The organism is Aestuariispira insulae (assembly GCF_003385955.1).
Taxonomy (GTDB): domain Bacteria; phylum Pseudomonadota; class Alphaproteobacteria; order UBA8366; family Aestuariispiraceae; genus Aestuariispira; species Aestuariispira insulae.
This window is the reverse complement of the sequence record NZ_QRDW01000001.1, coordinates 56,347-114,017: the sequence shown is the minus strand read 5'-3', so window position 1 is coordinate 114,017 and position 57,671 is coordinate 56,347. Positions and strand designations below refer to the sequence as shown.

The following is a 57,671-nucleotide window of genomic DNA, read 5'->3' as shown; positions in this document are numbered from 1 at the left end:
CAGGATTTCAGGAATTTCGACTTCCTCAGCCCCTGGGATGGTATGACTCCGACGCTGCCGGGCGATGAAAAAGCCGACCAGCAGGCAGCTGAGGGGGAGGGCAAATAAAATGGCCGATTCCGTGACAAAAATTTCCGATCCGACAATCAAACCGTTGACCCTGAACTTCGGTCCGCAGCATCCGGCGGCGCATGGCGTGCTCCGGATGGTGATGGAGATGGATGGCGAGGTTGTTGAGCGTCTTGATCCGCATATTGGTCTGTTGCATCGCGGCACCGAAAAGCTGATCGAGAATAAGACCTATATGCAGGCGGTTCCTTACTTCGACCGTCTCGATTATGTGGCGCCCATGTGCCAAGAACATGCTTTTGTTCTGGCCGCTGAAAAACTGGGCGGCATCAAGGTGCCGGAACGTGGTCAGTATATCCGTGTTTTGTTTGCCGAGATTTCCAGGGTCCTGAACCATCTCTTGAACGTGCCGGCTTACGCCATGGATATTGGGGCGATGACCCCGATGTTCTGGGCCTTTGAGGAACGTGAGAAGCTGATGGAATTCCATGAAGCGGTTTGTGGGGCGCGTTTACATGCGAACTATTACCGTGTGGGTGGGGTGCATCAGGATATGCCGGCAGGGCTGGCGGATCAGATCCTGGCTTGGGCCGAGGATTTCCCCAAAGCCATTGATGATATGGAAACCCTGCTGACGGAAAACCGTATCTTCAAGCAGCGCTCTGTCGATATCGGCATCATTTCCCCGGAAGAGGCGATGGCATGGGGCTGCACCGGTCCGGTGCTGCGTGCGTCCGGCGTGCCGTGGGATCTTCGCAAATCCCAGCCTTATGATGTCTATGACCGTATGGATTTCGATATTCCAGTTGGCAAGAATGGTGATTGCTACAGCCGCTTCCTGGTTCGTGTTGAAGAGATGCGCCAGTCGCTGCGAATCATCAAGCAGTGTATTGCTGAGATGCCGGAAGGCCCGGTCATGACAGAAGATGCCCGCGTTGCGCCGCCGCGCCGTGCGGATATGAAGCAATCCATGGAAGCCCTGATCAGCCATTTCAAGCTCTATACCGAGGGCTATCATATTCCGGCTGGTGAAACCTACACCGCCGTTGAAGCGCCGAAAGGTGAGTTTGGCGTGTTCCTGGTTTCCGATGGAACCAATAAACCCTATCGCTGCAAGATCCGGGCGCCCGGTTTCGCGCATCTGCAATCCATGGACCATTTCTGTAAAGGTCACATGCTGGCGGATTCTGTAGCAATTCTCGGCGCATTCGACGTCGTGTTTGGTGAGATCGACCGATGAGTGAAGCACAGTTTAAGTTTGAAGGGGAATATCTGGCAGAGGTGGAGCGTGCCATTGCCAAATATCCCAAAGGGCGTGAGCAGAGCGCCGTTTTGACCGCCCTGGATCAGGCCCAGCGCCAGAATCATGCCGGTGGTCATTATGTAACCGATGCGGCGATTGATGAGATTAGCCGCATGCTCGACATGCCGCGGATCCGCGTGCTGGAGGTTGCGACCTTCTTCACCATGATCAACCTGGAGCCGGTCGGCGAATTTCATATTCAGTTGTGTGGCACCACGCCCTGCATGCTGCGTGGCGCACAGGACATCCGTGCCGCCATTGAAAAGCATCTTGATATTGAAAATGGTGAGACCACGGCGGATAAGAAATTCACCCTCACCGAGGTTGAATGTCTGGGGGCATGTAGCAACGCCCCGATGATTCAGGTGAATGATGATTTCTACGAAGATCTGACTCCCGAGAAAACCACGTGGCTGTTGGATGAATTGAAGGCGGGTCGCACGGTTGAACCTGGTTCGGCTATCGGCCGCCGCTGCTCCGAACCGGAAGGCGGACCCATCACCCTGCAGGAAGGCGAATTCGCCCAGAATGCTGAAAAAGGGGGCAAGTAAGACATGCTTCAGGATAAGGATCGCATGTTCACCAACCTTTATGGCTATCATTCTTGGTCGCTCAAGGATGCCATGAAGCGTGGTGCGTGGGACAATACAAAAGCGCTGATCGAAAAAGGGCGCGACTGGATTTGTGAAGAAGTGAAATCGTCCGGCCTGCGCGGTCGTGGCGGTGCTGGTTTCCCGACCGGCCTGAAATGGTCTTTCATGCCGAAAGAATCCGACGGCCGCCCCAGCTACCTGGTGGTGAATGCGGACGAATCAGAACCCGGCACCTGTAAAGACCGCGAGATCATGCGCAATGATCCGCATATCCTGATCGAAGGCTGCTTGCTGGCCTCTGTCGGGATGGGCGCACATGCCTGCTACATCTATATCCGCGGTGAATTTGTCTACGAGGCGCAGATTTTGGAAGCGGCGATTGCCGAAGCCTATGAAGCAGGCCTGGTCGGCAAAAACGCGTGCAAATCCGGATATGATTTTGATATCTATCTGCATCGCGGGGCCGGGGCTTATATCTGTGGTGAGGAAACCGCATTGATCGAGAGCCTGGAAGGCAAGAAGGGCCAACCGCGCCTGAAACCGCCTTTCCCGGCCATGTCTGGTCTTTATGGCTGTCCGACCACGGTGAACAACGTGGAATCCATCGCCAGCGCGCCGGCCATTCTGCGCCGCGGCGCGGATTGGTTTAAAGGCTTTGGCCGTGAGAATAACCACGGGACCAAACTTTTCTGTGTCTCTGGCCATGTGAACAAGCCCTGTAACGTAGAAGAAGCCATGTCGATCCCGCTCAAAGAGCTGTTGGAAAAACATTGCGGCGGCGTTCGTGGCGGCTGGGACAATCTGCTTGCGGTGATCCCGGGCGGTTCTTCTGTTCCGCTGATCACGAAGGATGTCTGCGACACGGTCCTGATGGATTATGACGATCTGAAAGAAAACGGCACCGGTCTTGGTACTGCGGCTGTGATTGTCATGGACAAGTCCACCGACATTGTCGCGGCGATCGCGCGTCTTAGCTACTTCTACAAGCATGAAAGCTGTGGTCAGTGCACACCGTGCCGTGAAGGTACCGGCTGGATGTGGCGCATGATGCAGCGCATGGTGGTTGGCAAGGCCACGGTCGAGGAAATCGACATGCTGTGGGAAGTGACCAAGCAGATCGAAGGTAAGACCATCTGTGCTCTGGGTGATGCGGCTGCTTGGCCGATCCAGGGCCTGATCCGGAATTTCCGTCCCGAATTGGAACGGCGCATTCTCGAAGCGCGTAAGAACGCTGCTTAAAGGGGAAAGGTGTTACGATGCCGACTTGTAAAGTAGATGGCAAGGAAGTCGAATTTGAAAACGGTATGACCGTTCTTCAGGTTTGCGAACAGGCCGGGGCCGAGATCCCGCGTTTCTGTTATCATGAACGTTTGTCGATTGCGGGTAACTGCCGCATGTGTCTGGTGGAAGTGAAGCCTGGCCCCCCGAAACCGGCGGCCAGTTGTGCGCTTCCGGCAGGCGATGGCATGGAAATCTTCACTGATAGTGAGATGGTACGGTCCGCGCGCAATGGCGTGATGGAATTCCTGCTGATCAACCATCCGCTCGACTGTCCGGTCTGTGACCAGGGTGGTGAATGCGACCTGCAAGACCAAGCGATGATCTTCGGCCGCGGTTTCAGCCGTTTTGACGAAGACAAACGTGCGGTTAAGGAAAAATATATGGGCCCGTTGATCGGGACCGTGATGACCAGGTGCATTCATTGCACCCGCTGTGTGCGCTTCTCCACAGAAGTGGCCGGTGTCACCGACATGGGGCTGTTGAACAGGGGCGAGCATGCCGAGATCTCCACTTTGGAGAAAGCGGTCTCCTCTGAACTGTCCGGCAACGTGATTGATCTGTGTCCGGTTGGCGCGCTGACTTCCAAGCCCTATGCCTTCAATGCCCGTCCCTGGGAATTGAAGAAGACCGAATCGGTCGATGTGATGGATGCCGTTGGCTCCAACATCCGGATCGACACCCGTGGCAACGAAGTTCTGCGTGTTCTGCCGCGCCTGAATGAAGATGTGAACGAAGAGTGGATTTCGGATAAGACCCGTTTCGCTGTTGACGGCCTGCGTCGCCAGCGCCTGGATCGCCCCTATATCCGCAAGGATGGCAAATTGACCGCAGCAAGCTGGGATGAGGCTTTTGCCGCGATTGCCGAGGCGGTCAAGGGCAAGTCCGGTTCCGAGATTGCCGCTGTTGCGGGCGATCAGGTTGATGTTGAGAGCATGTATGCCCTCAAAGCGCTGTTGGCGTCGCTGGGCAGCAACAATGTCGATTGCCGCCAGGATGGTGCCAAGATCGATAACACCCATCGCGGTTCCTACCTGTTCAACAGCTCGATTGCCGGTATTGAAGAGGCGGACGCACTTCTGATCGTGGGGACCAACCCGCGTTGGGAAGCACCGATCATCAATGCGCGTATCCGCAAGCAATGGCTGACCGGTGGTTTGAAGGTCGGCCTGATCGGTTCCAATCTGGATCTGACCTATGATTATGATTATCTGGGGGCCGGTCCTGACAGCCTGAAGGAACTTGCCGCGGGCAAAGGCGACTTCTTTAAAGTGCTGAAAGGTGCCAAGAACCCGATGATCATTGTCGGTTCCGGTGCGATCGCCCGGGCGGATGGTGCCCAGGTACTGGCGGCGGCCAAGGCCGTTGCTGACAAGGCGGGCATGGTTCGTGACGGTTGGAACGGCTTTAACATCCTGCATCGTGCGGCAAGCCGTGTCGGTGGCCTTGATATCGGCTTCGTGCCGGAAAAAGGCCAGGATGTGGACAGCATGCTGAACGGCGTCGTGAAAGGCGAGGTTAAGGTGGTTTATCTGCTGGAAGCAGATGAGATCGACACATCCAAGCTGAATAACGCATTTGTGGTTTACCAGGGCCATCATGGTGACAAGGGCGCGCATGCGGCGGATGTGATCCTGCCGGGCGCGGCTTACACGGAAAAATCCGGTACCTATGTCAATACCGAAGGCCGGGTGCAGGTAAGCCGCGTGGCAGCCTTCCCGCCGGGTGAGGCGAAAGAAGACTGGGCGATCCTTCGGGCGCTTTCCGCAAAGCTGGAGAAAACCCTGCCGTTCGATTCGCTTACCGATCTTCGCAACAAGATGCGCGGCGAATTCCCGCATCTGGCGGAAGTGGACAGCGTGTCGGCTGGCAACTGGGGTGATTTCGGCGTTGCCGGTGATATGGCGCCGGGGGCGTTTGAGAACCCGATCGAAAACTTCTACATGACCTGCCCGATCAGCCGGGCGTCTGAAACCATGGCTCAATGCACGCAGGAAGTCGTCCTGAATGTAAGGGAGGCAACGGGAACCAATGCTTGATTTCATTCTTAACTGGTTCCCGGACTGGGACCTCTGGACAGGCTATGTCGGTCCGGTTCTGATCATCCTGGTCAAGATCCTGGCGATCGTTCTGCCCATCCTGGGCGCTGTTGCCTATCTGACGCTCGCGGAACGTAAGGTTCTGGGGTGGATGATGCGCCGTGTCGGCCCGAACGTGGTTGGGCCTTTCGGATTGTTGCAGCCGCTGGCGGATGGTTTGAAACTCTTCCTGAAAGAGACCATCATTCCAGCCGGTTCCAACCGGGCTCTGTTCCTGATTGCGCCGGGGCTTACCTTCATTCTCGCGATCATCGCCTGGGCGGTGATCCCGTTTGGGGAAGGTATGGTTCTTTCCGATATCAATGTCGGGGTGCTGTATCTCTTTGCGATTTCCTCGTTGGGCGTATACGGGATTGTTATCGCCGGTTGGGCGTCCAACTCCAAATATGCGTTCTTGGGCGCGCTGCGTTCGGCGGCCCAGATGGTTTCCTATGAGGTTTCCATCGGCCTGGTGATCGTGTCGGTCCTGGTCTGGACGGGTTCTTTGAACCTGACGGAAGTGGTTGAAGCACAGCGCGGCAACTGGTTTGCCTTCACGCTGCTCTTCCCGATGTTCATCGTTTTCTTCATCTCGGCCTTGGCCGAGACCAACCGTGCGCCCTTTGACCTTCCGGAAGCGGAAGCCGAGCTGGTGTCCGGATACAACGTTGAATATTCCGCGATGACGTTCGCGCTCTTCTTCCTGGGTGAATATGCCAACATGATCCTGATGAGCGGCATGACCGCCGTTCTGTTCCTGGGCGGCTGGTTGGCGCCTTTCGGCCTGGATTTCATCCCGGGTCCGATCTGGTTTGCGCTTAAGATCGCTTTGGTTCTCTTCGGGTTCCTGTGGGTGCGCGCCACCTTCCCGCGCTATCGCTATGACCAGCTGATGCGTCTGGGTTGGAAAGTGTTCCTGCCGCTTTCACTCGCCTGGGTGATCATCTCCGCCGGTTACCTGGTTTTGACCAACCAGGTTCCGGCTTAAGGAAAAGGGGAGGGATCAGGAAATGACAAAGACAGTAAATAAATCGGTTGGGGAGAAAACCCATGGGTAGCCTGACACGCACGGCTTATTCCTTCCTGCTGAAGGAATTGGTGACCGGGTTGTGGTTGACATTGCGCAGCATGTTCCGCCCGAAATACACGATCAACTACCCCTATGAGAAGGGCCCCTTGAGCCCGCGTTTCCGGGGTGAGCATGCCTTGCGCCGCTATGCCAATGGGGAAGAGCGCTGCATTGCCTGTAAGCTTTGCGAAGCGATCTGCCCGGCGCAGGCCATCACGATTGAGGCCGAACCGCGTGAAGATGGCAGCCGCCGCACCACGCGTTATGACATTGACATGACCAAATGCATCTACTGCGGCTATTGCCAGGAAGCATGTCCGGTCGATGCGATTGTCGAAGGGCCGAACTACGAGTTTGCGACCGAAACCCGCGAAGAGCTTTACTACAACAAGGAAAAGCTGCTGGCCAATGGCGAGCGTTGGGAAGCGGAAATCGCGAAGAATATCGAGTTGGATGCGCCCTACCGCTAAGGCGTGTAGGTGATAGTTCAAGGGTAAATTGGAACCGGTATTTAATCCGGAGGACAAAATGGTGATAGAAGCCCTAGTCTTTTATGTTTTTGCAGCGATTGCCGTCCTGTGTGGCGTGATGGTGATCTCTGCGCGCAACCCCGTCCACTCGGTGTTGTATCTCATTCTCGCTTTCTTCAATGCGGCGGGTCTTTTCGTTCTGCAGGGTGCCGAGTTCTTGGCGATGCTGCTGGTGATTGTTTATGTCGGCGCGGTTGCCGTCCTCTTCCTGTTCGTCGTGATGATGCTGGATGTGGATGTGAAGAAACTGCGCTCCGGTGTGGTCCGCTATATGGGGATCGGCATGACGCTTGGCGCTGTGCTGTTCGCTGAAATGGTGGTGGCCATCGGCTACTGGTATTTCACGCCGGAGAAACTGGGCATCCCGGAAAAGGTCAGTGCGACGCCGGCCATTTCGGATGCACATAACACCGAGGCGCTCGGCAACCTGATCTACACCAATTATGTCTATCTGTTCCAAGGGGCAGGCATGGTTCTGCTGGTTGCGATGGTGGGTGCCATCGTCCTGACCCTGCGTGAGCGTGAAGGTGTGAAACGTCAGCGGATCGCCAAACAGGTTGCTCAGCCGTCTGCTGAGGAAGTCAAAGTGGTCAAGGTCCAGACCGGAGGGGGCATCTAATCATGGAAATCGGTATCGCACATTACCTGACGGTTGCCGCAGCCCTGTTTTCCCTGGGACTGGCCGGGATCTTCCTGAACCGGAAAAACGTCATCATCATCATGATGTCTGTCGAGCTGATGCTTCTGGCGGTGAATATCAACCTGGTGACCTTCTCGGCCCATCTTCAGGATCTGGTCGGACAGGTTTTCGCCATGTTTGTTCTTACCGTGGCCGCGGCGGAAGCCGCGATCGGTCTCGCCATTCTCGTTGTTTATTACCGTAACCGTGCCTCAATCGCGGTTGACGACATCCACACCATGAAGGGCTAAGAAACGATGACCCAAGTCTATTTTATCGTCTTTTTGCCTCTGTTGGCCGCGATCATTGCGGGTTTCTTCGGTCGCCAGCTTGGTGACCGGGGCGCCCATCTGGTGACCTGCAGCAGTATCGTGGTGGCGGCTGTCCTGTCCTGGTACACCTTCCTGTCCATGACGCTGGGCGACCTGGAGCCGGCGGTTGTCCCGGTCTTCACCTGGATTTCCAGTGGTGAGTTCAGTCTCAATTGGGCATTGAACGTGGATGCGCTTACCGCGACCATGCTGATTGTTGTGACCACCGTTTCCGCTGTGGTTCATATCTACTCTGTCGGCTATATGCATCATGATAAGTCTCAGCCGCGCTTTATGGCCTATCTGAGCTTCTTCAGCTTTTCCATGCTGATGCTGGTCACGGCCGATAACCTGGTACAGATGTTCTTCGGTTGGGAGGGCGTTGGCGTCGCTTCCTATCTGCTGATCGGTTTCTGGTATCACAAGCCGTCTGCCAATGCGGCGGCAATCAAAGCCTTCATCGTCAACCGTGTTGGTGATTTGGGTTTTGCATTGGGGATCTTCCTGGTGTTTGTGGCGACGGGTTCTGTGTTGTTTGAAGACATCTTTCCGGCCATTCCGGGGCTGGTGGGCGAGAGCTACAGCTTCCTGGGGCTGGAACTGGATATGATCACCACCATGTGCATCCTGCTTTTCATCGGTGCCATGGGTAAATCCGCCCAGCTGGGTCTGCATACCTGGCTGCCGGATGCGATGGAAGGTCCTACGCCGGTATCCGCGTTGATCCATGCGGCCACCATGGTGACTGCCGGTGTCTTCATGGTCTGCCGTCTGTCGCCGATCTTTGAATATTCCGAATTTGCATTGATGGTTGTGACTGTCGTTGGTGCCTCGACCGCTTTCTTTGCGGCGACTGTTGGCCTGACGCAGAATGACATCAAGCGGGTGATCGCCTATTCAACCTGTTCTCAGCTGGGTTACATGTTTTTTGCCGCAGGTGTTTCCGCCTATCAGGCTGCCATGTTCCATCTGATGACCCATGCATTCTTTAAGGCTTTGTTGTTCCTTGGTGCCGGTTCCGTTATCCATGCCATGTCCGATGAGCAGGATATGCGCAACATGGGCGGTCTGGCAGGCAAGATCAAACTGACCTATGCCTTCATGATGATCGGATCCATCGCCCTGATGGGCTTTGGGGTGCCGGGTGTGTTCGGTTTCGCAGGTTTCTATTCCAAGGATTTCATCCTGGAAGCGGCCTGGGCGGCTGATACAGCGGTCAGCGATTATGCGCTGTGGCTGGGTATCATTGCAGCCTTCATGACTGCGTTCTATTCCGGCCGTCTCTTGTTCATGACATTCCATGGCAAACCGCGCTGTGACGAAAAGACGCTGGCACATGTGCATGAATCTCCGCTGATCATGACCGGCCCATTGTGGATCCTGGCGATCGGTGCGGTTCTGGCCGGTATTGTTGGTTATCCGTATTTCGTCGGTCATCATATGGCGGAATTCTGGGGTGATGCGATCTTGGTTCTGCCGGCGCATGACATTTTTGAAAAAGCCCATCATCCGGAATTCTGGGTGATTGCCACCCCGCTGGCAGCGGGCTTGAGCGGCTTTGCCCTGTCATTCGTCTTCTATGTGCTGAACCCGGCATTGCCCGGCATCGTTGCCCGGACCTTCAAGCCGCTTTACGCCATGTCCTATAACAAATGGTATTTCGATGAAATTTTCGACTTCCTGTTTGTTAAACCGGCATTCTGCATCGGCCGCATCTTCTGGAAGAAGGGCGACCAGGGCACGATTGACCATTTCGGTCCGGATGGCGTTGCCGCCCGTACCCGCGATGGCGCGCGTCTGGCCAGCCTTATGCAGTCCGGATACGTCTATCACTATGCATTTGCGATGCTGATCGGCGTGGTTCTGTTCGCTACTTGGTACATCCTCTCCGGGGCCGCCTGAGGCTAGGGATAAGAGAACGAGGAAATATAGACTATGACACTCGACTGGCCCTTATTGTCGCTAACGACCTTTCTACCGACGATTGGCGCGCTTCTCATCCTGTCTTTCGTTCGCGGAACCGAGGAGGAGGTAGCACGCAATTCACGGTGGGTGGCCCTTTGGACATCGATCATCACATTCGTCCTGTCGCTTTTGATCTGGGTGAATTTCGACACGACTTCGGCGGAATTCCAGCTGGCTGAGCGCTGGGAATGGCTGCCGGACTTCAACATCGCCTATTCCTTGGGTGTTGACGGCATCTCACTCTTCTTCGTGCTGTTGTCCACTTTCCTGACGCCGATCTGTATCCTGTCGGCCTGGAAAGCGATCACCAAGCATGTGCGCGAATACATGATCGCCTTCCTGATCCTGGAAACCCTGATGGTGGGGATGTTCCTGGCGACTGATATCCTGCTGTTCTACATCTTCTTCGAAGCAGTCCTGATCCCGATGTATATCATCATCGGTGTCTGGGGCGGACAGCGCCGGATTTACGCAGCGTTCAAATTCTTCCTTTACACGCTGCTGGGTTCTGTTCTGATGCTGGTGGCGATCATTTATATGTATCAGATTGCTGGCACCACCGACATTCCGACCCTGATGCAGACGGTCTTTGCGGAAAACGTCCAGACCTGGCTGTGGTTTGCCTTCTTTGCCTCCTTTGCAGTGAAGGTGCCGATGTGGCCGGTTCATACCTGGCTGCCGGATGCCCATGTTGAAGCACCGACCGCAGGCTCTGTGATTCTGGCGGGCGTTTTGTTGAAAATGGGTGGCTACGGTTTCCTGCGCTTCTCGATCCCGATGATGCCGCTGGCATCTGAACAGTTTGCCGATCTGGTCTTCTGGCTCTCTGTCATTGCGGTTGTTTACACATCCCTGGTGGCGCTGGTTCAGGAAGATATGAAGAAGCTGATCGCTTATTCTTCTATCGCCCATATGGGTTTTGTGACTGCGGCGATCTTTTCCATGAACGAGCAGGCCATCGCCGGTTCCATCATTCAGATGCTGAGCCATGGTGTGGTTTCTGGTGCGCTCTTCCTGTGTGTTGGTGTGGTTTATGATCGCCTGCACACCCGTGAGGTCGCGCGTTATGGCGGCTTGGTTCATAACATGCCGAAATATGCGCTTTTCTTCATGGTCTTCACCATGGCGTCGGTTGGTTTGCCGGGGACCAGTGGCTTCGTTGGCGAGTTCCTGATCCTGGTCGGTGCCTTCCAGATGAGCACTTGGCTGGCTGCAGGCCTCGCCACCGGTATGGTTCTTGGGGCGGCTTACATGCTCTATCTTTATCGCCGGGTGGTATTTGGTGAACTGACCAAGGATGATCTGAAGCAGATGCTGGATCTGAGCCCCCGTGAAGTGGCGATCTTCGTGCCGCTGGTCGCGATCGTGCTCTGGATGGGTATCTATCCGGCCAGCTTCCTGGATCCGATCGAAGTTTCCGTTAACCATCTGATCCAACAGTATGAGACGGCGATTGCCGCCGCTGAAAACAGTGCTGCGGCCATGGCCGCTGCCGGCCAGTAAGTTTTAAGAGGCTTGAACCAATGATCGAAACACATGATTTCATCACAGTCCTGCCGGAACTGATCCTGGCGATTGCCGCCATGGTGATGATGATGGTCGGCGCATACAGCCCGAAGGATAAGGCGCTGGGCCGGGTGACCGGTTTGGCCCTGATCACGCCGATCCTGGCCATTGCCGGCGTTTTGTTCGTCGGTGGCGGCACGGAAGCACGAATTGCCATGAGCGGTTTGTTCGTGGTCGATTCCTTTGGCGTTTTCATGAAGCTGCTGGTGCTGGTCGCATCCTTCCTGGCGATCCTGATGAGTGACGGATATATCCGCCGGGAAAATATGGCCCGGTTCGAATATCCGATCCTGATCACCTTTGCGACGCTGGGCATGTTGGCGATGATCTCTGCCAATGACCTGATGTCTCTTTATATCGGTCTGGAGCTGCAGAGCCTGTCGCTCTACGTTCTGGCGGCGATGCAGCGTGACAGCATCCGTTCCACGGAAGCCGGCCTGAAATATTTCGTTCTGGGGGCGGTATCCTCAGGCATGCTGCTCTATGGCTGCTCGATGATTTACGGCTTCACCGGCACCACCAACTATTCCGAGCTGGCAGGCTACCTGACCGGTGCGGAACCGGCCTCCGTTGGCCTGGTGATCGGACTGGTCTTCCTGCTGGCGGGCCTTGCCTTTAAGGTGTCCGCAGTGCCGTTCCACATGTGGACCCCGGATGTTTATGAAGGTGCGCCGACCCCGGTGACCGCATTCTTTGCCGTCGCGCCGAAAATTGCGGCCATGGCATTGTTCCTGCGCACCATGATCGGTCCGTTTGGCGGTGTGATTGCCGATTGGCAACAGATCATCTTCTTCATTTCGGTGGCTTCCATGGCGCTTGGCGCGCTGGCCGCGATCAACCAGACCAATATCAAACGTCTGATGGCATACAGCTCCATCGGCCATATCGGTTATGCGCTGATCGGTCTTGCCACCGGTACCGAGATCGGTGTGAAAGCTGTTCTGATGTATCTGGCGATCTATCTGTTCATGAATGTGGGCACCTTTGCGATCATCCTGTCCATGAAGGTCCAGGGCCGCATGGTTGAGAATATCTCCGATCTTGCGGGTCTTCACAAAAACCGCCCCTTTATGGCGATTCTGCTGATGATCTTCATGTTCTCCATGGCGGGCATTCCGCCGCTGGCGGGCTTCCTGGGCAAATTCTTCATCTTTGACGCGGCTGTGAAAGCCGGTCTGATCTGGCTTGCCGTGATCGGCGCGATTGCCAGTGTGATCAGCGCTTTCTATTACATCCGTATCATTAAGGTGATGTATTTCGAGGACGCGGTTGAAGTGATGGATCCAGTTGGTTCCAAACGAATGGGCCTGATCCTGGTCGTGACCGGTGTTGTCACCGCCACCATGATCGGCTGGTTCCCGGCCGTTTCCAATCCGGCAGCCCAGGCAGCGGCTTCGCTGTTTGCCGGATAAGACGGCTGATGCATAATCATGCACCTGAAATGCCCGCAGGTTTCACCCTGCGGGCATTCGAGTCTGTGGGCTCCACAAATGATGTGGCCCGGGAGCTGAGCTCGGATCCCAGTTACGGCAATATCGTTGTCTGGGCGGATAGCCAATGCGAGGGCAGGGGGCGCAGCGGGCGCGTTTGGACCTCACCGGCGGGCAACCTGTACAATACGGTTTTGATCCGGGATGTGGGCGCACTGGCCCAGGCGGCTTCTTTGTCTCTAGTTGCGGCTGTTGCCATGGGGGAAGCGGTTGCACGGTTCTTGCCGGATAGCGGCGGCCTTGGATACAAATGGCCCAATGACCTCCTTTTCGATCGGGCGAAGTTTTGCGGCATTCTCTTGGAAAGCGGCCAAGCCTTGGGCAATAACTGGGTCATGATCGGCAGCGGCGTTAATTTGGTTCGCCACCCGGAAGATACACCTTATCCTGCAACCAACCTGAAAGCCCTTGGCGCGGATGTCGGTGCGGCAGTTCTGTTGCAGGCCTATGTCGAACGCCTGGATCACTGGATCGGCCGCTGGCGTCAATCCGGTATTGCGGCGGTCCGGGATGCCTGGCTGAGCCGGGCGGTTGGCCTGGGCGAAAAGATCCAGGCACGGCTGGCCGATGGCCAGGTGCTTGAGGGCATGTTCCGAGATCTGGATGCCCATGGCGTGTTGATCCTGGATGTGCCCGGCAAAGGCACTCGCGTGATCAGCGCCGGTGATGTTTTCTTTCCGTGATGAATGTGGATTCGGGCATGCTTTTGGTGATTGATTCGGGCAATACCAATGTGGTTTTCGCCATATATGACGGGCAAGACCGTATTGGAGTCTGGCGTTGTGCCAATGATCCCAAGCGCACTGCGGATGAATATGCCGTATGGCTGACCCATCTGCTGGAGCATAAGGGGTATAAGCTGACGGATATCACGGCGTCGGCTCTGGCCAGTGTGGTACCGGAGACCCGGTTTAACCTGGTGAGCCTGTGCCGCCGCTATTTCGGTGGCGAGCCTTTGGTTGTTGGCGATCCCTCGGTCGACCTGGGGCTTGAGATCCTGTTGGCCCAGCCCGAACAGGTCGGTGCGGACCGGTTGGTGAACGCGGTTGCCGGATTTTCGAAATATGGTGGACCGCTGATCCTGGTCGATTTTGGAACGGCGACCACTTTTGACATTGTCGATGGCGATGGGAATTATTGCGGAGGCATCATTTCGCCGGGGATCAATCTCTCGGTTGAGGCGCTTTATCAGGCTGCAGCCCAGTTGCCGTTGGTCGAGATCAAACCGACCGATCATGTGATCGGCAATGGCACGATCACGGCGATGCAGTCGGGAATTTTTTGGGGCTATGTCTCTATGATTGAAGGCATGGTAAAGCGGGTTGAAGAAGAATTTGGCGCAACCATGAAAGTCGTTGCGACGGGCGGTTTTGCCGATTTGTTTGCGGAGCATACGCCGGTGATTGAAGCAACCGACCGGGGGCTGACCCTGGATGGTTTGGTACAGATTTATTACCGGAATAAAGTTCGGTAATTAGTTGAAATTATATTGAAATTGGGTAGTTAACCATGAGCGGATATTCGAAAACGGGCGTGCCGGGTGCGGATGAGTTATTGTTCCTTCCATTGGGCGGTTCGGGCGAAATCGGCATGAATTTGAACTTATATGGCCATGACGGAAAATGGCTGATGGTTGATTTTGGGATCAGCTTTGGCGATGCCTCGACACCGGGTATCGATGTGATCCTGCCGGATCCGGGCTTCATTGAGGATCGTGCGGATAAACTAGCGGGGCTGGTGCTGACCCATGCGCATGAAGATCATCTCGGCGCCATTCCCTATCTATGGGAAGGCTATGACTGCCCAATCTATGCAACACCCTTCACCGCCAGCGTCCTGCGCCGGAAATTATCCGAATCGGAATATGACACGGATGCAGAGATTATCGAGATTCCGCTGTCGGGCCGGTTTGAGGTAGGCCCCTTCGATCTGGAATTGATCACGCTGACCCATTCCATCCCGGAACCGAATGCGCTGGTGATCCGTACGCCGGTCGGGCATGTCCTGCATACCGGCGACTGGAAGCTGGATCCGGATCCGGCCATGGGGCCGACCACGGATGAAGCGGCACTGATTCGCGCCGGGGAAGAGGGCATTTTGGCCATGGTTTGCGATTCCACCAATGCGCTGTCGCCCGGTGAATCCGGGTCAGAGGGCGAGGTCCGGGAAAATCTGGCGGAAGTTGTCGCCGAACATGAGGATGGCATTGTTGCCGTGGCCTGTTTTGCCTCCAACGTGGCCCGGCTGGAAAGTGCGGCACGGGCTGGAATTGATAATGGACGCCGTGTGGCCTTGGTCGGGCGCTCGCTTTGGCGGATGACCGAATCAGCAAAGGAAAACGGCTATCTTGAGGACTTGCCACCATTCCTGACCGATGAGGAGGCCAAGAAATATCCGCCGGAAAAACTGCTCTATATCTGCACCGGCAGCCAGGGTGAGCCGCGCGCAGCGCTTTCCAGGATAGCCCGGGGGGATCATCCCAATGTGAAATTCGGCAAGGGCGATACGGTGATTTTCTCCAGCCGGGAGATTCCCGGCAACGAGATTTCCATTTCCAGGCTTCAAAACCAGTTGGTGGAGCAAGGCGTGACCCTGATCACCGCACGGGACCGGGATATCCATACGTCAGGCCATCCGCATCGTGATGAATTGATCCAGATGTATCAGTGGATACGTCCGCATATTGCTGTGCCGGTCCATGGCGAGATGCGCCATATGGTGGGACATGCAAAGCTGGCCCAGGAATGCCAGGTGCCGCACGGGATTGTGCCCAGGAACGGCATGCTGGTGTCGTTGAAAGAAGGCGGGGCGGCGATTCTGGATGATGTCTTTGCCGGGCGGTTGGCCCTGGATGGCAACCGGATCGTTTCCATCGACAGCACCACCATCCGGGACCGGCGCAAGATGGCCTATAACGGCTTTGTCCTGGTCACTCTGGTTATGGATGAGCGCAGTCTGCTGGCGGAACCCCAGGTCGCCGTTGAAGGGCTTTTGGAAGCGGATGATGATGAATGGGATGATCTGGTTGAGGTGGCGGAACGGGCGGTCAGGGGAATGCATAAATCCCAACTGCGCGAGGATGGGCAGGTTTGCGAGGCCGTCCGGGTGAAGCTGCGCCGCAAGATGCAGGAAATCAGCGGCAAAAAACCGCAGGTCCGTGTCCATCTCGTGCGTGTATGATAAGCATCACATAAGAAGAAAAATCAGGAGAGCAGGAATGATTGGCAATCTGAATCATGTGGCAATTGTGGTCCCTGACCTGGCGGCGGCGACCGCCACCTATCGGGATGTATTGGGCGGTCAGGTGTCTGATCCGATTGATCTTCCAGAGCATGGTGTCACTACGGTATTTGTTAATCTTCCCAATACGAAAATAGAACTTCTTCACCCTTTAGGAGAGGATTCTCCCATAGGCAAATTCCTGGAGAAGAATCCGTCGGGCGGCATGCATCATGTCTGTTACGAGGTTCCGGATATCCTGGTGGCACGGGATCACTTGAAAGCCGGAGGGGCCCGGGTTCTTGGTGATGGCGAACCGAAAATCGGGGCGCATGGCAAGCCGGTCTTATTCCTGCATCCCAAGGATTTTTGCGGCACATTGGTGGAACTGGAGCAGGTGTAAACGCATGGGGCAGATGAATATAGCCACAGCGATCATGGTCTATCTCTTTCTCTGGTGGGGGCTGTTTTTTATGTTCCTGCCTTTCGGGGTGCGCCATGAAGAAAAAGCGGAAGGCGGCAATGATCCCGGCGCGCCGGACCGCCCTTTGCTTTGGAAGAAAGCCGGCGCTGCCAGTATTGGCGCCGGCCTGCTTTTCCTGGTCTGGTGGTATCTCCTGGATACGGGGTTGTTCTCGCTGGTCAGTTAATCCGATCAGGCAGCCATTTTCTTCTTTTGTAAGCTCATGCGAGAAGCAAGCTCCCGCACGGATTGGAGCGCCCGGTTTTTTGATCTTTCAAACCGATCATCTTTGAATTCCTGATATTCGATCGCGACATGTTGGATCTCAGAGACCCCGAGATATTTGGCAACGGATTGAATATGGGGCGTCAGGTGATCCTCGCCGTCATTGATGCCACCCGGCTCAAAACCGAATTCACCCGATGCGGTCAGCAAGACCAGTTGTTTGCCCTGCAATGTGGGTTCTAGGGGGCGGTCGCCGCGTGCCAGATCAAATGAAAATGTCTTGTCGATCCGTACCACATGATCAAGCCAGGCTTTCAGGCTAGACGGCATGCCGTAGTTATACATGGGGGTTGCCATCACGATCACATCGGCCCAGGTGACTTCTTCGATCAGACGGTCCGAGAGGGCCAGTGTTTCCTGATCTTCCCGGCTGCGCGCCGTTTCAGGGGTAAAGGCGGCTGCTATCCAGGAGGCGTGCAGACTGGGCGGCGGGTTTGCCCCCACATCGCGCACCATGATCCGGAAGCTTGCGTTGTCCTGTTTCCATTGCTCGAAAAAGGCAGTGGATAACATCCGTGTCAGAGAACCTTCCTGGCGGGCACTGGCTTCAATGCGGAGAATATTTTCCATTTTATCGGCTCCAATTCATCTTGTCTGCCCTAGATTTGCGCCCGAATTACCTTGATTTCAAAGGCGAAATGATCATCTTTAAGATGAGTTTAATTCATCTGGAGGAATGATGAGGCAGCTTCCGCCATTGAATGCGCTGAGGGCCTTTGAGGCAGCGGCCCGGCATAGGAGTTTCAAGAAGGCCGCCGAAGAGTTACTGGTGACGCCGACAGCAATCAGCCATCAAATCCGCTTGCTGGAAGAAATTTGCGGTTGCCCGCTATTCCGGCGCCATCCCCGTCCGATAACACTGACCCGAGAGGGGGCCGGGCTTTTCCCGGTATTGAGCCAGGGGTTCGATTCCTTTGCGGCGGCTGTGGAAAAGTTGAAAGGGAACAAGGATCGGCCCCTTGTGATCGCAACGACAACGGCTTTTGCGGTTTACTGGCTGATGCCGCGGCTTCGCCTGTGGCGGCAGATCAGCGATGTGGAACTGGAGGTGCGTGCCAGTGAGACGCCGGTGGATCTGCATGACGGCGAGGTGGATGTTGCTATTCGCTATGCGTTGCGACCGCCAGGTGGAGTTGAGGTGGTCAAATTATGTGAAGATCACTTCCTGCCGGTGATTTCGCCAACGCTGCTGAATGGCCAGGCATGTGCGGCAGAAGAAATCAACCGGTTCACGTTGATCGATTTCCGTTCCAAAATGCCCAATCATGCGGATCATGTGACCTGGCAGAAATGGCTGGAGGCGGCGACCGGCAACCGGGACAAGGCCAAGGCTGTGTTAGGGGAGGCGAAATTCATCCGTTTTTCCGAAGGATCCCACACGATCGAAGCGGCCATTGCGGGAGAAGGAATTGCCCTTTCCAGTGGTTTGCTGGCGCATAAGGCCTTGTCTCAGGGGCAGTTGGTGGCGCCGTTCGAAACCACATTGCCCGGGATGAATGATTATGCCCTGTATCTGGAGGCCAATCCGCGGTTGGAATTGATACAGGCCTTTGTTGGCTGGATTCGGGATGAAATGGTGGATGATGCCGATGATCCCGGGTGAAGAAGTGTGAGAAGCATCTTCTGGATTGGCGCGAATTTTGCTATTTTAAAACCATGATGAAACACAAAATATTTGCGCTTTCCGTTGTGTTCCTGGTGGCTGTAGCCGGCAGGGCAAGTCATGGGCAGGAAAACCCGTTTAAAAATACTACCGGCAGCCAAGGGGAATCCGGTTTGGCCGTGAAGCAAGAGGCCCCCAGGGCCAAGCCGAAGCCGGATAATATGGGGCCGAAGGTGAATGGCAAAATCTGCCGCAGGGCCGTCAACCATGTGCCGCGGGATGATGTCACCTATCAGGCCGGCGTGGATGCCTATGGCAATCCGGTGACACCGGCCGACCTGCCCGGCAGTAACTTTGCCCTGGATATCCCGGACGAGGTTAGTTTCGACCTCAGTTTTAACCCGCTGAAATATGCTGGCAATTCCAACCTGGAGAACACATTTTCCGACGCCAGCATGTCCATGGGCACGATCAAATATTCCATCAGCAGCGGCCGGTTGACCTATAATGGTAAGCCATTGAATGATGATCAGCATGCGGCGATCGCCGCGGCATGCCGGGAATATGCCAAGAAGAATAAATACTGAAATTACAATTTCTTATTTGTAGAACCTCAGAAGTGACTTTTGTAATCTCAACCAGTCAGACTCGTTTGATGGTATGCCGAATCTCAGCCAGTCCAGCCGATATTCGAAGGGGCGGATCATGATGCCGTCATCGCCCAGATGCCGGAGCAGTTTTGAGGCATCATCGGTTTCAGCCAGCCGGAAGAGGTCTGTTCCGCCGACAATTTTACAACTGGCCTTGGTCAGCAAATTGTCCAGGCGGATGGCATCCTTTGCGATTTGTCGTCGGGTGGCTTCGATCCAGGCAGTATCCCCATAGGCGGCTGTAGCGATTTCCAGGGTTGGGCCGGGCACGATCCAGGGGCCCATGGCGGTCTCGAGCATTGATGCCAGCGTGGTATTGGTGATGCAAATGCCCAATCTGACACCGGCCAATCCGAAAAATTTCCCGAACGATCGCAGGATCACGAGGCCCGGATGATCCACCGCATCATCAAGGCAATCGTCGGGTGTGACATCGCCAAAAGCTTCATCCAGCACCAGCCAGCCGCCGCGACCGGCCAACTCGCCGGCGATTTCCAAAAGCAGCTTCCGTTCGGTAAGGGTGCCGGTTGGGTTGTTGGGATGCACAATGACAATCACATCCGGAGATGATTCCCTAGCCGTAGCCAGGCTTTCGAATTCCCGGACCTCGTGGCCGGCCAGGGACCAGGCGTGATGATGTTCCTGATAGGTCGGCGCAATGACGGCAACTTTGGATTTTTGCCGCAGCCGCGGCAGCCATTGGATCAGTGCCTGTGATCCGGGGGCGATGGCCAGATGAGCTGGGGACGGTGCCTGGTAATAGGCGCTTGCGGCTTTTTTCAAGCGCACCGAGTCGCTCGGGTCCGGCAATCGGTTAAAGCCGTCATCAGAGAGCGGGGGCACAGGGTAGGGAGCGGCATTGATGCCGGTGGACAGATCCAGCCATTGCTCACCTGTAAAGCTGAACTGGGCCTTCGCCCAATCACGGTTGCCGCCATGATGCAGTTTTTTTGCCGGCATGTTCTTAAGCTTTCCCTATTTTTGCCATATTGGCGCATTAGCAAATCAAAGCCGGGTCGACAAAGCAAAAATCGCTGAATGCGGGATGGATTGGTGTGGGTTTGGCTGCGTCTATCACTTGCACTCTTGGCAGAAGAGTCTAAAAAAGCCGGGATAGGCCTTTGATATTTGTCCTAGGTCCTGCAAGAGTATCAAACCGATCTGAACTTTAAAAAGAAGAGCCTGAAGATGCGTCTGTCACCTGCCGTTCGCCTGTCGGAATATTTTATGCCCACCTTGAAGGAAAACCCGAGTGAGGCAGAAATCGCGTCGCACCGCCTGATGCTGCGGGCGGGTATGGTCCGCCAAGCATCCGCCGGGATCTACAGCTGGCTGCCCATGGGCTTCCGGGTTTTGAAGAAGATCGAGCAGATCGTCCGTGAGGAACAGGATGCGGCCGGTGCCAACGAAGTGATGATGCCGACCATTCAATCGGCTGACCTGTGGCGCAAATCCGGCCGCTATGATGATTATGGCAAGGAGATGCTGCGTATCACCGACCGCCATGACCGCGAAATGCTTTATGGCCCTACCAATGAAGAGCTGATCACCGATATCTTTCGGGATGGCGCGCGCTCCTACAAGGATGTGCCGCAGATGCTCTACCATATCCAATGGAAATTCCGTGACGAGGTCCGCCCGCGCTTTGGTGTGATGCGCGGCCGTGAATTCTACATGAAGGATGGCTATTCCTTCGATCTCACCGTGGAAGACGGCATCAAATCCTATAACAAAATGTTTGCCTCTTACCTGCGCACCTATGCCCGAATGGGCCTGAAAGTGATCCCGATGCGTGCCGATACCGGGCCGATCGGCGGTGAAAACAGCCATGAATTCATTATCCTCGCCGATACCGGTGAGAGCGAGGTTTTCTGCCACAGTGATTTCCTGGGGCTGGATCCGCTGGCGGAAAAAACCGATTACAAGGCCGATCTGCAGCCGATCGTGGATAAGTGGACGGCCATGTATGCCGCCACAGAAGAGATGCATGATCAGGCGAGGTTCGAGTCGGAAGTGCCTGAAGATAAACGTATTTCTGCTCGTGGCATCGAGGTTGGCCATATCTTCTTCTTCGGCGATAAATATTCTGCGCCGCTGGGTGCCGTCGTGCAGACCAGTGATGATAAGCAGGTGCCGGTCCAGATGGGGTCCTATGGCATCGGCGTTTCCAGGCTGGTTGGCGCGATTATCGAAGCCTGTCACGATGAAAACGGCATTATCTGGCCGGAGGCTGTCGCGCCCTTCAAAGTCGGCCTGATCAATCTGCGCACGGGTGATGATGCCTGCGACAAGGCTTGTGAAGATATCTTTGCCAAGCTTCAGGTGATGGGTGTCGAGGTTATGTATGATGACCGATCCGAGCGCGCAGGCGTTAAATTTGCCAATATGGATCTAATCGGTCTGCCCTGGCAGCTGGTCGTTGGCCCCAAAGGCCTGGCCAATGGTGTGGTTGAGCTGAAAAACCGTAAGAGCGGTGAAAAGCAGGAGCTGCCGCTGGACAAGGCGCTGGAGCTGGTGGCCGGTTAACGGGAAGGGATTTTCATGTTCACTGCCTTTGAACGCCTTGTTGCGGTTCGCTATCTGCGTGCCAAGAAACAGGAAGGCGTGATTTCTGTTATTGGATGGATCACGGTCGCCGGCATTCTCTTGGGTGTTGGCGCGCTCATTGTCGTGATGTCGGTAATGAACGGTTTCCGGCATGACCTGTTGGCGACCATCACCGGAGTGCAGGGGCATGTGGTGATCGGCTCCTTTGATAAATCACTGCCCGATTACGAAAAAATGGTGGTGAACTTGGAAAGCAAATCCGGGGTGACGGCGGCTTCAGCTTATATCGAAGGGCAGGTGCTCGCGACGGCCAATGGCAATAATACTGGCGCGCTGGTCCGCGGCATGAAGCGGGAAGACATCCTGAAACGGGATTTCATGCGCAATGCGGTCGTTCAGGGCAGCCTGGATGGATTTGACGAAGGGTCCGGTGTGTTGATCGGGATCCGCATGGCCCGCAAGCTGGGGATCTATACCGGGAGCAAGATCAAGCTGATTTCCCCCGAAGGCCAGGTGACGGCATTCGGTTCCGTGCCGCGGACCAAAACCTATTCGGTTGCCGGGATCGTTGATGTAGGCAATGCCATGTTCGATGACGGCATGATCCTGATGCCGCTCAAGGAATCGCAGATTTATTTCCGGCGCAAAGGCACGGTCAATTACATCGAAGTGATCCTGGAGAAGCCGGAAACGGCACGGGAACGGATGAAGGAATTCCGGGCCGAATATGCCGATTCTTCCATCTGGATGCAGGATTGGATGGCGCGGAACAGCCAGTTCATCGGCGTTTTGCAGGTCGAACGCAACATGATGTTCATCATCGTGGCCATGGTTGTGCTGGTGGCGGCGTTTAACATCATTTCCAGTCAGATCATGCTGGTCAATGACAAGGCTAAAGGGATTGCCATCATGCGCACCATGGGGGCCTCTCGAAAGTCGATCATGAAAATCTTCATGATCACCGGAAGCTCGGTCGGGATTGTCGGCACGGTGCTAGGCACGTTAGCCGGTGTGTCACTGGCGTTGAATATCGAAAATATCCGCCGCTGGATTGAAGCGGTGTTTGATACCACGCTTTTCCCGCCTGAATTTTATTTCCTGACCCGGGTGCCGGCCAGTGTGAAAATTGAAGAAGTATTTTGGACGATTGTGGTTGCCCTGGTCCTGTCTTTCCTGGCAGCGGTCATCCCTGCCTGGCGGGCATCCAGGCTCGATCCGGTAGAGGTGCTGCGCTATGAGTGAGGCTGTTCTTAAACTCTCGGGGATCTCCCGCAGCTACCAATCCGGTTCGGATAAGCTGGAGGTTTTGAAATCGGCCGGCCTGGAGATTTGTCCGGGTGAGGTTGTTGCCCTGGTCGCACCCAGCGGCACTGGTAAATCCACCATGCTGCATCTGGCAGGCCTGCTGGAGCGGCCGGATAGTGGCGATGTCGAGATTGCCGGGCAAAATTGCACAAAACTCAGCGATCGCAAGCGCACATTGATCCGTCGTCACGAAGTCGGCTTTGTATATCAATTCCATCATTTGCAGGGCGAATTCAGTGCCTTGGAAAATGTCGTGCTGCCGCAGATGATTGCAGGGGTTAAAAAGCGCGAGGCGGCTGAGCGGGCGTCAGGCCTGCTGGAGGCGGTTGGTTTGAAAGACCGCATCCACCACCGGCCAGCCAAGCTGTCCGGCGGCGAACAACAGCGTGTGGCGATTGTCCGTGCGCTGGCCAATGGCCCAAAACTGCTGTTGGCGGACGAACCGACCGGGAATCTGGATCCCAATACATCTGACGCGGTCTTTGAGGTTTTGATCAAGCTTGTCCGGGAAAATGGCATGGCGGCTTTGATTGCCACTCATAACCTTGATCTGGCGGGCAAGATGGACCGGTTGGTTTCCCTGAAAGACGGGAAGGTTGTGGCCGCCTGATCCCAGGCGGCCACAATTTTTCCCGGTTTTAATCCCGGCGCACCGATTCCAGAAATGCATTCACTTCCTGTTGCAGAATGCCGGTCTGATCCATAACCTGCCGAACCGCATCCAGCACGTTGCCGGACGCGGTATTGGTCTCGCTGACCGCGCCGCTAACCCCGCTGATATTGGTTTGCAACGTCGCGGCGTAATGAGAGGCCTCCTGGACATTGCGGGCAATCTCCTGGGTTGCGGCCCCTTGCTCCTCAATGGCAGCGGAGATGGAGGCGGTCGTTGAGTTGATCTCGGAAATCGTCTGTGTGATTCCCTCAATCGCTTTCACGGCAGAACGGGTTTCCGTCTGGATATTATTGATCTGTTCATTGATGCCGTCCGTTGCCTTGGCGGTCTGGTTGGCGAGGCTTTTGACCTCATTGGCGACTACGGCAAAACCCTTGCCGGCGTCACCTGCGCGGGCGGCCTCAATAGTGGCGTTCAACGCCAGCAGATTTGTCTGTTCGGCAATCTCGTTGATCAGGACAATCACCTGGCCGATTTTGTCGGCTGCCTTGGCCAGGCTCTGCACAGAGCCGGTTGTGCGCTCCGCTTCGCTTGAAGCCTCGCTGGCAACCGTTGCGGCATAGGAAACCTGGCGGCTGATCTCGGTGATGGAGCTGGAAAGCTCTTCCGTGGCAGCGGCTACCGTCTGGGTTTTGTGGGATGTTTCCTCTGTGGCGTTTTTCATCTCCACAATCTGTTTTTCCGCCGTCTCGGAGGTCTTGGACATGGATCCCGCTGTGCCCTCCGCCTGCTGGGCGGAGCCGCTGACAGTATCGACCACGGCCTGAACACGCTCTTCAAAACTGTTGGCTAGGTTGCCCAGCATCTCGCGACGCTGTTTTTCCGCCCGGGCACGTTGTTCTTCCTGTTGATTTTGCAGGTCTTTTGCCTGTTGGGCCGTGTCGCGAAAGACGGTCAAAGCCTGGGCCATTTCGCCCAACTCATCCTTGCGCTTGACGTTTGGCAGTTTTGCTTCCAAATCGCCGCCGGACAGGGCGCGCATGGCTTCGGTCATGGCGACCATGGGCTTGATATCACCCAGGATGATGATAAGGCCAATACCGCCGAGCACAACTACCAGGACCAGGCCTGTCACCAGAAGGGTGTTGCGCATGGCAATGGTTGGGGCCAGGGCTTCGTCGGCGCCCACCGTGTTGACCAGAAGCAGTTGTTTGCCCATCAGGTCAAGCGGTTGTGCGCCGGCCAAAACCTCCTGGCCGAGATCATTCAGTCCTTCGGCGAAAGTGATGCTTTCATCGCTGGAAGCCAGTTTCCCAAGGAGATCATCGGAGAGGATGCGGGGGGCATTGTCGGCCTGAAAGCGCGGCTTGTTGACGATGGCGCCTTCTGATGACGCCAGCAGGATCTCTCCGGTTTCACCCAGCCCCTGTTCGCGCGACAGGATATTGTCGATGATATCCAGATTGAGGCTATAGATCATTGTACCCTGCGGATCGCCGCCAATATCCAGGATGGCTGTTGCCAGCATGGCTGCCCGGCCGCCGGGTGCATAGGAATAATCTGCAATTCCACTGAAAAAGACGGCTTCGGGGTTTTCACTCACGGCCTTATGGGCCTGGGCGGAAAGACTGTCGGGGGATTCATTTAAGATATTGGTCGCAAAATCCGTATTCTTGACGGTCGAATAAATGATATTGCCGTCCGGATCGACCAGCAAGATATCCGAGAGATTGCCGGTATTATAGATGTCCAGGAAAATCCGATGGGCCTGGCCGTGGGTGATGGAATAATAGCTGCCTTCACCGCCGCGGATGAGCTCATGCCGGGCTTCCGGGTTGGGGTTTTCCGTGATGAAGGACTTATGCAGGATGTTCTTTGCGTCACTCTCTACATCCTGCCAACCGTCGCGCATGGAAAGATAGCCATTTTGTAAATTCTGGTTGGTTCTGGCGTTGCGCTCCAGGTCCGCTTTCATCTCTGTAATGTAGGAGGTGATGGAAAGATGCCTTGCATCCAGTACGGCGGCAAGTTGGCTGTTGATTGCTGATTTTAGCTGGCTACCCGCCAGGATGAATGTGCCGCCACCCAGAATGATACTGGAAATGATGATCACCGACACCACAAGCAGCGGTATCTTATGCTTCAGTCGAAGCTTCATGTTTTATCCCTCGTTTCGGCCTCCGGCTCCCCCTGGGAGTTATCGTTTTTTTGTTCCGGCCGGAAATGCCTTTTCTTGTTTTTCTGTGGCTTGGCGAAAAGTTTCAGGCTAACGCATGGGACTGTCAAGCAGGTGATAGAAAACTGTTACAAAGAGCATGACTTTATGGGGCTATCATGCGAAGTTGGCGCGCTATGACTCATGCCCGTTTTGTTCATCTTCGTGTTCATTCCGCCTATTCCCTTTCTGAAGGCGCGATCCGTGTAAAAGATCTTGTGTCGACCTGTGCCGACCAGGCGATGCCTGCTGTTGCGGTAACGGATACAAACAATATGTTTGGTTCGTTGGAGCTGTCCCTGACTGCGCGAGACAAAGGGGTGCAGCCGATCATGGGGACCCAGTTGGGGGTACGGCGTGAGGCGGACCCGAACCAGCGCAGCCAGATCGCCCCGCCGCCTGACCAGATCGTCCTGCTGGCGCAAAGCGAAAAAGGGTATGAAAACCTGATGGCGCTGATCAGTCGCGCCTATTTGACGTCGGACCCAGCGGAAGAGGCACAGGTTAATACCGACGACCTGGCAGAATTGAACGAGGATCTGATTTGCCTCACGGGTGGGGTGAAGGGACGGTTAGGCCGTCTGCTGTCCGAGGAGCAATTGTCTGCCGCGCGTGAGCATCTTGCGTTTCTGAAAGAAACCTATGACGGGCGGCTCTATATGGAGCTGCAACGCCACGGGCTGGTTGAAGAGGATAAGATTGAGCCGCTCTTCATCGAACTGGCTTATGAATATGACATTCCGCTGGTGGCAACTAATGAGTGTTTCTTTCCAAACAAGGAAATGTATGACGCCCATGATGCGCTGATCTGTATCGCGGCCGGTTCCTACGTCGTTGAGAGTGACCGTAGGCGGCTGACGCCAGAGCATTATTTTAAGACCGCTGAGGAAATGGAGGCGCTGTTCGCCGACCTGCCGGAGGCTGTCAATAACACACTGGTGGTCGCACAGCGCTGTCACTATATGAATGATCGGCGTAAGCCGCTGTTGCCGGAATATAATCGGCTGGAAGGGCGTTCTTCGGCAGAGGCTTTGCGCGACATGGCGGTCGAAGGCCTGAAGATCCGCCTGAAGGAAGAGGTCTTTCCCCTGGTGGAAGGGGATGTGCCGGAAGAGGAAACGGCCAAATCCTATTGGGAGCGACTGGATTTTGAGCTGGGTATCATCGAACAGATGGGGTTTCCCGGTTATTTCCTGATCGTTGCGGACTTTATCCAATGGGCCAAGGATCATGATATCCCTGTTGGTCCAGGCCGTGGTTCGGGGGCGGGGTCGCTGGTGGCCTGGGCACTGACCATCACGGACTTGGATCCGTTGCGCTATAGTCTGCTTTTCGAACGTTTTTTGAACCCGGAACGCGTGTCCATGCCGGACTTTGATATCGATTTCTGCCAGGACAGGCGGGAAGAGGTGATCAAATATGTTCAGAATGAATATGGCAGGGACCGTGTCGCGCAGATCATTACCTTCGGAAAGCTGCAGGCGCGTGCGGTTTTGCGCGATGTCGGCAGGGTCTTGCAGATGCCCTATGGCCAGGTAGACAGAATCTGTAAGCTGGTGCCCAACAACCCGGCCAATCCAACCACACTGCCGGAGGCCCTGGAAGGGGAGCCGCTGCTCCGTCAGGAACGGGATGAGGATCCGGCCGTCGGGCGGCTGATCGAGCTTGCCGTGCAGCTGGAAGGCCTGTTCAGGCACGCCTCGACCCATGCGGCTGGTGTGGTGATTGGTGACCGGCCCCTGCATGAGCTGGTGCCGCTGTATCTTGATCCCAAATCCGATATGCCAGTGACACAGTTCAACATGAAGTTCGTTGAGCAGGCCGGCCTGGTGAAATTTGATTTCCTGGGACTGAAAACCCTGACGGTGATTGCGCGGGCAAAAGATCTGATCGATTTGCGTGTTGACCGGGAAGAGCCGCTGGATATTGCCAAGATCCCACTGGATGATCCTAAAACCTACGAGATGCTCTGCCGGGCGGATGCGACAGGTGTTTTCCAGCTAGAATCCTCGGGTATGCGTGCGGTCCTGCGCGACCTGAAGCCTGACCGGCTGGAGGATCTGATCGCTGTTGTGGCGCTTTATCGTCCGGGGCCGATGGAAAATATCCCGACCTATATCCGCCGAAAGCACGGTGAGGAAGAATCGCAATATTTGCATCCGGCCCTGGAGCCGGTCCTGGTGGAAACCTTCGGTATTCCGATCTATCAGGAACAGGTGATGCAGATGGCCCAGGTCCTGGCGGGCTATACCCTCGGCGGCGCGGATTTGCTGCGCCGTGCCATGGGTAAGAAAATCCAATCGGAGATGGATCAGCAGCGCAAGATTTTCTGTGAGGGTGCCAAGGAACATCACGGTGTCGAAGCGCCGCTCGCGAACCAGATCTTTGACCAGATCAACGCTTTCGCCGGATACGGTTTCAACAAATCCCATGCGGCGGCTTATGCGTTGGTTGCCTATCAAACGGCCTGGCTCAAGGCGAATTACCAGGTTGAGTTCCTGGCGGCGTCGATGACGCTCGATATGCATAACACCGATAAGCTGGCGATTTTTAAAGCTGAGGTGGAACGCCAGGGCATTAAGATGTTACCGCCTGACATCAATAAGTCTTATGTCTCCTATTCCGTCGAGTTGGCGGAGGATGGAGAACGCATGATCCGTTATGCTTTGGCGGCGATCAAAAATGTGGGTGAATCCGCTGTTGAGGCGATTGTTAAAGAGCGCGAGGAAAATGGTCCTTTCAAGGATATCTATGATGTCGTTGAGCGCGTGGATGCCAAAGCGATCAATAAAAGGCTGATAGAAAACCTGACCAAGTCCGGGGCTTTCGATTCACTCAATGAAAATAGGCGGCAGGTGTTTGATTCGATCGATATCCTGGCACGCCATGGCGCCAACACCCAGGAAGAGAAAAACAGCAATCAGGTAAGCCTTTTTGGTGGCGATGCCGGCGTAGAAACCGCCAAGCCGGCCCTGGCTAAGGTGCCGAACTGGAGCCAGCAGGAGAAACTTGCTCGGGAGCATGAGGCCATTGGCTTTTACCTCTCTGATCACCCGTTGAATGCCTATAAGGATCTTTGCCGCAAGCTGGGGGTGGTCAACTGGACGGATGTTCAGACGGGGCAGGTGCGCTTTTCAAAAGGTATCAAGCTGGCTGGGTTGGTCGGGGCTAAGCGCATTATGACAACCTCGCGTGGTTCCAAGATGGCGTTTGTTTCCATGTCTGACGCGACCGGTTCCTTTGAGGTGACCCTGTTCCAAGAGGTGTTGTTCGCCAGCCGTGAGCTGATTGAATCCGGTGCGCCCTTGATTGTTCATGTGGAGGTGCAGAAGCGGGGTGAGGGAGAGGATGCAGAATTGCGTCTGACCGCCCAGGGAGTGACCTCGCTGGAAGATGCGGCGGCCAATGCCGCGCGCGGAATGCGGGTATTCATTATGGATGATACCCCGCTCTCGACCTTATCCGCCATTTTTAAAGAACATGGTCGGCCGGGCAGGGGGCGTGTGGAGTTGGTTCTGCAGCACGCTTTGCCGGATCGTGAAATCGAAATGGAACTGGAGCAAACCCTGACCATTGATGGAAAATTCCGACAGGCGGTCAAGGCGGTGCCTGGCATCGTGGATGTGCAGGATCTCTGAGAATCGATATCCTTTTGCCCTATTGCTCGCTTTTACGTCAATAAGGGCTTGCCATAAGGGGCAGGGAGGCCTATAACCCGCCCCGAAAACACACGCGGGATTAGCGGGTGCGCTTTGTTGCATGCCAAATTCAAACTGGTGTAAGAGAAGCGATACTCGGTCCGGTGCCTGACGGCTCCCGTCCCGCGGACGTATAACCGGAAAAGCAAAAGGAAATATGCATAATGGCAATGCCGAGCTTTAGCATGCGGCAGCTCTTGGAGGCTGGCGTACATTTTGGTCACACCACCCGTCGCTGGAACCCGAAGATGAAACCGTTCCTCTTTGGTAAGCGCAACGGTATCCACATCATCGATCTGGAGCAGACTGTTCCGATGCTGCATAAAGCATTGGAAGCTGTTCGTGATGTTGCTGCTGGTGGCGGTCGTGTTCTGTTCGTTGGTACCAAGCGGCAGGCTCAGGGTATTGTGGCCGAAGCTGCTGGCCGTTGCGGTCAGTACTATGTCAACCACCGTTGGCTCGGTGGCATGATGACCAACTGGAAAACCGTTTCCAACTCTATCCGCCGCCTGAAAACCCTGGATGAGCAGATGTCCGGCGAAAATTCCGGCCTGACCAAGAAAGAGCGTCTGGGCCTGGAGCGCGAGCGTGAGAAGCTGGAACGTGCCCTGGGTGGCATCAAAGAAATGGGCGATCGTCCCGACATCATCGTCGTGATCGACACCAACAAAGAATCCCTGGGTATCCAGGAAGCCAACAAACTGGGCATCCCGGTTGTTGCTATCCTCGATTCCAACAGCGATCCGGACGGCATCGATTTCCCGATCCCGGGCAACGATGACGCCATGCGCGCTATCAAACTGTATTGTGACCTGGTTTCTGGTGCTGTTCTGGACGGCCTGCAGAAATCCATGTCTGACGCTGGTGTTGATGTCGGTGAATCCGCAGACCCGGTTGCTGAAGAGCTGCCGGCTGCTGAAGAAGCTCCGGCAGAAGAAGTGGCTCAAGAAGCTGCTGCTTCCTAATCCAGTTTTTTACGGATTGGGAGGGGCGGCGTAATAAATACGCCGCCCTTCTTATGTTACAGAGAATTTCGGCCGCCAGATCCCGCTTTGTTTTGGGGTGGCGGATAATGCAAGAAAATTTATGAGAGGTTCTGAGGAATGGCTGAAATCACCGCTGCCGCAGTAAAAGACCTGCGTGAGAAATCCGGTGCAGGCATGATGGATTGTAAAAAAGCCCTGGTTGAAAATAACGGTGACGTTGACGCGGCTGTTGATTGGCTGCGGACCAAAGGCTTGGCGAAAGCTGCTAAAAAATCCGGTCGTGTTGCTGCGGAAGGTCTGGTTGCTGTTGTGGCTGCAGGCACCAAAGGCGCATTGGTTGAAGTGAATGCGGAAACCGACTTCGTTGCCCGTAACGACACTTTCCAGGCTTTTGTTGAAGAAGTTGCCAAAATCGCTCTGGAAAAAGACGGTGATGCCGACGCTATCCTGGCTGCCGATTATCCGGGCGCCGGTCGCTCCGTTGCTGATCAGCTGACCGACAATATCGCGACCATCGGTGAGAATATGAGCTTCCGCCGTGCTGCAACCCTATCTGTCGCTAACGGTGTTGTTGCTTCTTACGTTCATTCCGCGCTGAAGCCGGGTCTTGGCAAAATTGCTGTTCTGGTTGCTCTGGAATCCGAAGGTGATAAAGCTGTTCTGGAAGGCCTGGGCAAGCAGGTTGCCATGCATGTTGCCGCTGCCAACCCGATGTTCCTGGACCGCGATTCCGTTGATCCGACGGTTGTTGACCGTGAGCGCGCCGTTCTGACCGCGGAAGCGAAAGAATCCGGCAAGCCGGACAATATCATTGAGAAAATGATCGAAGGCCGTATCCGCAAATTCTACGAAGAAATCTGCCTGGTTGATCAGACCTTCGTTATCGACGGCGAAAGCAAAGTCGGCAAGTTTGTTGAAAACGCTGCCAAAGACGCTGGTGCTCCGATCAAGCTGGCTGGCTTCACCATGTTCAAGCTGGGTGAAGGCATCGAGAAAAAAGAGGATGACTTCGCTGCAGAGGTTGCTGCCGCGGTTCAAGGTTAATTCCTCGTGCTGAGATTAAAGGCCGCTTCCAATTTCTGGAAGCGGCCTTTATTTTGTCAAAAATCCCCCTGAGACTTCTGGAGACATCGTTATGTCCGATAAAAACAATCAATTGAAATATAAACGTGTGCTGCTGAAAATTTCAGGGGAAGCATTGATGGGGTCGCGGGACTTTGGTCTGGATCCGGAGACTGTATCCAGGGTCGCCCAGGAAGTGGCTTCCGTCCGTGAGATGGGCGTTGAGGTCTGCCTGGTAATTGGTGGCGGGAATATCTTCCGCGGGGTATCCGGTGCAGCTCAGGGGATGGAACGTACCACGGCCGATTATATGGGCATGCTGGCGACGATCATGAATGCACTTGCCATGCAGAGCGCTTTGGAAGATATCGGTGTATACACCCGTGTGCTTTCCGCGATCCCGATGCAGTCGGTTTGTGAACCCTATATTCGCCGCCGCGCGGTACGTCATATGGAAAAAGGCCGGGTGGTCATTTTTGCCGCTGGTACGGGTAATCCGTTCTTCACCACCGATACCGCGGCGGCTTTGCGAGCGTCTGAGATGGATTGCGATGCGATGCTCAAAGCGACGAAGGTGGATGGGGTTTACGATTCTGACCCGGTGAAAAATCCGGATGCCAAACGCTTTGATCAGCTGACCTACAAACATGTTTTGACGGAAGATTTGCGTGTCATGGATGCCTCGGCTATTACTTTGAGCCGTGAGAACAATATTCCGATTCTGGTCTTCAGCATTCACGAGCAGGGCGCGTTTGCCCAGGTGATGAAGGGCGAAGGCAAGTTCACGATTGTGACGGACTAACAGATCCAGGGGCATTCCGGCCCGATCTGTTGCATTGAGAAATGGGAAGCCGGGCGGATTGGTCGTCCGGCGGATAAGAAGAAAATATTCCTTTGGAGGGAGTCCATTAAGATGGCCGTACTCGATATGAAAGATCTGGATAAACGCATGAATGGGGCGCTGGATGTGCTGGCGAAAGAATTTGCCGGTCTGCGCACCGGTCGCGCTTCTCCCAATCTGTTGGATCCCATCATGGTTGACGCCTATGGCAGCATGGTTCCGATTAACCAGGTTGCCGGTGTTAGTGTTCCGGAACCGCGTATGCTGACCGTGACTGTATGGGATGCGACGGTGACTAAGGCCGTTGAAAAGGCCATTCGCGAATCGGACCTGGGGCTTAACCCGATGACGGAAGGCAATGTCCTTCGGGTGCCGTTGCCGGAATTGAATGAGGAGCGTCGCCAGGATCTGCAAAAAGTCGCCGGTAAATATGCCGAGGCGGCCCGTGTTGCGATCCGCAATGTTCGCCGTGATGGTATGGACCACGTGAAGAAGGCGGAAAAGGACAGCGAGATCAGCAAGGATGACGCGCATCGCATGTCCGATGAAATTCAGAAAGCGACTGACGACCATATTAAGAAGGTTGATGAGGCGCTTGCGACCAAAGAACAGGAAATCATGCAGGTATAATTGCGGCTTTCCGCCATAGGATTGGTGAAACCATGTCTGAGATGCGAGAGCAATTGGCGGTTCCGACCCATGTGGCCGTTATCATGGATGGTAACGGCCGGTGGGCGAAATCCCGTGGCTTGCCCCGCGTTGCCGGTCACAAGGCCGGTGCTGATTCTGTGCGTAAAGTGGTGGAAGAGGCGAGCCGTCTGGGCATCCGATATCTGACCCTTTACAGTTTTTCTTCCGAAAACTGGAAGCGTCCGGAAACGGAAGTAAATGACTTGATGGGATTGCTACGGCGCTATCTCAAGTCAGAAATCGCGGAATTGCATTCCAAAAACATCCGCTTTCGTGTGATCGGCGACCGGAGCCGTCTTTCAAAGGATATTGTCCGGCTGATTGATGATGCAGAGGCGTTGACCGACAGCAATGGTGGGCTTTGTCTGGTGCTCGCGCTCAGCTATGGCAGCCGTGCGGAGATCACTGGCGCGGTTCGCTCTATCTCAAAGATGGTGGCTGCCGGAGAACTTTCCGCCGATGATATTACGGAAGAGACCGTTTCTGCGGCGCTCTACACCTCCGACATTCCTGATCCGGACCTTCTTATCAGAACCAGCGGTGAGTATCGCGTGAGCAATTTCCTCATGTGGCAGCTCGCTTATACCGAGTTTTATTTCACGGACAAATTCTGGCCGGCCTTCGACGGGAGCGATCTTGTTGAGGCGGTCAAGGATTTCAACAAGCGTGATCGTCGTTATGGAGCCGTCGCTCATTCCTGCTAAATCCAAATTGAACGGATTGGCGCTGCGCAGCATGTCCGCAGCGGTGATTCTGGTGATCGCTGTTGTGCCTCTTTATCTCGGGGCGCAATATTTTAACCTGTTTTTGGCGGCAATCGCGCTGTTATCGGGCATGGAATGGGCCCGGATATCCGGTGATGACAAGAAATGGGGCGGGGCGCTTCTGGCATTTACGGTGCTCGGGGCTTTTTCCCTGTCACAGTTCCACGGTGAATATCTGGCATTGGCCTTTCTTGTTCTGGCTGCCTGCTTTTGTGCAGCGACTATGGTGGCACGCAAGAAATCCGCTGGCGGCCTTCTGGTGCTGATCGGGGCGGGTTATCTGTCGTTGGGCCTCTATTCTGCCGCCACTATTCGCCACCATCCAGCCGGCATGTCCTATTTCTTTCTTTTGGTCGCGATGGTGATTGCCACTGATACGGGGGCATATTTCTCTGGAAAGAATATCGGCGGGCCGAAACTCGCGCCAACCATCAGCCCGAACAAAACATGGGCTGGGCTGGTTGGCGGCATGGCTGCATCCGGAGCGATTGGAGCCTTGTTCGGTTATGTGTATGACGCAGGAATTCTGCTATATTGCGGGCTTGGATTAACTGTTGCTGTTATTGCCCAGTTGGGCGATTTGCTGGAATCCTGGATGAAGCGCCGTGTTGGATTGAAGGATTCAAGTAATCTTATTCCGGGCCATGGCGGTGTTCTGGATAGAATAGACGGCTTTTTGGCCGCGACCCCGGCTTTCATGCTGTATTTGCTCTTCATTCGTGATGGCGGTCTTTCATGATGGAAAAACGTACTCTGACAGTCTTGGGCGCTACAGGGTCTGTTGGCATGAATACGCTTGATCTTGTTCGTGCCAACAGAGCGCTGTACGACGTCGTTGCGCTCACTGCTAACGAGAATGTTGACGCTCTGGCTGCCCTTGCGCATGAGTTTGCGCCAGAAGTTATTGCCATCGGTAACCCCGATAAACGCAAGGCGTTGGCGGATGCTGTAAAGGATCTGAAGGTTGAGATCCTGTGTGGCCCCGAGGGAATTGTTGAGGCCGCTGCGCGGCCTGTCGACTGGACCATGGCGGCGATAGTTGGTGCGGCAGGTTTGGAGCCAACATTGGCGGCCATCCGTCAGGGGAAAACCGTCGCTTTTGCGAATAAGGAATGTCTGGTTTGTGCCGGGCGCCTGATGCTGGAAGAAGTTCGACGCGCCAACACAACGTTACTGCCGGTCGATTCAGAACATAACGCTATCTTTCAGGTGTTTGAAAAAGATCAGAAAAATTCAATACGCCGGTTGATTCTGACGGGGTCCGGCGGTCCTTTCCGGACTTGGTCTGTGGAAGAAATGGCCAGGATCACGCTTGAACAAGCCTTGAAACATCCCAATTGGACAATGGGCGCTAAGATCACCATTGATTCAGCCACCATGATGAATAAAGGCCTGGAATTTATTGAGGCGTGCTTCCTGTTTGATGTGCCGGCAAGCCAGGTGGATATTCTGGTTCATCCGCAATCAGTGATCCATTCCATGGTGGAATATCAGGACGGATCGGTTTTGGCCCAGTTGGGCAGTCCGGATATGAGGACGCCGATTGCCTATTGCCTTGGTTGGCCTAAGCGTATCGAAGCGCCGGTGGAGCGTCTGGATTTTGCCGCATTGGCCCGTTTGGATTTTGAGGCGCCCGATGAGGAACGTTTTCCAGCCCTGCGTCTGGCCCGTGAGTCTTTTGCTGCCGGGGATCGCGCGATGATCACCTTGAATGCGGTCAATGAAATGGCGGTCGCGGCCTTCCTCGATGGCCGGATCGGTTATCTGGATATTGCCTATCTGGTTGAAAAGGGGCTGGAAAATTGCGGGCAGGGCGATATCTCATCCATAGGGGATGTGGTTGCTCTGGATCAAGCGGCGCGTTTGTCCGCCGCGGAACTGATCAGGGCCCGCGCGGCCTGATTTGCTAAAGGGAATTTAGTGATGGACGGTTTTTTTGCCACGATCGGATGGGGCAATTTCATCATAGTTCTGGGTGTGCTCATCTTCGTTCATGAAATGGGGCATTATCTGGTTGCGCGCTGGTGCGGCGTACGTGTTGAAGTCTTCTCGATTGGATTTGGCCGCGAAATTTTCGGTTGGACCGATCGCAGCGGCACCCGATGGAAGGTTTCCCTGCTGCCGCTTGGCGGTTACGTCAAGATGTTTGGTGAAGGCAATGCGTCCGTTGAAGAAGAACAGCGGGAGAATAAGAGCCTGACCGAGCAGGAACGGTCGGTTTCCTTTGCCCATAAGAATGTCTATCAGCGATCTGCCGTCGTTGCTGCGGGGCCTATTGCCAATTTCCTTTTTGCGTTTTTAGTCTATGCCGCCGCTGCCTATTCGCTTGGCTTCCAGAAAGCTGAAAGCCTGGAAACCCACGGCATTGGTGAGGTCGTTGCCAATTCGGCGGCCGAAAAGGCCGGAATGCAAAAGGGAGACCGGATTGTTGCCATCGATGGTAAGCCTCTGCAGGATTTTTCAGGTCTGGTGGAGGCTGTGCGAGGCAGCGAAGGGCGCGCTTTAAGTTTTCTTATTAATCGCGATGGCGTGGAATTGACGCTTTTTGCGGCTCCGGAGATCAAAAGCCGGATCAACGTGGAGACAGGTAAAGAAGAACCGCTTTATACCTTGGGCGTGAACCGGCCAATCAGCCAGGTGGATGTTGGCCTTGGGGAAGCAATAGTCCATGGCGTGACGAGGACCTATGAAATATCGGTTCATATACTGGTGTCTGTGGGACAGTTGATTTCCGGCCAGGGAAATCTGGACGAAATTGGCGGCCCGGTGAAAATCGCCGAAGTTTCGAGCGATGTGGGTAAGATGGGGGCTTTGAGTGTCCTTGCGTTGATGGCCGCATTGTCGGTTAATCTGGGATTGCTCAATCTGTTTCCAATACCGATGCTGGATGGCGGGCATTTATTGTTCTATTTCTTTGAAATGGTGCTTGGAAAACCGGTAAATGCCAAAATCCAGGAGATTGGTTTACGTGTCGGTGTCAGTTTGCTTTTGACGTTGATGATTTTCTTCACGATCAACGACCTAATAAACTTGGGCAAGCGTACATTTGGCATTGATTGATAAAAAAATCTCTTTATTACTGTCTGTCGGTGCACACGGAATTCATGATTCCGTGCGATAAGAAGTGGAACGTTTTTGGGAGCTTGGTGTTGCGTTTGGTTAAGGGACAAAAAATCCTCTCCGTTGTTACGGTAGCGGCATCTGTTTCTTTTGTCGGCATGATGGCTGCGGGGACTGCTGTTGCTCAGTCCGTCCCGCCTGTTGTGGCGCCGGAACCGGTTGAGGGCATTGGAGGGGGGGAATCCAGCCAACCTTCTAAGCCGACTCCAGGTGCGCCGGTGATTCGCGAAATTCTTGTAGAGGGAACGCAGCGGATCGAACAAAGTACCGTTCTTTCCTATATCAACATGCAGCCTGGAGATCCGTTGGTTGCATCTAATGTCAATAAGGCGTTGAAAACACTGTTCTCCACCGGTCTGTTTGCCGATGTGTCGATTGAACAGCGTGGGCTTGATCTGGTTGTGAAGGTTGTGGAAAACCCGATAATCAACCGTATCGCCTTTGAAGGAAATAAACGCCTGAAGGATGAGATTCTTGAAACTGAGGTGCAGTTGCGCCCCCGTGTGGTCTATACACGCACCCGTGTTCAGAATGATGTAAAGCGCCTGCTTGAGGTTTATCGTCGCAGCGGTCGTTTTGCCACACGGATAGAGCCGAAAATCATTCAGCTGCCGCAAAACCGGGTGGATCTTGCTTTTGAGATCGAAGAGGGGCCTGCAACAGGGGTTCATAAGATCAGTTTTATTGGAAACCGATTCTCTTCCGACAGCGCGCTCAAAGATGAAATCATCACTAAAGAAAGCCGTTGGTATCGTTTCTTTGATAATTCCGACACCTATGATCCGGATAAACTGACTTTCGACCGTGAATTGCTGCGTCGGTATTATCTTGCCTCTGGCTTTGCCGATTTCCGGGTTGATTCGGCGGTTGCGGAGCTTTCTGAAGACCGGACCGGTTTTTTCATTACCTATACCCTGCAAGAAGGCGAACGCTATTCACTTGGAAAGTTTGATGTTGTTTCCAAGATCCGAGGAGTGGAAGCAGAACCGCTTCGGGAGATTGTCGAGTTGGAAGAGGGGGATTGGTACAACGCCGATCTTATCGACGATACTGTCCTGAAACTGACCGATGCAGCTGGTGATCAAGGTTATGCCTTTGTTGAAGTCCGTCCGATCATTGATCGTGATCGGGAAAATAAAGTCATCAATGTGACCTTTGAACTGAATGACGGTCCAAAGGTATATGTTGAGCGGATTGAAATCCGCGGCAATGTTCGCACCCTTGATAAGGTGGTCCGCCGGGAATTTCTTTTGGTTGAAGGGGATGCCTTCAACTCCGCCAAACTTCGTCGGTCGAAAGAGCGTATCCGGGACCTGGGTTTCTTTAAGGCGGTTGAAGTCAACAATCTTCCTGGGTCAGCGCCGGACAGCACCATTGTTGAAGTGGATATCGAAGAGCAATCCACAGGTGAATTGTCTGTTGGCGCGGGTGTTTCTTCTTCAGCGGGCCTTTTGGGGGAAATCTCCCTTCGTGAGCGGAACTTCCTTGGTAAAGGGCAGGATTTGTATTTGGCGACGTCTATCGGTACATCGAAAACCGCTTTTGACGTTCGTTTTACCGAGCCCTATTTCCTCGACAAGCAGTTGGCGGCAACGGTTGCGGCGTTTCATAAGCAGATTGATAATCAGGATAGCACCTCGTCCGATCTGAAACAGACCGGGATGGAACTGCGGCTCGGTTACAATATCACGCCGGTCTGGCGCCAAAGCGTTCGTTACCGTCTGGAAGAGCAAGAGATTGAAGACGTTGACAGCAATGCGTCTACCTTCATTCGTGCGGCGGAAAACCGGAAGGACATTATCTCAAGCGTTGGGCAGACCATTGCCTATGATACCCGGAACAGTCGAATTGACCCGACAGACGGTTTCATTGTGTCCATGGATAATGATTATGCCGGTGTTGGTGGTGATATCTACAAGTTGGATACCATTCTGTCAGGTTCCTATTATTATTCCTTCTCCAAGGAGTGGGTTCTGAAAACCAGTGCAACCGCCGGTTATCGGGTGAATATCGACGATCCCTATATGGTTCCGGGGCTTGGCATCACTATGCGCGGTTTTGAGACCAATGGGGTTGGCCCCAGAGACAGATCCACCAGTGACTTTCTTGGCGGTAACACGACGGCAGTCGGTACGGTGGAACTGCGGTTCCCGCTGGGTCTGCCGGACGAATTTGGGATTTCAGGCTCGGTCTATACCGATGTTGGTACGGTATATGACTTTGAACAAACCGATAGCACCGTGGATGATGATGCCAGCATTCGTAACTCCATTGGTTTTGGTGTGAACTGGAAATCTCCATTTGGTCCGATCCGTGTTGATCTGGCGCAGGCTCTTCTTAAAGAAGACTATGATAAAACAGAGTTTTTCAGCTTCAATTTTGGGACAAGATTCTAACATGAAAGTTACGAAATTCTTTACCAAAGGCCTTGTTGTTGCTCTGGCGATCCTGGCTTTCGGCAATGTGGTTCAAGCACAGGACACAGATATACCGCCGGCGGTCATCGGTGTGGTGGACTTCAATTGGGTATTGAACAATTCCGATGCCTGGAAAAAGAGCCTGGCGATTCAGGCTGAAGATGCCCGTAAGCAGATTCAGGATGAAGCGCGGGCAAAAGAACAGGAGCTGAATGAAAAAGGCAAGGCTCTGGCTGGTCAGCAGGCCATTTTGGACAGTGAGGTTTTTGCACAAAAGGAAGCGGAGTTCAAAAAGGAAGCTGGAGAGGCGCAACAGTATTTCAATCTTCGTAAGGCCAAGCTGGACAGTGCTTTCCAAAAGGCAAAAAACGAGATTGAAACTGTGATCGCACGTTCTGTAGCCGAGGTTGCGCAAGAAAATAAACTGAACATGATTCTGAAGATCGGGAATCAGGGAACTGTTTTTCTATATGAACCGCAGATGAATGTTTCCGAAGCGGTTTTGCAAAAAACCAACGCGGCCCTGGATTCCGTTATCCTGACCGTCGAATGAAATTCCAGTAAGCAGAAATCGGCAGATGCCTGATACGCGTTTTTTTCAAAAATCCCCAGCCCTCAATTTGCGTGATCTGTTAGGAGCGATAGGGGTTCCGACTACAGAGAACCTGCCTGACAAAATGATCTCAGATGTAGCAGGGCTTGACGATGCCGGGGCTGATCAGATCAGTTTTCTCGACAATAAACGCTATCTCCCTGCGTTGGCGAACACCCAGGCTGGCGCGGTTGTTCTTGAACAGCAATATGTGGAACGGCTTCCGGAACATGTGATACCGATCGTATCGGAGACCCCATACCGGACATTTGCTCTTATCTCACAGTATTTTTATCCATCCGGGACGGTTGATCCCTATGTCAGCCCCGACGCCGCTATTGATCCGACGGCGACTATCGGCGCCGGATGTAGAATTGAAGCCGGTGCCGTTGTTTCGGCCAATGCAGAAATCGGGGATAACTGCTATATCGGTCCGAATGCTGTCATTGATAATGCGGTCAAGCTTGGTGCCGATAGCCATGTGGGCGCGGGCGCATATCTAGGCTTTTGTCTGGTCGGTAATAGGGCGAATATTCACCCAGGTGTTCGCATCGGTACCCGTGGATTTGGTTTTGCCATGGACCGCAAGGGGCATATTGATGTGCCGCAGTTGGGCCGGGTCGTTATTGGTGACGGTGTTGAAATCGGTGCCAATACCACAATTGACAGGGGGATGGGGCCCGACACGGAAATTGGAGATTTCACCAAGATCGATAATCTGGTGCAAATCGGGCATAATGTTAAGATTGGCAAAGCCTGCGTCATTGTTGCAATGACTGGGATTGCTGGCAGCACGGTCCTTGAAGATTACGTTGTTTGCGCTGCTCAATCGGGTATTGCCGGGCATTTGAGAATTGGAAAAGGCGCGCAGATTGCAGCGAAGGCGGGGGTTATGAAGAACCTGGCCGCCGGAGAAAAAGTCGGTGGTGTACCCGCAGTGCCATTAAACCAATGGCTGCGCGAACATGTATTCATTAATAAATTGATGCGAAAAAAAGAAAGAAAAGATGGCTGATACTGATAACGAATATCTGGAAAATATTGATGTTCTGAAGATTATGGATCGGATCCCGCATCGATATCCATTCTTGCTGGTTGATAAGATTGAAGAGATCGTGCCCTTCGAATATGCCATTGGTGTTAAAGGGGTGACAGCAAGCGAGCCGCATTTCCAGGGACATTTCCCACAAAAGCCGATTATGCCTGGTGTTTTGATCGTGGAAAGCATGGCACAGACAGCCGGTGTGATGGTTGTGTCCAGCCTTGGCAAAGAAGCGGAAGGCAAGCTGGTCTATTTCATGTCGATTGAGGAATGCAAATTCCGTAAGCCGGTTGTGCCGGGTGATTTGCTCAAGATCCATGTTTCCAAAAAACAACAGCGTGGACCGGTCTGGAAATTCACCGGTGAAGCGCGTGTGGATGGTGCTGTTGTCGCCGAGGCGACTTTTGCAGCGATGATCCGAGACGCTTGATGGCTGATATTCACCCCACAGCAATAGTCGATCCAAAAGCCGTTATCGCCGAAGGTGTTTCGATCGGCCCATTTTGTAATGTCGGGCCGGATTGCATCTTGGACACAGGGGTGACTTTGCGTTCTCATGTGACCGTGGGCGGTCATACCAAGATTGGTGAAGGGACGGTCATTTTCCCTTTTGCTTCGATTGGGCATGAGCCGCAAGACCTGAAATTCCGGGGTGAGGTTTCCAGGCTGGAAATTGGCCGGAACAACAAAATTCGTGAATATGTGACCATGAATCCCGGCACGGAAGGCGGCGGTTTACTGACCCGGGTCGGGGATAACTGCCTCTTCATGGTCGGTGCGCATGTAGCACATGATTGCATTGTCGGAGATAATGTTATCCTGGCCAATAACGCAACTCTGGCCGGGCATGTGGTTGTCGGCGATTTTGTTGTTGTCGGCGGTCTGGCGGCTGTGCATCAATTCGTCAGGATCGGCGCTCATGCCATGATTGGCGGCATGTCCGGCGTTGAAAATGACGTCATCCCGTTTGGTTCCGTCATGGGACCACGGGCCAACCTGTCAGGCTTGAATATTGTCGGCATGAAACGCCGCGGGGTATCAAAAGATGACATCCATTCTATCCGCAGTGCCTACCGCATGCTGTTTGCGGATGAAGGTGCAATGTCTGAACGGGTAGCAGATGTCGCTGAGATGTTCAAAACGGTGGAGCCCGTGATGGATATTGTTGGCTTTATGCAATCTGATTCCTCCCGTGGGCTGACCCAGCCGGATACGGGAAGGCATGGCAAGTAAGTTAGGAATATTGGCGGGCGGCGGCGATTTGCCTCGGCAGATCATCGCCCAATGTCAAAGTGAAAACAGACCTTTTTTCGTGCTTGGATTTGAAGGGCAAGCAAATCCAGCCGATTATCAGGATGTGCCGTTTCGGGCCGTCCGCTTGGGCGCCGCCGGACGCTCAATGGAAATATTGCGTTCCGAGAATATTTCCGAAATCGTCATGGCTGGCCATATTCGCCGTCCTTCCCTGGCAGCCTTACGCCCTGACAAGGTTACCATGAAATTCTTTTTGAAGACCGGTGCCAAATCCTTGGGCGATGATGGGCTTCTTACGGCCGTCATCCGATATCTGGAAGAAGAGGAAGGTTTCCGGATTGTCGGCGCCAGCAGTCTGCTACCGAATGTTACCCTGCCCTTGGGGCCTCTGGGCCGGCATGGGGTGGATGATGATGCCCATGCAGATATTGTGCGCGGGCTGGAGGTGCTTACCATCATCGGACCTGCAGATGTCGGGCAGGGGGTTGTGGTGCAGGACGGCATTGTACTCGGTGTGGAAGCGATCGAAGGCACCGATGCCTTGATTGAACGTTGTGCCGCCTTGAGCCGGAAGGGCAAGGGAGCTGTTCTGGTCAAAATGAGAAAGCCTGGCCAGGAAACCCGTGTTGATTTGCCGACCATTGGGCCAGGTACGATCCGGAATTTGTCAAAGAACGGTTTCCGGGGAATAGCCATTGATGCCGGTGGCATGATTATCCTGGATAGGGAAGAAACGCTGTCTTTGGCCGACAAGCTTGGTGTGTTCATCCAGGCGGTAGCCCCGCTGGAAACTTAGCTGCCATGAAAGACAGGCCTTACACGATTTTTATTGCGGCCGGTGAAGCCTCGGGTGATGCTTTGGGGGCGCGTTTGATGTCCGCAATGAAGGCGTTCGATGGGCGCGAAATTGAGTTTCACGGTATCGGTGGCGGTCTGATGGAAGAGCAGGGAGTTACCAGCCTGTTCCCCATGGATGAATTGTCTGTAATGGGGCTGATAGAGATTTTGCCGCGCATCCGGCATCTTCTCAAACGTATTTCTGAGACCGCTGACTATATCCGTAAACTGGAGCCGGATGCTGTAATCACAATCGATTCGCCCGGGTTCGCACACCAGTTGGCAAAGAAGCTGGGCGGAACCTCCTTTTCCAAGATTCATTATGTCGCGCCCAGTGTCTGGGCTTGGAAACCCGGTCGGGTGCATAAATTCAAAAAGCATTTTGATCATCTCCTAGCACTGCTGCCGATTGAACCCCCCTATTTTGAAGCGGTTGGCCTGCCTTGCCATTTTGTCGGTCATTCGGTCCTGGAATCAGGTGCAGATAAAGGGGACGGTGCCGGATTTAGGGCCCGGCAGGGATTGGATGAAAAAGCGCCAGTTCTTTGCTTGTTGCCAGGAAGCCGCCGTGGTGAGATTACCCGCCTGATGCCGGAATTCTCCAAGACAATTGAGGGCCTGAACAAGATCATCCCGGATCTGCAGGTTGTGTTGCCAACATTGCCAGCGCGGCTTTCGATGATTCGTGAAATGACCGCGGAATGGGAAAAACCGCCGATCATTGTGGAAGGGGCTGCTGAGAAATTTGATGCTATGGCTGCAAGCAATGTCGCGCTTGCGGCTTCAGGCACGGTGGCGCTTGAATTAACCCTGGCCCATGTGCCCACTGTGATTGCCTATCGACTGTCCCCATTAACCCATTTCATTGTCCGACGGCTAGTGAAGGTCGATTATGCGCATCTTTTGAATATCCTGATGAAACGGGAGATTGTTCCGGAGAGAATTCAGGATGATTGCCAGTCGGCACAATTGATTGCGGATCTCCGGGAACTTTTGGGGGAAAAGGGCGCGGAACAGACCAGGGCTTTGAAACCAGCTTTGGAGATGCTGAAAGCTCCGGAGGGAAATAGTCCCAGTAAATGCGCAGCATCGGTGGTATTTTCCATATTGGATAACCATATCGAAAAGATGTGAAGCTTTCCGCTAACGGAAAGAAAATAAGGACAGAGAAATGAGTGGAACTGACGGTTATCGTTTTCTTCACACCATGATACGCGTGAAGGACTTGGAAAAATCCATAGATTTTTATCAACGTCACCTGGGTATGGATGTGTTATCCCGCAAGGATTATCCGTCTGGTGAATTTACATTGGTTTTTATGGGCTATGGACCAACTGAAACCGATACGGTTATTGAATTGACCCATAACTGGGGGCAGGACGAACCCTATGACTTGGGATCCGGTTTCGGGCATTTGGCGATCGGTGTGCCGGATATCTATAAAACCTGTGAAGACCTTGAAAAGGAAGGGGTTCCTATCCCCCGAGCCCCCGGTCCCATGAAACATGGCGGTTCGGTGATCGCTTTCATCGAGGATCCCGACGGGTATAAGATTGAATTGATTGAGCGGGCTTAAAATAAGATTGGAATTAAGAAAAAGGGGCGGGAGAATTTCTCCCGCCCCTTTTTTTTACTTATGCTCTCTTACCGGTCTTCAAGCTCTACATATTCCCGCTGAGCATGACCCAGGAAAAGCTGACGCGGACGCCCGATTTTCTGGTTCGGGTCCGTGATCATCTCATTCCATTGCGCGACCCAGCCGACGGTTCTTGCCAATGCGAACAATACTGTAAACATGCTGGTCGGGAAGCCGATCGCCTTCAGGATGATGCCGGAATAGAAATCAACATTCGGGAAAAGCTTGCGTTGAACGAAATAATCGTCTTCCAACGCAATTTTCTCCAATTCCATCGCCAGGTCCAGCAACGGATCCTGAACACCCAGTTCTTCCAGAACTTCGTGACAGGACTGTTTTAGAACACCAGCGCGTGGATCGAAGTTCTTATATACCCGGTGGCCGAAGCCCATCAGACGGAACGGATCGTTCTTGTCTTTTGCCCGTGCGATAAATTCAGGGATATTTTTCTTGTCGCCGATTTGTTCCAGCATGGTCAGCACGGCTTCGTTCGCGCCACCATGTGCCGGCCCCCACAGGGACGAGATCCCGGCAGCGATGCAGGCAAACGGATTTGCGCCGGAGGAACCTGCAATACGCACGGTGGAGGTGGACGCATTCTGTTCATGATCGGCATGAAGGATAAAAATGCGATCCATGGCGCGGGCTACGGCCGGACTGATTTTATAATCTTCCGCCGGCACGCTGAACGTCATGTTCAGGAAGTTTTCGGCATAAGACAGATCATTACGCGGATAAACAAAAGGCTGACCAACGGAGTATTTGTAGGCCATTGCGGCAATGGTCGGCATTTTTGCAATCATGCGGATTGACGCGACCATCCGCTGATGTGGGTCGTTAATATCCGTGGAGTCATGATAGAAAGAAGACAAGGCACCGACGACACCGACCATGATCGCCATGGGATGGGCATCCCGGCGGAAGCCGCGGTAGAAGAACAGCATTTGTTCATGCAGCATCGTATGATTGGTGATGGTCTGCGTGAAGGTGTCTTTTTCTTCCTTATTAGGCAGTTCGCCGTGGAGCAGCAGGTAAGCTACTTCCATGAAATCGCTTTTTCCCGCCAGATCTTCGATTGAATATCCGCGATGCTGCAGTTCACCTTTGTCGCCATCAATATATGTGATGGCCGAATCGCAGGAACCGGTGCTCGTATAGCCCGGGTCATAGGTGAAATAGCCGGTTTCGGCATACAGTTTGCGAATATCAATGACCTTGGGACCGACGGTCCCCTTCAAAACCGGCAGATCGACTGATTTACCTGTGGCATGATCGACCAATGTCACATGGTTTTTGTCAGTGCCGGGGTTGTCCTGGGCCATTGTTTCACCTCCGTTGAGTAATTGGTTGCGGTGCAAGGTGCCTCCGCCGACCAGATGTTTTTATTCTTTTTTTGTGGGTAATTTCCCTTGTATTGCGGTGCAATATAAAGGGGCATGAAGCAGAAAGCAAATCATGCCCCCAACTTGGCTAAAAACCTTATGTTTCCGGTACGGCGCGGAGCCGTTTAACGGTCTCTTCGCGGCCCAAAACCACCATGACTTCGAACAGGCCTGGCGACATGTTGGAACCGGTTAGTGCAGCCCGGACCGGTTGGGCAACCTTTCCAAAGCCCAGTTCCCGCGCTTCCCCAAATGCGCGCATGGCATTTTCAAGGGATTCCTCTGTCCAATCCTCATGGTTTTCCAGGGAATCGGCCAAGGCACGGAGAAGGGCCGGTGAATCCTCTTTCAGCAGTTTAGCTGCTTTGGGGATTTCCAGAGGGAAGGTTGGCGGAGTCAGGTAAAACTCACTGCTCTCTGCCAGTTCAATCAGGGTTTTGGCCCGTTGTTTCAAACCATCCATGCCAGCCAATAGGCGCGCGCGCCCGGTTTCATCTGCCGTGCCATTCATGCGCGGAAGGATCAGGTCCACAAGGCGGGCATTCTCGGCTTCCTGCATGTAATGGAAATTGAGGCTTTCCAGCTTGGCAAAATCGAATCGTGACGGGGATCGACCGCAGGAATCGAGATCAAACCATTCGATGGCCTTTTCCTGGGGAATGATTTCCTCGTCACCATGGGACCAGCCGAGCCGCAGCAGATAGTTATTGATTGCTTCCGGCAGGTAACCCATCTCATCCCGGTAGGCCTCCACGCCAAGCGCCCCGTGGCGTTTCGACAGTTTGGCACCGTCAGATCCATGAATCAGCGGAATATGGGCAAAGGTCGGCACATCCCATCCGCAGGCGGCGTAGAGCTGAAACTGGCGGAAGGCATTTGTTAGGTGGTCATCGCCGCGGATGACGTGTGTGATGCCCATGTCATGATCATCCACCACGACGGACAGCATATAGGTTGGTGTGCCATCCGCGCGCAGGAGGATGAAATCATCCAGCTGCTCATTCTGGATGGTGACTGTGCCTTGAACCTGGTCCTCGATCGTGGTTTCACCGGTTTGTGGCATCTTGATGCGCACCACAGGATCAATCCCGTCCGGTGCTTCGGATGCATCCCGGTCACGCCAGGTGCCGTCATAGCGCATCGGGCGACCTTCTGCCTTAGCACTGTTGCGCATCTCTTCCAGTTCCTCGGGGGAGCAATAACAATGATAGGCCTTGCCTTCTTCAACAAGCTTGCGGGCAACGGCGGCATGCCGGTCGGCACCTTCAGACTGATAGACGATCTCGCCATCCGCTTCCAGGCCAAGCCAGGTCAGACCATCTTTGATCGCCTCAATGGCTTCCGGGGTGGAGCGTTTCCGGTCGGTATCCTCAATCCGGAGGCGGTATTGGCCACCGTAATGGCGGGCATAAAGCCAGTTGAAAAGCGCGGTTCTTGCGCCGCCGATATGGAGAAAGCCGGTCGGCGAGGGCGCAAAGCGGGTTACTACAGTCATGCCTGTTCCCTAATGAATTACATGGGTTGTTGAGAATGTCTGCGCGCGGTTTAGCACAAAATCTATCTGTTCGGCAAAACCAATTCAAAAGGGGCAAAGTTTGGCGTATCCTGACAACCCATGGGGAGGGGTAAATTCATTGATAGCGGTTCTAGACAGGATCCGGGGCATGTTGCCGGGGGCGTCTTCGCCCCAGATTGGCTCTGTTTTTATCCAAGGGAAACGGTTTAACAGAGATCGGCTGATCTTGTGGGTGCCCGCTGTGTTGGCAGGGGGCATCGGCCTATTTTTTTCTCAACCGATCAGAGCCGAAATACTCATGATCGGCTTATTGTGCCTGATAATGGCGAGCATGGATAGAAAGGGCGCGGGAGTAAGGATCATTCCCAAAGGTTGGGTCGCTCTCTTTTTACTCGTCCTGCTGTCGGGCTATTTGCTTGCCATGGGGCGCACCTATCAGCTCTCTGCCCCAGTTTTGACGAAACGAATCCATGCAACCATGGTGGAAGGTCGTGTTTTGTTGTTGGAGCAGCGCGTCGGCAACAATCGCCTTACATTGACAGATCTGATTGTGGATGGCCTTCCGAGCCATCAAACGCCGGTCAAAATACGCCTGACAACCAGGCAGGCGACAGATTTCCTGCCAGGCGATCGTATCAGACTTCGCGCCGGACTTTACCCGCCGCCCAATCCCTCTGTCCCGAATGTATATGATTTTCAAAGACGGGCCTGGTTTCAACAACTTGGAGGACTGGGCTATGCATTGGGAAAAGTGGAACTCCTCCCGGAAAAGGAGATTTCAACCCATTGGATGGATGCGTTCTTTGCCTTCATTGAAAGAAAGCGCCAATTATTGACGGCGGCCATTCGGGATCAGATGCATTATCCGGAAACCAAAGCCATTGCCCCGGCGCTGATAACCGGTGATCGAAGCGCGATCAGTCAGGAGTTCCGCAATACCATGCGTGACGCTGGATTGGCGCATCTGCTGGCAATCTCCGGCCTGCACATGGGCCTGCTGGTGATGCTGTTATTCTCGGGCTGCCGTACATTCATGGCACTGATGGAACCGGTTGCGCTGCAATATCCGATCAAGAAATGGGCGGCTTGCTTTGCGTTATTGGGCAGTTTTGCCTATTTGCTGGTGGCGGGCGCGCCATTACCGACACAGCGGGCATTCCTGATGACATCGGTGGTCTTGCTGGCGGTGTTGATCGATAGAAATGCGATTTCCATGCGGATGGTTGCTTTTGCGGCCACTGTCATACTTCTTCTTCAGCCGGAAGCCTTTCTTGGGGCCAGTTTCCAACTGTCTTTTGCGGCGGTGATTGCCCTGGTTGCCTTTTATGAAAGTGAGTTTGCGCAAGGCTTTCTGTTGCAGTGGCGCAAAAATTGGCCACGGCGGATCTTCGGCTATTTCCTGGTACTGTCGATGACAACTCTTATTGCTACAATTGCGACCACGCCGTTTGCCCAGTTTCATTTTGGTACTGTCGCTGTCTATGGATTGTTGGGGAACCTAGTTGGCGTGCCCTTGATGGGCATGATGATCATGCCGGGAGCGGTGTTGGCTTTGCTGTTGATGCCTATTGGCGGCGAAGCCTTGGGGTTCTGGCTCATGGAAACGGGAATCTTCTGGACCTATTCATTCGCCAGTTGGATTTCGGCATTACCAGGTGCGCAGTTTTTCTCTCCACCGATGGACATTATCTCAGTTGTTCTAATTAGTCTGGGTGGTCTATGGATCTGTCTGTGGCGAGGGCCTTTCCGTTGGCGGGGCATTGTCTTGCTAGCGCTAGGTCTTCTGAGCATCCCCCTGGTAAGGCCACCGGATATTTTGCTATCCAGCAATGGCCGGTTGCTCGGGATAAATGGAAAAGAGGGCATTCTCTACCTCAATAACCTGCGGCGCGAAAAATTCGTGGCAGAGCAATGGGGGCGTCTGTTGGGCGTCAGTGATTACAGATTGTTTCGCCAGACATCATCCAAATCCGGAGTGGCATGCGACAGGCTTGGCTGTTTGATGAATTCGGATGAAACTGGGCCAATTGCCTTGGTTTTGAAACCGGCGGCTCTGGCCGAGGATTGTGAGCCATCAGAGCTTTTGATAGCACCTTTCCATTTTCTCGAAAGCAGGGACTGTAAAGGGCCGAAAACACTGATCGATCGCGGGACGTTAAAAGACCATGGCGGCCATGCAATCTATCTCAATGGACGCTATCCCTGGCAGCAGGGGGTCAAGATCATCACAACCTCTCAGGCCAGAGGAAATTACCCCTGGTCCGATAAGGGGGACGTGAATGATTGAAATCAGTATTTCCGCAGCAAGCCAACCAGATGACCTTGTACATTCACCTGGTCAGCGGAATAAACCTGAGTTTGGTATTTTTCGTTGGCCGGTTCCAGTGCGATGGATTTGCCATTGCGACGGAATTTTTTCAGCGTGACTTCTTCGCCATTGACTAATGCAACTACAATATCGCCATTATGCGCGGTTTCTGCTTTCTTCACGATGATCGTATCGCCATCCAAAATACCGGCTTCGACCATGGAATCGCCATCGACCTCAAGTGCATAATGATCGCCGCGTCCAAGTAGCGAGGCAGGCACATCAACCTGGTTGGAATGATCCCGCAGGGCCTCAATCGGGGTGCCTGCGGCAATCCTGCCATAGAGCGGCAATTGGATATGGCTGCCGGGAGTGTGAAGCGGGATCGGCATGCCGGCAAGATCATCCTTCATCAGGGTTTCAACCTTGCGGTTCCGCACCGGCAGTTCTTCCGGCGTGGTGTTTTTCGGCAGTTTTAAAACCTCCAGCGCGCGGGCGCGATGGGGCAGGCGTCGTATGAAACCCCGTTCTTCCAGGCTGGTGATCAGGCGGTGAATGCCGGATTTGGATTTCAGGTCCAATGCTTCCTTCATTTCATCGAAGGAGGGAGAAACCCCTGATTTTTGCAGTCGATCGTGAACAAACATCAACAAATCATACTGCTTCCGGGTCAGCATTCTTTTTCTCCCACTTGTGTTTCAATGTTATCTTCAAAATAAACAGAACAAAAAGACAACTTGATATGTTCTATTTGTGTTCGATTTATTTGTCAATCACTATCAGGCTAAATAATGACCAAAAGGGGAACATTTTTACAAGCTTAGATCGCTGGAAGGGAAGAAGACGATCTCAACTTCTTCCCCCGCTCTGCTGGCAGGTGCGTTTGCCGGCCTGACCAGCAGGCAATCCGCATTGGATAGTTTGGACAGCATGGAACTGTCTTGTTTCTTATAAGGAGTTACCAGCAGATCGCCATTGCTGCCCTTTTGAAGGGTGGCCCGCAACATTTCTTCCCGGTGGTCATTTTCTGGAATATCGACGGAAAGTTTGGCACGTCCGCGACGTTCGAAAGCATCGGGGGATTTCCCGGCGAGCACGGCCAGGGCCGGTGCCAGGAAGACCAGGCTGCAAACCATTGAAGAAACAGGATTGCCTGGCAACCCCAGCATAGGGGTTCCAGCCAATTGGCCAAAAATGAGCGGTTTTCCCGGTCGCATGGCGATTTTCCAGAAATCGACCTTTAAACCTTCGTCTCCCAGGACGAACTGAATCAGATCATGATCGCCAACCGAAGCGCCACCCGTGGTCACAAGGAAGTCGGCGGATGCGGCAGCAGTCGCCATTTGCCGAAGGCTTTCCGGCGTGTCGCGTGCAATCCCCAATATCTGTGCTCGGCATCCAAGGGCTTCAACAGTCGCGGCAAGGCCGAGGCTATTGGAACTGATGATCTGACTGGGGCCAAGTGGTTCGCCCGGCATGACCACTTCATCGCCAGTTGCCAGAATGGCCACGGTTGGACGTTGGCGCACCATGAGCCAAGGCACATTCATCGCGGCCAGAAGGGCAATGTCGCGCGCATTGAGGGTCTTACCCGCCCGGAGCAAAGTCTCGCCTTCACTGAAATCAAGGCCGGCCGGGCGGATGAATTTTCCTTCATGCGGGGCCAGTTTGATGCGAACAGACTTTTTATCGGGACGCTCGGTATCTTCCTGCATCACAACCGCATCGGCCCCTTCGGGAACCGGCCCGCCCGTGAAGATCCGAACGGCTTCACCAGGATTAACCACGCCGTTAAAGCCACCGCCGGCGGGAGCTTCGCCAATCACTGTCAGATCGGCCGGTACGGTTGCCGTGTCCGCGGCACGCACTGCATAACCATCCATAGCGGAAACTGCTACGGGGGGCTGAGTGCATCGGGCGGAGACATCCTCTGCCAGAACGCGGCCCAGGGCAGAGCTTAAAAAGATTTGCTCTGGCGGCAGGGCAGACAGAGAAGAAAGAATGCGCTGGCGGGCTTCCTGGACGGAGATCATCTAGAAACGGGATCCTTAAGCTTGGTAAGTACCGGATTTTCCACCAGTTTTATAAATCAGGCGGATATCCTGGATCTGCATGGATTTATCTGCTGCCTTAACCATATCGTAAACGGTCAGGGCAGCTGTGGAAACCGCGGTCAACGCTTCCATCTCGACACCGGTCCGGCCTTTCAGCTTGCAGGTGGCTTCAATGTCGACCGCGCTTCGTTCTTCATCCAAAGACAAACTGACCTTGACAGAGGTCAGGGATAGCGGATGGCAGAGCGGGATGAGGTCGGGCGTCCGTTTGGCGCCCATGATCCCGGCCAACTGTGCGATGCTCAGTACATCGCCTTTTTTAACGCCGCCCTGTTTGATCAAGGCAAGGGTGTCCGGCGCCATAATCACAGATCCCCGTGCGGTTGCGATGCGTTCGGTGACATCTTTTTCGGAAACATCGACCATGACGGCATCGCCATCCTCATTGATATGGGTGAGTTTGCTCATCAGCGATCCCTCAGGCTGCATCAAGGCCAAGAAGGGCCTTGGTTGCTGCTGTCACGTCGGTCTGGCGCATCAAGGATTCGCCGACCAGGAAGGTCGTGGCACCGACTTTGGACATCCGGACCAGATCCTCATGGCTGTAAAGCCCGCTTTCCGCCACAAGCAGTTTATCATCGGGGATCTGTGCCGCGAGTTCCTCAGTGGTGGCGAGATCAATTTCAAGGGTTTTGAGATTGCGGTTATTGACCCCAATCATGGGTGAGCGCAATTCCAGGGCACGATCAAGTTCTTCCTGATTATGAACTTCGATTAGGACATCCATGCCCAGTTCAAAGGCAAGCGATTCCAGTTCATCGGCGTCATCATCGTCAAGGGCCGCCATGATCAGCAGGATGCAATCCGCGCCAATGGCTCGGGCTTCGTAGACCTGATAAGGATCCAGCATGAAATCCTTGCGCAGGACCGGTAGGTCAACAACCATCCGCGCAGCGATCAGATAATCATTGCTGCCCTGGAAATAAGGTGTGTCGGTTAGAATTGACAGGCAGGCCGCGCCACCGGCGCGATAGGCCCGGGCCAGGGCGGCCGGGGCAAAATCCTCACGAATCAGCCCTTTGGAAGGTGATGCTTTTTTGATTTCTGCGATCAGGCCGAACTGGCCGTCTTCAGCGCGACCGCGCAATGTGTCATAAAAGCTACGTGTGCGCGGGCCCTTTCGGGCTTTTTCGATCATTTCATCTGGCGAGATTTCCGCCTTGCAGGCCTCAATATGGGCGCGCTTGTCATTACAGATTTTCTCCAGCACGTCACTCATCTTTAAATCCTGCAATAGAAACTAATTTATCAAGGGTGGATTTTGCGTTGCCCTGGTCAATGGCATCACGGGCCAATGACACACCTTCCTTCAGGTCTGCCGCGCGCCCGGCCACGATCAGGGCTGCCGCCGCGTTGAAAAGGACCACATCGCGATAGGGGCCTTCCTTACCATTCAGGAGATCTCGGATGGCCTGGGCATTTTCTTCCGGAGTACCACCACGCAGATCTTCCAGGGTTACTACGGGCAAACCGACTTCTTCAGGCGAAACCTCGAACGAGTGCAGCGCACCGTCTTTCAGCTCCACAACCTTGGAAACGCCTGTGGTGCTAAGTTCGTCCAGGCCGTCTGCCCCATGAACAACCCAGGCCCGTTCTGCGCCGAGTTCGGAAAGTGTCTGCGCCATCATTTCAAGGCTGTCAGGACGGTAGGTGCCAATCATGTAATGTTTAACCAAAGCGGGATTGGATAGTGGGCCAAGCATATTGAAAATGGTCGGTACGCCCAGTTCGACCCGGGTCGGGCCGACATTGCGCATGGCACCGTGATGGCGTTGGGCCATGAGAAAGCCGATATTGGCCTCCTGAAGGGCACGTTTAACATTTTCCATGTCAGTCTCGAGGTCCAACCCCAAAGCAGACAATGCATCGGCGGTGCCGGATTTGGAAGAGGCCGCCCGGTTGCCATGTTTGGCGACCGGCACACCGCAGCCGGCAACCACCAATGCGGTCGCGGTCGAGATGTTATAGGTATGGGCCATATCACCGCCGGTGCCGACAATGTCCATTGCACCATGAGGTGCCTCTATGATCAGGGCCTTTTCCCGCATGATTTTGACGGCGCCGATGATCTCCTCAACGGTCTCACCCCGTACTTTCAGCGCCATGAGGAAAGCCCCCATCTGTGACGGTGTGGCATCGCCCGACATGATGATGTCAAAGGCCCGGGTTGCTTCTTCCAGAGAAAGGGGCTGCCCGGCACCTACTTTGGCCAGAAGGGGTTTTAGATTCCGTTCATCGGTCATTGAATATTCTCTTGGCGCGCGAGGGTTAGGAAATTCTCAATCATGCGATACCCGCCCTGCGAAGCGATGCTTTCCGGGTGGAACTGGACCCCATGGATGGGAAGACTTGTATGCTGCAGCCCCATGATTGAACCATCATCGGTCTCGGCGGTTATTTCCAGGCAATTGGGAAGGCTATCTTTCTCCACCACCAGGCTATGATACCGTGTGACATCAACTCGGTCCGGCAAATCCGCGAAGATGCCTTTTGAGGCATGGCTGATCGGGGAAACCTTACCATGCATGGGCTTTTCCCGGATGATCTTTCCGCCAAAGGACTGGCCTATCGTCTGATGGCCCAGGCAAACCCCAAACAGTGGCAGTTTTGCCTCCGCCGCAGCCGTAACCATTTCCAGACAGATGCCCGCCCGGTCCGGATCACAAGGGCCGGGAGACAAAACAACGCCCTCCGGTTTCAATGCCAGGATTTCAGCCACCGTAATCTTGTCATTTCGGTGAACCTGGGTGTCGGCCCCCAATTCACCGAGATAATGCACAAGATTGTAAGTGAATGAATCGTAATTATCGATCAATACAAACATGAAAAATAAACTCTTTGGTCCCTGTCAGCGTTTTATAGCAGCTGCGAGGCGACAGACAAACCGGAGTTGGGCCGAATCACGATATTTTATTATGAAAACCGTAAGGATAGGTCGTGATTTTGCTGCTTGCTCCGGTTATGATCAGGGAAACGCCAATCTGATAAAGTTATAGCTGGATTCAAAAGCTGAGGCGTCTCATCCAAATGAACAAAAAGAAATTTTAAGGCACGCACATGACGGATGGCCCGCATAAAACTGTTTTTCCATTGGTCGCTGGTGTCCTTATGATCGGCGCGGTTGTGGGTGTCGGATTGGGGCTGTTGATTGATGATGCGCCCGAACCAGTGGCTGAAAAACACTCGAATATTCCCAAGGAACCAACACCAGAGCCGGTGATATCGCTTTCTGTGCGTGTTGATCGTTCCGAGCGGGCACTAAGTGCCTTGCAATATGAAGATGTTGCCAATGTTCCCCCGGTGGTCGATGAGACCATCATTCCGGGCGATGCGGAAGAGGATGTGGTTGAAGCCGATCCAAGCGACCCGTTGCTTGCATTGGTAAAACCGGATGAGGGTGTGATCACCCCCAATGTTACTCATGCTTCGCCGGAACAGGAGACTGTTGCTTCTGTCCCGGCGGATATAACGCCGGCGGCACCAGCAGAAAGTTACGCAAAACCGGTGCCGATCTGGGAAAAAAGAGCCCTTCCGGTATCCGGCCTTTTGGGGGAACGGCGGCCGCTTCTGGCGGTTGTGATTGATGATGTCGGGATCGACCAGCGCCGGACCGCCCAGGCTATCGAATTGCCTGGGCCGATGACGTTTTCCTTCATTCCGTATGGCAGAAATCTCTCGCAATTTGTTGATACTGCAAGTAAAAATGGCCATGAAATTATGCTGCATATGCCTATGGAGCCGGAAAACGAAAATGTTGATCCCGGTCCAAACGCGCTGCTGACAAGTTTGGATGAGGCCGAGATCGCCAAGCGTTTGAACTGGGGATTGTCTCAGTTTAATGGGTATATCGGCCTGAATAATCATATGGGCAGTAAATTTACGGCCTGGGTACCGGGGATGCGGATTGTTCTTGAGGAATTGCGCAACCGTGATCTCATGTTCATGGATTCAATCACCTCGCCACAATCCGTCGGCTATAAACTGGCGCGTGAGATGGGGGTGGCTGTCACAATACGAGATGTATTCCTCGACCATGACCAGGATGAAAAAGCCATTCGCGCTCAATTGGGCCGCATGGAGAAAATAGCCCGTGAAAACGGTCATGCCATTGCCATTGGCCATCCCCACGATTCGACCCTGGCAGTCCTTGGCGACTGGGTTGAAGGGGTGGAGGAACGCGGTTATCGCCTGGTCCCGGTATCTGCTATTTTGCTCAAAAAGCGTGCCGTTCAGGTATCCCGTCAGGAAAGTCAGGGATAGGCCGAAATTTCAACCCAGCTGAAATGCTTGGTTCAATTGCCGTTATGGCTGGCGAAACGCACGGCTTCCTGCGCCGCGCGAACCAGCGCGCGTGCCTTGTTGCAACATTCCTGATGCTCTGATTCCGGATCACTGTCCGCGACAACGCCGGCCCCAGCCTGGACATACATCTTTCCGTCTTTAACAACCGCCGTCCGCAGCGCGATACAGGTATCCATAGCGCCATCAGCACCGAAATACCCGATACAGCCGGCATAAATGCCGCGTTTTTCCGGTTCCAATTCGTCAATGATTTCCATAGCGCGAACCTTGGGGGCGCCGGAAACTGTGCCGGCAGGAAAACCCGCCATCAGCGCATTCAGGCAATCGATGCCGTCGGCCACTTCGCCTTCCACATTGGAGACGATATGCATGACATGGCTGTAGCGCTCAACGATGAACTGGTCTGTAACATTAACGGTGCCGATCTTGGCGACACGCCCGACATCATTGCGCCCCAGATCGAGCAGCATCAGATGTTCTGCACATTCCTTAGGGTCGGCCAGAAGGGATTCTTCATGGGCGATATCTTCAGCAGTCGTGGCACCGCGCGGCCGGGTTCCCGCGATCGGCCTGATCGTGACCGTTCCGTCGCGCAGCCGGACCAGGATTTCCGGACTGGAACCGACGACGGAAAAATCGCCGAAATTCAGATAAAACAGGAAGGGGGAGGGATTGGTGCGCCGCAGAGCCCGATAAAGTGAAAAATGCGGCAGTTTAAACGGAATTTCAAAGCGCTGGCTAAGCACCACCTGAAAAATATCACCGGCCAGGATATAGTCCTTCGCTTTTTCCACCATGGACCGGTAGGCGGCTGGTTCCATGTTGGAAACAGGTTCCGGCATTTCGGTCTCACCGGGCAAGAAGGCTTCGCCATGGGGCAGGGCGCGGGCAAAATCCGTGCGTACGGCATCCATGCGTTCATGGGCGCGCTCATAGGCCTGCGCAGCGCTGAGGCCATCTTCCGGGCGCACAGGGGTAACGATTGTCATGATATCTTCGATATTATCGAAGATCGCAATGACGGTCGGACGCATGAAAATGCCATCTGGTGTTTCGATGGCGACAGGATTGACATTCGGGAGGTCTTCAACAAGACGCACAGTATCGTAGGACATATAGCCGACGAGGCCGGCGGACATTGGTGGCAGGTTTTCCGGCAATTCGATCCTGGATTCATCCAACAGCAAACGCAGGCTTTCCAGGGGCTCGCCGTCGCAGGGGGCAAATGCATCCGGATTTTGCTCGGGTGTGCGATTTATCTCAGCCTGATTGCCCTGGT

At 54.1% G+C, this 57,671-nt stretch carries 53 protein-coding genes (2 of these 53 only partly in view); 41 read left to right on the top strand and 12 right to left on the bottom strand.

Features of this window, described 5'->3' with window-relative positions:
- From DFP90_RS00545 to DFP90_RS00465, 17 genes are all read left to right on the top strand, one after another.
- On the top strand, positions 1-108 hold the final stretch of the coding sequence (locus tag DFP90_RS00545) for an NADH-quinone oxidoreductase subunit C (protein WP_115934482.1). The gene continues 528 nt to the left of window position 1, outside the view; the window shows 108 of its 636 coding nt (coding positions 529-636); its start codon lies off the left edge, out of view; the stop codon is at positions 106-108.
- A gap of 1 nt (position 109) precedes the next feature.
- Positions 110-1,309 carry an NADH-quinone oxidoreductase subunit D gene (locus DFP90_RS00540; protein WP_181905116.1) on the top strand — a complete coding sequence of 400 codons (1,200 nt, stop codon included), beginning with the start codon at positions 110-112 and terminating at the stop codon, positions 1,307-1,309.
- A complete protein-coding gene (locus tag DFP90_RS00535; RefSeq protein ID WP_115934481.1) occupies positions 1,306-1,923 on the top strand; it encodes a complex I 24 kDa subunit family protein in 618 nt (205 codons plus the stop codon). Before DFP90_RS00540 ends, DFP90_RS00535 begins: the two co-directional genes overlap by 4 nt.
- A gap of 3 nt (positions 1,924-1,926) precedes the next feature.
- Positions 1,927-3,204 (top strand): NADH-quinone oxidoreductase subunit NuoF, encoded by a 1,278-nt coding sequence (gene nuoF, locus DFP90_RS00530; RefSeq protein WP_115934480.1) that lies wholly within the window; start codon positions 1,927-1,929, stop codon positions 3,202-3,204.
- A gap of 17 nt (positions 3,205-3,221) precedes the next feature.
- On the top strand, positions 3,222-5,282 hold the full coding sequence (gene nuoG / locus DFP90_RS00525) for an NADH-quinone oxidoreductase subunit NuoG (RefSeq protein WP_115934479.1): 2,061 nt from the start codon (positions 3,222-3,224) through the stop codon (positions 5,280-5,282).
- Positions 5,275-6,309, top strand: coding sequence for an NADH-quinone oxidoreductase subunit NuoH (gene nuoH, locus DFP90_RS00520; RefSeq protein ID WP_115934478.1), 1,035 nt, complete (start codon positions 5,275-5,277; stop codon positions 6,307-6,309). Before nuoG ends, nuoH begins: the two co-directional genes overlap by 8 nt.
- Positions 6,310-6,371: 62 nt before the next feature.
- Positions 6,372-6,860, top strand: coding sequence for an NADH-quinone oxidoreductase subunit NuoI (gene nuoI / locus DFP90_RS00515; protein ID WP_115934477.1), 489 nt, complete (start codon positions 6,372-6,374; stop codon positions 6,858-6,860).
- A gap of 58 nt (positions 6,861-6,918) precedes the next feature.
- Positions 6,919-7,539: an NADH-quinone oxidoreductase subunit J gene (locus DFP90_RS00510; protein ID WP_115934476.1), complete on the top strand. Its 621-nt coding sequence runs from the start codon at positions 6,919-6,921 to the stop codon at positions 7,537-7,539.
- A gap of 2 nt (positions 7,540-7,541) precedes the next feature.
- The gene (nuoK, locus tag DFP90_RS00505) at positions 7,542-7,850 is read left to right on the top strand and encodes an NADH-quinone oxidoreductase subunit NuoK (protein WP_115934475.1); all 309 of its coding nucleotides are present in this window, start codon (positions 7,542-7,544) and stop codon (positions 7,848-7,850) included.
- 6 nt (positions 7,851-7,856) lie between these two features.
- Entirely contained in the window at positions 7,857-9,812 is a 1,956-nt protein-coding gene (gene nuoL, locus DFP90_RS00500) for an NADH-quinone oxidoreductase subunit L (protein ID WP_115934474.1), read from the top strand.
- A gap of 33 nt (positions 9,813-9,845) precedes the next feature.
- Positions 9,846-11,378, top strand: coding sequence for an NADH-quinone oxidoreductase subunit M (locus tag DFP90_RS00495; RefSeq protein WP_115934473.1), 1,533 nt, complete (start codon positions 9,846-9,848; stop codon positions 11,376-11,378).
- 20 nt (positions 11,379-11,398) lie between these two features.
- Positions 11,399-12,853 (top strand): NADH-quinone oxidoreductase subunit NuoN, encoded by a 1,455-nt coding sequence (gene nuoN, locus DFP90_RS00490; RefSeq protein WP_115934472.1) that lies wholly within the window; start codon positions 11,399-11,401, stop codon positions 12,851-12,853.
- 8 nt (positions 12,854-12,861) lie between these two features.
- Positions 12,862-13,614: a biotin--[acetyl-CoA-carboxylase] ligase gene (locus DFP90_RS00485; protein WP_115934471.1), complete on the top strand. Its 753-nt coding sequence runs from the start codon at positions 12,862-12,864 to the stop codon at positions 13,612-13,614.
- A gap of 17 nt (positions 13,615-13,631) precedes the next feature.
- A complete protein-coding gene (locus DFP90_RS00480) occupies positions 13,632-14,405 on the top strand; it encodes a type III pantothenate kinase (RefSeq protein ID WP_115935457.1) in 774 nt (257 codons plus the stop codon).
- 35 nt (positions 14,406-14,440) lie between these two features.
- On the top strand, positions 14,441-16,111 hold the full coding sequence (locus tag DFP90_RS00475; RefSeq protein WP_115934470.1) for a ribonuclease J: 1,671 nt from the start codon (positions 14,441-14,443) through the stop codon (positions 16,109-16,111).
- 37 nt (positions 16,112-16,148) lie between these two features.
- Positions 16,149-16,553, top strand: a complete 405-nt coding sequence (gene mce / locus DFP90_RS00470) for a methylmalonyl-CoA epimerase (RefSeq protein WP_115934469.1) — start codon at positions 16,149-16,151, stop codon at positions 16,551-16,553.
- A gap of 4 nt (positions 16,554-16,557) precedes the next feature.
- Complete coding sequence (locus tag DFP90_RS00465) at positions 16,558-16,800, top strand: DUF1467 family protein (protein WP_218044540.1); 243 nt, start codon at positions 16,558-16,560, stop codon at positions 16,798-16,800.
- Between the two features lie 5 nt (positions 16,801-16,805).
- Here the strand turns inward: DFP90_RS00465 and DFP90_RS00460 are convergent, their stop codons facing one another.
- Positions 16,806-17,468, bottom strand: coding sequence for an FMN-dependent NADH-azoreductase (locus DFP90_RS00460; RefSeq protein ID WP_115934468.1), 663 nt, complete (start codon positions 17,466-17,468; stop codon positions 16,806-16,808).
- A 106-nt stretch (positions 17,469-17,574) separates the two neighbouring features.
- Here DFP90_RS00460 and DFP90_RS00455 point away from each other — a divergent pair, with 106 nt between their 5' ends.
- Positions 17,575-18,501: a LysR substrate-binding domain-containing protein gene (locus DFP90_RS00455; RefSeq protein WP_115934467.1), complete on the top strand. Its 927-nt coding sequence runs from the start codon at positions 17,575-17,577 to the stop codon at positions 18,499-18,501.
- Between the two features lie 173 nt (positions 18,502-18,674).
- The gene (locus DFP90_RS00450; RefSeq protein ID WP_147300892.1) at positions 18,675-19,088 is read left to right on the top strand and encodes a hypothetical protein; all 414 of its coding nucleotides are present in this window, start codon (positions 18,675-18,677) and stop codon (positions 19,086-19,088) included.
- Between the two features lie 12 nt (positions 19,089-19,100).
- Here the strand turns inward: DFP90_RS00450 and cobD are convergent, their stop codons facing one another.
- The gene (gene cobD, locus DFP90_RS00445) at positions 19,101-20,111 is read right to left on the bottom strand and encodes a threonine-phosphate decarboxylase CobD (protein ID WP_115934465.1); all 1,011 of its coding nucleotides are present in this window, start codon (positions 20,109-20,111) and stop codon (positions 19,101-19,103) included.
- Between the two features lie 228 nt (positions 20,112-20,339).
- Here cobD and proS point away from each other — a divergent pair, with 228 nt between their 5' ends.
- From proS to DFP90_RS00430, 3 genes are read left to right on the top strand one after another with little or no spacing between them, the layout of a single operon-like run.
- Positions 20,340-21,677, top strand: coding sequence for a proline--tRNA ligase (gene proS, locus DFP90_RS00440; protein ID WP_115934464.1), 1,338 nt, complete (start codon positions 20,340-20,342; stop codon positions 21,675-21,677).
- Positions 21,678-21,692: 15 nt separating this feature from the next.
- Complete coding sequence (locus tag DFP90_RS00435) at positions 21,693-22,940, top strand: lipoprotein-releasing ABC transporter permease subunit (protein WP_115934463.1); 1,248 nt, start codon at positions 21,693-21,695, stop codon at positions 22,938-22,940.
- The gene (locus tag DFP90_RS00430; protein ID WP_115934462.1) at positions 22,933-23,613 is read left to right on the top strand and encodes an ABC transporter ATP-binding protein; all 681 of its coding nucleotides are present in this window, start codon (positions 22,933-22,935) and stop codon (positions 23,611-23,613) included. The genes DFP90_RS00435 and DFP90_RS00430 overlap by 8 nt, the downstream gene beginning before the upstream one ends.
- Positions 23,614-23,641: 28 nt before the next feature.
- Here DFP90_RS00430 and DFP90_RS00425 read toward each other — a convergent pair whose 3' ends face one another.
- The gene (locus DFP90_RS00425) at positions 23,642-25,774 is read right to left on the bottom strand and encodes a methyl-accepting chemotaxis protein (RefSeq protein WP_115934461.1); all 2,133 of its coding nucleotides are present in this window, start codon (positions 25,772-25,774) and stop codon (positions 23,642-23,644) included.
- Between the two features lie 176 nt (positions 25,775-25,950).
- Between DFP90_RS00425 and dnaE the strand changes: the two genes are divergently transcribed.
- The 17 genes from dnaE (at position 25,951) to gloA (ending at position 44,710) form a co-directional block, all read left to right on the top strand.
- The gene (gene dnaE / locus DFP90_RS00420) at positions 25,951-29,469 is read left to right on the top strand and encodes a DNA polymerase III subunit alpha (RefSeq protein ID WP_245956930.1); all 3,519 of its coding nucleotides are present in this window, start codon (positions 25,951-25,953) and stop codon (positions 29,467-29,469) included.
- Between the two features lie 224 nt (positions 29,470-29,693).
- Positions 29,694-30,494: a 30S ribosomal protein S2 gene (gene rpsB / locus DFP90_RS00415; protein WP_115934459.1), complete on the top strand. Its 801-nt coding sequence runs from the start codon at positions 29,694-29,696 to the stop codon at positions 30,492-30,494.
- 138 nt (positions 30,495-30,632) lie between these two features.
- Positions 30,633-31,559 carry a translation elongation factor Ts gene (tsf, locus tag DFP90_RS00410; protein WP_115934458.1) on the top strand — a complete coding sequence of 309 codons (927 nt, stop codon included), beginning with the start codon at positions 30,633-30,635 and terminating at the stop codon, positions 31,557-31,559.
- A gap of 91 nt (positions 31,560-31,650) precedes the next feature.
- Positions 31,651-32,379 (top strand): UMP kinase, encoded by a 729-nt coding sequence (gene pyrH / locus DFP90_RS00405; protein ID WP_115934457.1) that lies wholly within the window; start codon positions 31,651-31,653, stop codon positions 32,377-32,379.
- A gap of 111 nt (positions 32,380-32,490) precedes the next feature.
- Positions 32,491-33,048: a ribosome recycling factor gene (frr, locus tag DFP90_RS00400; RefSeq protein WP_115934456.1), complete on the top strand. Its 558-nt coding sequence runs from the start codon at positions 32,491-32,493 to the stop codon at positions 33,046-33,048.
- A 32-nt stretch (positions 33,049-33,080) separates the two neighbouring features.
- Entirely contained in the window at positions 33,081-33,812 is a 732-nt protein-coding gene (locus DFP90_RS00395; protein WP_115934455.1) for an undecaprenyl pyrophosphate synthase, read from the top strand.
- A complete protein-coding gene (locus tag DFP90_RS00390) occupies positions 33,775-34,611 on the top strand; it encodes a phosphatidate cytidylyltransferase (RefSeq protein WP_147300891.1) in 837 nt (278 codons plus the stop codon). The genes DFP90_RS00395 and DFP90_RS00390 overlap by 38 nt, the downstream gene beginning before the upstream one ends.
- Entirely contained in the window at positions 34,608-35,774 is a 1,167-nt protein-coding gene (gene dxr / locus DFP90_RS00385; protein WP_115934453.1) for a 1-deoxy-D-xylulose-5-phosphate reductoisomerase, read from the top strand. Before DFP90_RS00390 ends, dxr begins: the two co-directional genes overlap by 4 nt.
- A 21-nt stretch (positions 35,775-35,795) precedes the next feature.
- Entirely contained in the window at positions 35,796-36,932 is a 1,137-nt protein-coding gene (rseP, locus tag DFP90_RS00380; RefSeq protein ID WP_115934452.1) for an RIP metalloprotease RseP, read from the top strand.
- Between the two features lie 89 nt (positions 36,933-37,021).
- Entirely contained in the window at positions 37,022-39,388 is a 2,367-nt protein-coding gene (bamA, locus tag DFP90_RS00375; RefSeq protein WP_245956929.1) for an outer membrane protein assembly factor BamA, read from the top strand.
- Positions 39,306-39,962: an OmpH/Skp family outer membrane protein gene (locus DFP90_RS00370; RefSeq protein ID WP_147300890.1), complete on the top strand. Its 657-nt coding sequence runs from the start codon at positions 39,306-39,308 to the stop codon at positions 39,960-39,962. Before bamA ends, DFP90_RS00370 begins: the two co-directional genes overlap by 83 nt.
- 25 nt (positions 39,963-39,987) lie before the next feature.
- The gene (gene lpxD, locus DFP90_RS00365) at positions 39,988-41,016 is read left to right on the top strand and encodes a UDP-3-O-(3-hydroxymyristoyl)glucosamine N-acyltransferase (RefSeq protein ID WP_115934450.1); all 1,029 of its coding nucleotides are present in this window, start codon (positions 39,988-39,990) and stop codon (positions 41,014-41,016) included.
- Positions 41,009-41,473 (top strand): 3-hydroxyacyl-ACP dehydratase FabZ, encoded by a 465-nt coding sequence (fabZ, locus tag DFP90_RS00360; protein ID WP_115934449.1) that lies wholly within the window; start codon positions 41,009-41,011, stop codon positions 41,471-41,473. Before lpxD ends, fabZ begins: the two co-directional genes overlap by 8 nt.
- A complete protein-coding gene (lpxA, locus tag DFP90_RS00355) occupies positions 41,473-42,276 on the top strand; it encodes an acyl-ACP--UDP-N-acetylglucosamine O-acyltransferase (protein WP_115934448.1) in 804 nt (267 codons plus the stop codon). Before fabZ ends, lpxA begins: the two co-directional genes overlap by 1 nt.
- Positions 42,266-43,093, top strand: coding sequence for an LpxI family protein (locus DFP90_RS00350; protein WP_115934447.1), 828 nt, complete (start codon positions 42,266-42,268; stop codon positions 43,091-43,093). Before lpxA ends, DFP90_RS00350 begins: the two co-directional genes overlap by 11 nt.
- A gap of 5 nt (positions 43,094-43,098) precedes the next feature.
- The gene (lpxB, locus tag DFP90_RS00345) at positions 43,099-44,268 is read left to right on the top strand and encodes a lipid-A-disaccharide synthase (protein ID WP_115934446.1); all 1,170 of its coding nucleotides are present in this window, start codon (positions 43,099-43,101) and stop codon (positions 44,266-44,268) included.
- 37 nt (positions 44,269-44,305) lie between these two features.
- Complete coding sequence (gene gloA, locus DFP90_RS00340; protein WP_115934445.1) at positions 44,306-44,710, top strand: lactoylglutathione lyase; 405 nt, start codon at positions 44,306-44,308, stop codon at positions 44,708-44,710.
- A 68-nt stretch (positions 44,711-44,778) separates the two neighbouring features.
- On the opposite strand, the gene DFP90_RS00335 is transcribed toward gloA, so the two are convergent.
- A complete protein-coding gene (locus DFP90_RS00335; protein ID WP_115934444.1) occupies positions 44,779-46,092 on the bottom strand; it encodes a citrate synthase in 1,314 nt (437 codons plus the stop codon).
- Between the two features lie 157 nt (positions 46,093-46,249).
- Positions 46,250-47,647: a glutamate--tRNA ligase gene (gene gltX / locus DFP90_RS00330; protein WP_115934443.1), complete on the bottom strand. Its 1,398-nt coding sequence runs from the start codon at positions 47,645-47,647 to the stop codon at positions 46,250-46,252.
- A 169-nt stretch (positions 47,648-47,816) separates the two neighbouring features.
- Between gltX and DFP90_RS00325 the strand changes: the two genes are divergently transcribed.
- A complete protein-coding gene (locus DFP90_RS00325; RefSeq protein WP_115934442.1) occupies positions 47,817-49,955 on the top strand; it encodes a ComEC/Rec2 family competence protein in 2,139 nt (712 codons plus the stop codon).
- A gap of 2 nt (positions 49,956-49,957) precedes the next feature.
- Here the strand turns inward: DFP90_RS00325 and lexA are convergent, their stop codons facing one another.
- The 6 genes from lexA to DFP90_RS00295 form a co-directional block, all read right to left on the bottom strand.
- Complete coding sequence (lexA, locus tag DFP90_RS00320) at positions 49,958-50,653, bottom strand: transcriptional repressor LexA (RefSeq protein ID WP_115934441.1); 696 nt, start codon at positions 50,651-50,653, stop codon at positions 49,958-49,960.
- Between the two features lie 135 nt (positions 50,654-50,788).
- Entirely contained in the window at positions 50,789-52,009 is a 1,221-nt protein-coding gene (locus DFP90_RS00315) for a molybdopterin molybdotransferase MoeA (RefSeq protein WP_115934440.1), read from the bottom strand.
- 15 nt (positions 52,010-52,024) lie between these two features.
- Positions 52,025-52,522 (bottom strand): cyclic pyranopterin monophosphate synthase MoaC, encoded by a 498-nt coding sequence (gene moaC, locus DFP90_RS00310; RefSeq protein WP_425452124.1) that lies wholly within the window; start codon positions 52,520-52,522, stop codon positions 52,025-52,027.
- Entirely contained in the window at positions 52,509-53,309 is an 801-nt protein-coding gene (trpC, locus tag DFP90_RS00305) for an indole-3-glycerol phosphate synthase TrpC (RefSeq protein WP_115934438.1), read from the bottom strand. The genes moaC and trpC overlap by 14 nt, the downstream gene beginning before the upstream one ends.
- Complete coding sequence (gene trpD / locus DFP90_RS00300; RefSeq protein WP_115934437.1) at positions 53,302-54,333, bottom strand: anthranilate phosphoribosyltransferase; 1,032 nt, start codon at positions 54,331-54,333, stop codon at positions 53,302-53,304. The genes trpC and trpD overlap by 8 nt, the downstream gene beginning before the upstream one ends.
- Positions 54,330-54,914: an anthranilate synthase component II gene (locus DFP90_RS00295; protein ID WP_115934436.1), complete on the bottom strand. Its 585-nt coding sequence runs from the start codon at positions 54,912-54,914 to the stop codon at positions 54,330-54,332. Before DFP90_RS00295 ends, trpD begins: the two co-directional genes overlap by 4 nt.
- A gap of 233 nt (positions 54,915-55,147) precedes the next feature.
- Here DFP90_RS00295 and DFP90_RS00290 point away from each other — a divergent pair, with 233 nt between their 5' ends.
- Positions 55,148-56,350: a divergent polysaccharide deacetylase family protein gene (locus DFP90_RS00290; RefSeq protein ID WP_115934435.1), complete on the top strand. Its 1,203-nt coding sequence runs from the start codon at positions 55,148-55,150 to the stop codon at positions 56,348-56,350.
- A 32-nt stretch (positions 56,351-56,382) separates the two neighbouring features.
- Here DFP90_RS00290 and trpE read toward each other — a convergent pair whose 3' ends face one another.
- Positions 56,383-57,671: the 3' portion of an anthranilate synthase component I gene (gene trpE, locus DFP90_RS00285; protein ID WP_115934434.1), read on the bottom strand. 223 nt of this gene lie beyond the right edge of the window; 1,289 of the gene's 1,512 nt are visible here — the last part of the coding sequence; its start codon lies beyond the right edge, outside the window; it ends in the stop codon at positions 56,383-56,385.

Excerpts from the sequence above, each read along its gene's own strand:
- DFP90_RS00540 (WP_181905116.1), top strand. The coding sequence starts at position 110 with ATGGCCGATTCCGTGACAAAAATTTCCGATCCGACAATCAAACCGTTG.
- DFP90_RS00535 (WP_115934481.1), top strand. The coding sequence starts at position 1,306 with ATGAGTGAAGCACAGTTTAAGTTTGAAGGGGAATATCTGGCAGAGGTG.
- nuoF (WP_115934480.1), top strand. The coding sequence starts at position 1,927 with ATGCTTCAGGATAAGGATCGCATGTTCACCAACCTTTATGGCTATCAT.
- nuoG (WP_115934479.1), top strand. The coding sequence starts at position 3,222 with ATGCCGACTTGTAAAGTAGATGGCAAGGAAGTCGAATTTGAAAACGGT.
- nuoH (WP_115934478.1), top strand. The coding sequence starts at position 5,275 with ATGCTTGATTTCATTCTTAACTGGTTCCCGGACTGGGACCTCTGGACA.
- nuoI (WP_115934477.1), top strand. The coding sequence starts at position 6,372 with ATGGGTAGCCTGACACGCACGGCTTATTCCTTCCTGCTGAAGGAATTG.
- DFP90_RS00510 (WP_115934476.1), top strand. The coding sequence starts at position 6,919 with ATGGTGATAGAAGCCCTAGTCTTTTATGTTTTTGCAGCGATTGCCGTC.
- nuoK (WP_115934475.1), top strand. The coding sequence starts at position 7,542 with ATGGAAATCGGTATCGCACATTACCTGACGGTTGCCGCAGCCCTGTTT.
- nuoL (WP_115934474.1), top strand. The coding sequence starts at position 7,857 with ATGACCCAAGTCTATTTTATCGTCTTTTTGCCTCTGTTGGCCGCGATC.
- DFP90_RS00495 (WP_115934473.1), top strand. The coding sequence starts at position 9,846 with ATGACACTCGACTGGCCCTTATTGTCGCTAACGACCTTTCTACCGACG.
- nuoN (WP_115934472.1), top strand. The coding sequence starts at position 11,399 with ATGATCGAAACACATGATTTCATCACAGTCCTGCCGGAACTGATCCTG.
- DFP90_RS00485 (WP_115934471.1), top strand. The coding sequence starts at position 12,862 with ATGCATAATCATGCACCTGAAATGCCCGCAGGTTTCACCCTGCGGGCA.
- DFP90_RS00480 (WP_115935457.1), top strand. The coding sequence starts at position 13,632 with ATGCTTTTGGTGATTGATTCGGGCAATACCAATGTGGTTTTCGCCATA.
- DFP90_RS00475 (WP_115934470.1), top strand. The coding sequence starts at position 14,441 with ATGAGCGGATATTCGAAAACGGGCGTGCCGGGTGCGGATGAGTTATTG.
- mce (WP_115934469.1), top strand. The coding sequence starts at position 16,149 with ATGATTGGCAATCTGAATCATGTGGCAATTGTGGTCCCTGACCTGGCG.
- DFP90_RS00465 (WP_218044540.1), top strand. The coding sequence starts at position 16,558 with ATGGGGCAGATGAATATAGCCACAGCGATCATGGTCTATCTCTTTCTC.
- DFP90_RS00460 (WP_115934468.1), bottom strand. The coding sequence starts at position 17,468 with ATGGAAAATATTCTCCGCATTGAAGCCAGTGCCCGCCAGGAAGGTTCT.
- DFP90_RS00455 (WP_115934467.1), top strand. The coding sequence starts at position 17,575 with ATGATGAGGCAGCTTCCGCCATTGAATGCGCTGAGGGCCTTTGAGGCA.
- cobD (WP_115934465.1), bottom strand. The coding sequence starts at position 20,111 with ATGCCGGCAAAAAAACTGCATCATGGCGGCAACCGTGATTGGGCGAAG.
- proS (WP_115934464.1), top strand. The coding sequence starts at position 20,340 with ATGCGTCTGTCACCTGCCGTTCGCCTGTCGGAATATTTTATGCCCACC.
- DFP90_RS00435 (WP_115934463.1), top strand. The coding sequence starts at position 21,693 with ATGTTCACTGCCTTTGAACGCCTTGTTGCGGTTCGCTATCTGCGTGCC.
- DFP90_RS00430 (WP_115934462.1), top strand. The coding sequence starts at position 22,933 with ATGAGTGAGGCTGTTCTTAAACTCTCGGGGATCTCCCGCAGCTACCAA.
- DFP90_RS00425 (WP_115934461.1), bottom strand. The coding sequence starts at position 25,774 with ATGAAGCTTCGACTGAAGCATAAGATACCGCTGCTTGTGGTGTCGGTG.
- dnaE (WP_245956930.1), top strand. The coding sequence starts at position 25,951 with ATGCGAAGTTGGCGCGCTATGACTCATGCCCGTTTTGTTCATCTTCGT.
- rpsB (WP_115934459.1), top strand. The coding sequence starts at position 29,694 with ATGGCAATGCCGAGCTTTAGCATGCGGCAGCTCTTGGAGGCTGGCGTA.
- tsf (WP_115934458.1), top strand. The coding sequence starts at position 30,633 with ATGGCTGAAATCACCGCTGCCGCAGTAAAAGACCTGCGTGAGAAATCC.
- pyrH (WP_115934457.1), top strand. The coding sequence starts at position 31,651 with ATGTCCGATAAAAACAATCAATTGAAATATAAACGTGTGCTGCTGAAA.
- frr (WP_115934456.1), top strand. The coding sequence starts at position 32,491 with ATGGCCGTACTCGATATGAAAGATCTGGATAAACGCATGAATGGGGCG.
- DFP90_RS00395 (WP_115934455.1), top strand. The coding sequence starts at position 33,081 with ATGTCTGAGATGCGAGAGCAATTGGCGGTTCCGACCCATGTGGCCGTT.
- dxr (WP_115934453.1), top strand. The coding sequence starts at position 34,608 with ATGATGGAAAAACGTACTCTGACAGTCTTGGGCGCTACAGGGTCTGTT.
- rseP (WP_115934452.1), top strand. The coding sequence starts at position 35,796 with ATGGACGGTTTTTTTGCCACGATCGGATGGGGCAATTTCATCATAGTT.
- lpxD (WP_115934450.1), top strand. The coding sequence starts at position 39,988 with ATGCCTGATACGCGTTTTTTTCAAAAATCCCCAGCCCTCAATTTGCGT.
- fabZ (WP_115934449.1), top strand. The coding sequence starts at position 41,009 with ATGGCTGATACTGATAACGAATATCTGGAAAATATTGATGTTCTGAAG.
- lpxA (WP_115934448.1), top strand. The coding sequence starts at position 41,473 with ATGGCTGATATTCACCCCACAGCAATAGTCGATCCAAAAGCCGTTATC.
- DFP90_RS00350 (WP_115934447.1), top strand. The coding sequence starts at position 42,266 with ATGGCAAGTAAGTTAGGAATATTGGCGGGCGGCGGCGATTTGCCTCGG.
- lpxB (WP_115934446.1), top strand. The coding sequence starts at position 43,099 with ATGAAAGACAGGCCTTACACGATTTTTATTGCGGCCGGTGAAGCCTCG.
- gloA (WP_115934445.1), top strand. The coding sequence starts at position 44,306 with ATGAGTGGAACTGACGGTTATCGTTTTCTTCACACCATGATACGCGTG.
- DFP90_RS00335 (WP_115934444.1), bottom strand. The coding sequence starts at position 46,092 with ATGGCCCAGGACAACCCCGGCACTGACAAAAACCATGTGACATTGGTC.
- gltX (WP_115934443.1), bottom strand. The coding sequence starts at position 47,647 with ATGACTGTAGTAACCCGCTTTGCGCCCTCGCCGACCGGCTTTCTCCAT.
- DFP90_RS00325 (WP_115934442.1), top strand. The coding sequence starts at position 47,817 with ATGTTGCCGGGGGCGTCTTCGCCCCAGATTGGCTCTGTTTTTATCCAA.
- lexA (WP_115934441.1), bottom strand. The coding sequence starts at position 50,653 with ATGCTGACCCGGAAGCAGTATGATTTGTTGATGTTTGTTCACGATCGA.
- DFP90_RS00315 (WP_115934440.1), bottom strand. The coding sequence starts at position 52,009 with ATGATCTCCGTCCAGGAAGCCCGCCAGCGCATTCTTTCTTCTCTGTCT.
- trpC (WP_115934438.1), bottom strand. The coding sequence starts at position 53,309 with ATGAGTGACGTGCTGGAGAAAATCTGTAATGACAAGCGCGCCCATATT.
- trpD (WP_115934437.1), bottom strand. The coding sequence starts at position 54,333 with ATGACCGATGAACGGAATCTAAAACCCCTTCTGGCCAAAGTAGGTGCC.
- DFP90_RS00295 (WP_115934436.1), bottom strand. The coding sequence starts at position 54,914 with ATGTTTGTATTGATCGATAATTACGATTCATTCACTTACAATCTTGTG.
- DFP90_RS00290 (WP_115934435.1), top strand. The coding sequence starts at position 55,148 with ATGACGGATGGCCCGCATAAAACTGTTTTTCCATTGGTCGCTGGTGTC.